Source organism: Streptomyces sp. NPDC043854 (genome assembly GCF_056436005.1).
Map to the genome: position 1 here is coordinate 1 of NZ_JBWKDK010000010.1, position 51,814 is coordinate 51,814.

The window sequence follows — 51,814 nt, forward strand, 5'->3', positions numbered from 1 at the left end:
AACATCTCGCCGTGTTCGGCATGGACCCCTCCACCAACACCGACCCCCTGGGAGACACACCGGGCAACGCGCCGCCCGCCGGCAGCGCCAAGCGCGGCCGCCGCGGCGGCCGGCGCCTGCCCGCCCAGCAGAGCGCGGCCCCGGCGCCGGCCGCTGCCACGGCCACGTCGGCCGCCACTGCGGGCGACTTCATCTCCGTCGGCCTGCTGCGCAACCTCACCGACCGGGGCAACGCCAAGCTGTTCGCGCACCTCCACCACGACCGGTTCCGCCACGTGGAGGGACTGGGCTGGTACGTGTGGGACGAGTACCGGTGGAAGCGCACCGGCGGGGAGAAGGCCGCGATCTGGGCCGCCGGCGAGATGGCGGAGGAACTGCCCGGCCACGACCCGCGCGGCGTCTTCACCGACCGGGAACTGGCCCAGCACCGCAAGCGCGCCATGTCCACCTCGGGCGTGAAGGCCATGCTCGCCCAGGCCAAGGCGTCGCCCGAGCTCGCCCTGGACCCGGACTCCCTCGACGGCGACAAGTACGCCCTGTGCACCCCGTCGGGGGTCGTGGACCTGCGCACCGGCGACCTGCACAAGCCCGACCCCACCCGGGACCTGCACTCCCGCGCCACCCACCTGGCCCCCGAGGCCATGCCGACGCCCCGGTTCCACGGCTTCCTCCACCAGACCTTCGGCGACGACGACAAGGGCAAGGAGATGATCAACTTTCTTCATCTCCTGCTCGGCTACTCCATCACCGGTGACGTCGGCGGCCAGGTCCTGCCCTTCCTGTACGGCGTCGGCGCCAACGGCAAGTCGGCCCTCCTCGACGTCGTCATCAAGATCCTCGGCGACTACGCGGACGTCGCCCCGCCCGGCTTCCTCATGGAACGCGGCAAGTTCAACGAACACTCCACCGAGCTGACGGAGCTCCACGGCCGCCGCCTGTTCGTGTGCAGCGAGCTCAAGCCGCACGACAAGTTCGACGAGGCCCGCGTCAAGCTCCTCACCGGCGGCGACCGCCTCAAGGCGCGCCGCATGCGGCAGGACTTCTTCAGCTTCGAACCCACGCACAAGCTGTGGCTGCTGGGCAACCACCGCCCGGAGGTCGGCACCGGCGGCCACGCCTTCTGGCGCCGCATCCGGCTGATCCCCTTCGAACGGGTCGTCCCCGACCACCGCAAGATCGACAACCTGGCGGAGGCGCTCGTCCAGGAGGAAGGCCCGGGCATCCTCCACTGGATGATCCAGGGCGCCAGGGCCTACCTCGCGACCAAGCCGGCCCTGACCGGACCCAGCGTGGTCCGTACCGCCACCCAGGCCTACGCCACCACCGAGGACCACATCGGACGGTTCCTTGCGGAATGCTGCACCACCGGGGCCGACCTGCCCGATTCCCGTGATCTGAAAGTGGAGCAGGGAGCTCTCTACCGGGCCTACAGTGCATGGTGCCTCGACGGCGAGGGCCTGCGTCCCGCCACCACCCGTGCGTTCGCCACCCGCATCCGCGCGGAGGTCGGCGTCGCCTCACCCAGTGAGATGCTCCGCTCGAACGGGCAGAAGTTCTACCCCGGTCTGGCCCTCCTGGGCGACGAGGAGTAGACACCACGCGACGCAAACCGGGCAAACGCGACGTGATCGGCCGACGTGTGCTGCCTCCCCGGGGTGGGCACGCCTACGATGGACAAGGAAGATGAACAGACCCACCAGCCGGCGGTGGTCCACAGGGCCCCATCGCATACCGGCATCGGCACCGGCGCCGCTCGCGGCGTGGAGGAACCAGGGGCCCGGAAGGGTCGACGTGAACGAGGAAGGATCCAGGCCATGAGCTCGCTACTGACGGCAAGCGATCTCACCCACGAGGACAAAGTGGTGTGGCTGGAGGACCCCGAAGAGCTCGATTACGTCCGCCAGGCCCTGGACAAGACCCCCCGGCGCCGGGGGAAGCCGCGCTACCACCGCGACGGGCGCATGATCGGCTTCACCGAGCTCGGCGACACCGCGGAGGCGGACCCCGACAGCGGCCTGCAGAAGCGGCGGGTCTTCTACCTGCTGCCGCACGACCGGGACGCCGAGCCCGAGGGACTGTACAAGGAAGGCGCGCCGGGCGAGGCCGTCGACCCGCGCACGATCGCGCCGAGGCAGGTCGGCAAGAAGACCGCTCGTTCACAGCGTGGGCTGTCTGCGCCCACAGTTGCCTGATTCGGTCCCTTCGGTCCCTTGGGACCCTTTCCGGTTCCGGTTCGGACCCTGCCCGGTGTGCTCTTTCAGTCCCTGTGCACTCCCCCGGCCCTTGCTTGCCACCTCGGCCTGCGCGGTCGGTGGTTGGCTGCTGTTCCGCTTCTGGGGCCGTGTCGGGCTGCCCGGATGTGGTGGCCGGAAACCGTCTGAAGGTAATGGCGGATTTGAGTCCCTTCAGTCCCTCCGGTCTCTCTTGAGTCCCTGTCGAGGCCCTGTTGAGCGCTTCTTGAGTCCCTCTTGAGTCCCTTTTGGGTCCCTGTGGGCTCCGCTGAGTCCGCCTCTGAGTCCCTCTGGGACCGTCGGGTCGCCATTAACGCCGTTAACGCCCCCATGTGAAACGTACGTGGGGGCGTTAACGGCGTTAATGCCGTCAGCGCCCCCGGCGTGGGTGGTGCCCCTCCCCCGACTCAGATGCGGGTGATCAGGAGTTCCGTCACCGCCTTGAGGTCGTCCGGGGTGAGGTGGGCGGTCAGGGCGTCCGCGATCGTTTCCGGGGAGTCCGTGGCGATCGTGATGCGGGGCGTGGCGGGCGGAGCAGCTGCGGGAGCCGTGGGTGTGGGCGTCGTGAATGTGGGTGTCGGCGTCGGAGCTGGGGCGGGGGTCCGGGTGGGCGTCGGCGTTGGCGCCGGGGTCGCCGGGGCCGGAGCCGTCACCGGCGGCGGCGGTGACGGGGTTGTGCGCTGGCGGGGCGGCGCGGGGGTGTTGATGGACTCCGTGGCCGCTGCCTCCTGCTGCTCCTGCGGGAGGCGGCCGATGCGGCGGGCCGGCTCCACCTTCAGCTCGCCCGTGTCGACCTTCTCCTGGAGGGCCGGGGTCAGGTTCAGCAGGGCCAGCCGCTGGGAGACCCAGGCCGGGGTCTTGCCGAGGCGCTTGGCGACCTGGGCCTGGGAGCCGTGCACGTCCACGAGCTCCTGGAGGGCACGGGCCTGGTCCATCGGGGCCACGTCGACGCGGTGCACGTTCGCGATGAGCGCCGATTCCAGGATGTCCGCGGCCGAAGAGGCGAGGGTGTCGTTCACGTGGATGTGCAGGGTGCGCAGGCCTGCCAGGTGGGCGGCGGCCAGGCGGCGGTTGCCGTCGATGACCACGTAGGGGGCGCGGCCCAGGCCCTCCGTCTGCCCGGGGTGCGCCTCCATGAAGGCCATGCGGGTGGCGACCGCGAGGGGCTGAAGCTGACCCCGGGAGGCGAGGGACTGAGCCAGCTCGTCGAGCTCGGTCAGGTCCTCGCGCAGGTTGAACGGGTTGTGGGCGAGGGCCTCGATGGGTACCTCGGAAGGCGGGAGCACACCGGAAGTGGGGGCTCCGGTGGCCTCCGCGATGGCCGTCCGGCGGGAGCTGACGCTCACGGGCTGGGCCCGCGCGAAGGACGCCGAGACTCCGAGTTTGTCGGCCTTGCTGCTCATGAGATCTCCCGGGCCAGGGCGCGCAGGGCGACAGCCTGGTCGCCCTTGGGGGCGTAGACGAAGAGGGGCTGCTTCATGCGGACGGCCTCGCGCTGTTCCTTGAGGTCGGGTACGACGGCGACGACACGCGGATCCTTTATGTCCATCCACGCCTGGAGCGAGGAAGTCGCGATGAAGCCGCGTCGGCCGTCGTAGAGGTTGACGACGAGGCCGAGGTAGTCGATGTCGAGGCTGAGGTCGTCGCGGAGGTCGTTGATCTGGGAGGTGAGGAGGTCGTACGCGTCGGCCGAGGAGTCCTCCGCCTGGACGACGATCAGCGCGCCGGACGCGCCCTGCTGCTCGGTCTGACGGCGCCGGCCGTAGTAGATCGCGGCGTCCATGCTCAGGCCCAGGCTCGGGGGGCAGTCGATGAGGATGACGTCGTAGTCGGACTCGAGGGGGGCGAGGGCGCGTTCGAGGGAGGCCTCGCGGGCACGCACCGTGGAGAGGCGGACGTCGAGGAGGAAGGCGTCCGTGCAGGCGGGGAGGAGGTGCAGGCGGTCGCCGAAGCGGTCGTGCTCGATGGGGACGACCAGATCGGCGAGCTGGCCCTTCGCCTCGCCGGCCATGTGGCAGGTGAGGCTGTCGCCGCCGATGGGGAGGGGGTGGTGGCCGAGCTGCTTGGTGAGGTGGCCCTGGGGGTCGAAGTCGACCAGCAGGACGCGCATGCCGAGGCCCGGGAGGTCCTCCAGGTCCAGGGGCGGGGTGCCGGTGTCCGGGTGGAGGGGGGCGGCGTCTTCGGGAGAGGAGCGGCGGGCCAGTTGGCGGGCCACGCGGACGGGGTGGAGGGCGTCCGGGTTCTCGGCCAGCGCTTCGCCGGTGCCGGCGGTGACGGCGGTCTTGCCGACGCCGCCCTTCTGGTTGCACACGACGATGCGGCGTACGACGGAGGGCCGCTTGACGGTGGGGGCCGGGTTCATCTCCAGCCAGAGGCGGACGGCTTGGGCCAGACCCTGGATGAGGGAGACGCCGCGATCCTTGGCGTCGGCGCGGAAGGACTCCCACTGGCCGGCGGGCAGCCAGGTGGAGAACGACTCGGCGCCCGAGGTGTCGACGGGGGAGGGGGTGGACGCGAGCGCGCTCCAGTGCGCGATGCCCTGGTGGACGGCGTCCTGGATGTCGACCCGGAGTTGGGCGGTGCGGATTTTCAACTCCTGGCGGAGCCACGGGGGCAGCTTGGAGACGACCTTCTCGCGGTCGCTCTGGGAGGAAGGCGAAGTCATGAGAGGGACTTTACTAACGTTCCGGGGTGGATGTGGGCGCCACGCTTGAGTTTTGCTAACGGATTGGGGTGCATGTCGTCCGTCCTGGTGCTGCTGCGGGGTGCGGCGGGGTTGCGGCGGGGGCGGAGGTCCGGGGCGGAGGTCCGGGGCGGGGAGGCCGAGTTCGGCGTGGCACTTGCGCGAGCCCGTCGCTGCGAAGTGCGGTATGCGGTCCGCGGGCGCGATCCCCGGGAGCGGGAGGTTCCACCGTGTTTGCCGTGTCGGACCGGGCCGCCGGAAGTGAGGCTGACACCAGGGCCAAGGGTAGTGGTGCGGCGGGGGACTGGGTGGGATTGGCGTTAACGCCGTTAATGGGGTGCCCGTGGCACGATTCCCCGTTGGTACTGGTCGCGCTGGTTATGCCGGTCACTGTTAACGGCGTTAACGCCGACCCCTGGAAGTGTGGGGGGATGTTCGTTGCGGCGCCGGGGTGCGGCGGAAGCCTGGTGCGGTGGGGGCGATACGTGATCCGTTCGAGGCAATGCTCGTTGCCGTGCCCGTCCGTGTTCTCGCGTGCGGTGCGGTGGTGCGGTGGTGCGCAGGCTCGGGCAGCCGGCCGTGGTGGGGGAGATTCATTCTGGTGGGGATCGTGCTCGGGCCGTCGCTGCTCGGGTGGCTCTGGCCGGAGGGGAGCCAGTGGCTGCTGCCGGGGGAAGTGCTCCCGTACCTGGGGGTGCTGGGGAACCTGGGGCTGCTGGTCTTCATGTTCCTCGTGGGGCTTGAGCTGGATCCCGGCCTGCTGCGGGGACGGGGGCGGGCCGTCGTGGCCGTCAGCCAGGCGAGCCTGTAGGTGCCGTTGGGGCTGGGGGCGCTCTTGACGCTGGCGATGTACGGCTCGCTCGCGCCGGAGGGTGGCTTTGGTGACGACAGGGGTTACGGAGCCGGTGGTGCGTGGGTTGAGGGGGCTGGGCGGGGTGGGCATTAACGGCGTTAACGGTGCGGCCCGCTGTGTGGGGTTTGGTCCTGGTGGTCTGTGCAGCAGACCTCGGCTGCGGCGTGCCCGTGGCGGGGGGCGCTGGCGCCCGGAGGCGGAAGGCGTTAACGGCGTTAATGCTGTTTCCCGGGCGGCGCTCGGGGGCGGTGCTGTTGTGGCAGCGAGCGTCGCGACGGGAGCCTGGGCGTTAACGCCGTTAACGGTCACCTGAGAGCCGCTCTCAGCCTTGCGGCGAAGACCCACGGACGCGGATGGAGTGGGGCCTGAGCGTTAACGGCGTTAATGGTTTGTGGTCGGGTGGGCGCCGGGGCGCGCGGGCCGGCTGGGTGCGGGTACGGGTGCGGCGGGGTTGTCCCCTACCCGGGCCGCGCCGGAGAGCCCGCCCGGGGTGGGCTGCCTCCAGGGTGGGTTCGGGCTGCACCGTTAACGGCGTTAACGGTGCAGCCCGTGCTTAAGGCGGTTCTGCTGTGGTGCTGGGTGCGGGGCGGGAGGGCTGGGCAGAGCCAGCAGGCGTTAACGCCGTTAACGGTCTGGGGCTGACCTGCTTCCTGGGGGCTTTGAGCTGTGCTCCCGAAGGCCGCTGTGTTCTCCCCGTTGGCCGACGGCGGCGGCATCCTGCTCACCGTTCACCCGCGCAGCTGATGCCGCCCAAAGGGTGCACCTGGGGCCGGCGCGGCCGCACCCCGGTCGCCTTCAGTCGTACCGGACCGGCATCCTCGACGGCTGCATGGCCGCAGTGCGCGTCGGTCGCGGGGCGTTAACGGCGTTAACGGCGTTAATGGTGGGCGTGGTTCCCGTTCCCTGGTGCGGGGGCCCGGGGCCCGGGGGACTCGGGCGCGGCCAGGGGTGCTGCGCTTGTTACTTGCCTACTCTGCCGTCGATGCGTTCGCGGAGGAAGTCGGCGTGGCCGCAGTTGCGGGCGTACTCCTCGATCCTGATCCCCTGCCCCGGTCCCGTCCGGTGCGGGTCCGGGGGCTGTGGGTGTTAACGCCGTTAATGGTTCCGGTTCGCGGGATGGGGGTGGCTGTCCACCGTGTCCAGCGCCAGCTGCCAGGGGAAGTGCGGCGGGGCGTCGACGCCGGGCGGGCCGGGGACGAAGCCGTCCTCGCCGAACAGGACCGTGACACCGGCGCCGCGCAGGGTGGCCAGGGACTGGTCGAACTGCGGGTGCGCGGCGAGAGCGGCGTTGGTGCAGGGCATCGTGACGACCGGGGTGCCCTTGCCGAGGGCCTCGGCGGCGACGCCCAGGGCGAACTTGTCGGTCAGGCCCAGGGCCCAGGCATTGAGCGAGTTGAACGTCGCCGGCGCGAAGAGCAGGGCGTCCGCGGCCGGCCAGACGTCGGGGTCGCCGGGAAGCTTGTACTGCCAGCGCACCGGGTTGCCGGTCAGCGCCGCCAGCCCGTCGAGGCTTTGGGAGATCCAGTGGGCGGCCATGGGGGTGAGGCCGAGGCAGACGTCCCAGCCGCGGGACTGCGCGTCCTCGATCACGTGGGCCACGTCGAAGACGGGTGGGGCGGCGGAGCAGAGCAGGTAGAGACTCTTGGTGCGGGTCATACCGACATGTGATCACATTCCTTGACCCCAACCACACTTGAGGCGGCCCGAGCGCTGCCATGAGGCTGCTGACGGCATGCCAGAACACCGAGCCGGAAGGCCCGGGTGGACGCTCGCGTATGCGGGTGAGGGTCTCGGCCATGGCCCGTCTCGGGCCGGCGGGCTTGACTGGGGGCATGGCCGACATCGAGAAGAACATGCAGAACGACGTGCAGGGTGTGCGCGATGTGTTGGTGATCGGGGGGCGTGGGAAGACCGGGCGGCGGGTGGTCGAGAGGCTCAGGGCGCAGGGCCGGGGCGTACGGGTCGGCTCGCGCAGCGGGGATCCGGCCTTCGACTGGACCGAGCCCGGGGGATGGGCCGCCACGCTCGACGGGGTCGACCGGGTCTACGTGACGTACTACCCCGACCTCGGGCTCCCCGGCGCGGAGGAACGGGTCGCCGCCTTCGCGAAGGGGGCCGTCGCCGCCGGGGTCCGGCGGCTGGTGCTGCTGTCCGGCCGGGGCGAAGAGGGCGCGCAGCGGGCCGAGGAACGCCTGAAGGAGTCCGGGGCCGACTGGACCGTCGTACGCGCCGGCTGGTTCGCCCAGAACTTCGACGAGGGAATCTTTGCGGACGATGTGCGCGGCGGCACCATCGCCCTGCCGACCGGGGACGCCGTCGAGCCGTTCGTCGACGCCGGCGACATCGCCGACGTGGTCGTCGCCGCGCTGACCGACGACCGGCACATCGGCCGGACGTACGAGCTGACCGGGCCGCGGCTCATGAGCTTCGCCGAGGTCGCGGCCGAGCTGTCGAAGGCGACCGGACGAGAGATCGCGTACGTGCCCGTCTCCGACCAGGCCTACCGTGCGGTGCTGCGGGAGCAGGCGGAAGTGCCGGAGGAGTTCGCGGAGCTGTTCGAGATGCTTCGGGACGGGCGCAACGCGCAGATCGCGCACGGCGTGCGGGAGGTGCTCGGGCGGGAGCCCCGGGACTTCGCCGCGTACGCGCGGGACGCGGCATCGACCGGTGTATGGGACGGGTGACCGCTGCGGCCGCGCGCAGGGCACGATGAGGCCGTGGACATGATGACGGGACTCCTCGAAGGGCCGAAGGCCCGCGGGGCGCTCCTGCTCAAATCGGTGTTCAACCCGCCGTGGGCGGTGCGGATCGAGGACCGGGCCCCGCTCACGGTGCTCACCCTGGTCCGCGGGTCGGGCTGGCTGCTCCCCGACGGGGGCACGCCGGTGCCGATCGGTCCCGGAGACGTGGCCGTCGTACGGGGACCACGGCCGTACACGATCGCGGACGCGCCCGGGACACCGGTGCAGGTCACGGTGGACGCGGACCAGCAGTGCAGCACGCCCGACGGCGAGGACCTCGGCAGCGCCATGGACCTGGGCCTGCGCACCTGGGGCACCCCGGTCCCGCACGAGGGGGCCGCGGTCATGCTGACCGGCACCTACCTGGAGCCGAGCGAGGTCGGGCGGCGGCTCCTGAACGCGCTGCCGGCCGTCCTGGTCCGGCCGGCAGCTGCGGCGGACACCACCCTGATCGGCCTGCTGACCTCCGAGATCACCCGCGACGAGCCGGGCCAGGCTCTCGTCCTCGACCGGCTGCTGGACCTGCTGCTGATCGGGGTGCTGCGCACCTGGCTCGCCGACCCGGCGTCGGGGGCGCCGGGCTGGTACCGGGCGCAGAGCGACCCGGTGGTGGGCCGGGCGGTGCGGCTGCTGCACGAGAACCCGGCGCACGGCTGGACGGTGGCGGAGCTCGCGCGGAAGGCCGGGGTGTCCCGGGCATCGCTGGCCCGGCGGTTCACCGAGCTCGTCGGGGAGCCGCCGATGGCCTACCTGACGGGGTGGCGGCTGGTCCTGGCGGCGGATCTGCTGCGCGAGCCGGACGCCACGGTCGCGTCGGTGGCCCGGCGGGTGGGGTACGGGTCGGCGTTCGCGCTGTCGGCGGCGTTCAAGCGGGTACGGGGGGTCAGCCCGCAGGAGTTCCGGGCCGCCGCGACCTCTGCTGCCGGGTGACGTGAGGCGCGGTCAGGCGGGCGGCCCGGGCGGACGGTCAGGTTTCGTTCAGGGGGTCGGCGGGAGGTCCCGTACGCCGACGGTCTGGCCTCCGCTGGTCTCGCCGGTCAGTCGGAAGCCGAGGGCCCGGTAGAACGGCTCGGGGGAGCCCGGGCCGGGCTCCCACGTGACGAACACCCGGGACGCCCCGCGGCGGCGCAGCTCGTCCGTGACGGCCTCGACGGCGAACCGGCCGTAGCCCTTGGCCTGGTGGGCGGCGTCGATGTTCAGGCGCCAGATGCCGGAGCGGATGTCGGAAGGATCGCGCTCGGGGTCCCAGGCTATGTCGACGAAGGCCATGACGAAGCCGACCACCGTGTCGCCGTCGACGATGGCGCGGGGCCAGGCGACCTGGCCGTGGACGTAGGCCTCGGCGAGGGACTTGACCACGGGGGAGACGAGGTGCTCCTGGTCGGGGCGGACCCGGACCGCGCAGACGGCGTCGAAGGTGGCGGCGGTGACGGGTACCAGGCGCAGGGCGGAGGTGCTCATGATCGCAGCCTACCGACACGGGCGACCGGGTCCGCGGGCGTCGGGTTAGACCGGTCGGCCCTTCGATCGCGTCAGGTCTGGGACAGGGCCCAGGCGAGGCAGGCGAGGGCTACGGTGCACAGGAGGGTGCGCCAGCGGTTGGCGGGGACCCACCGCGACTCGAACGCGCGGCGGACGGCCGCCGGGTCGGCGATCCGGTCCACCGGGCCGGCCTGCTCCAGGGCGTTGTTCAGCGGGATGTTGACGCGGCCGGTGACGCCGAGGGCGAGGAGGTACGCGACGAGGGCGGCCGTCAGCGGGACGCCCGCCCCGGACCACCCGTCGCCGACGGCGACGTGCAGGGTCAGGGCGAGCGCGGTGAACAGCAGGGCGCCGAGGAACACGAGCAGGAACAGTCCGTTGATGATGGCCGTGTTGATGCGCTGCATGACCTGGATCAGGGTCCGGTCGTCGAAGCGTTTCAGGGCGGGCATCACCGAGATGTCGAAGGCGAAGAACAGGCCCGCCATCAGGCCCGTCGTGACGGTCGCGGCGATGAGTGAGGCGACTCTTGCGGATTCCACGTTCGCTTCCCCCTGGTGGTGGTCGAATCGTCGGCGGCCGGTGACAGCCGATCGTTTCACGTCACCCCGGGCCTCCGATCGCGTTTTCCGCGCGCCGCGCGCGTTCCGTGAGGTGGCGTCGCTCGGGCGCGGCGGCGGTGCGGCGGGCCGCCGCGCGGAAGGCGTCCGCGGCGGCCGTGTGCTCGCCCAGCAGTTCCAGCAGGTGGCCGCGGGTCGCGAGCAGCCGGTGGTGGCCGGCCATGCGCTTGTCCTGCTCCAGCCGCGCCACCAGATCGAGCCCGGCCGCCGGGCCGTGGACGGCGCCGACGGCGACCGCCCGGTTGAGGGTGACCATCGGGTTCGGGCCGAACCGCTCCAGCAGCTCGTACAGGGCGAGGATCTGGGGCCAGTCGGTCGCGTCGGCGTCCTCGGCCTCGGCGTGCACGGCGGCGATGGCCGCCTGCACCTGGTACGGGCCCGGCTCGCCGTGCGGCAGGGTACGGGCGACGAGGTCCAGGCCCTCGGCGGTCAGCGCGCGGTCCCACTGGCCGCGGTCCTGCTCGGAGAGCGGCACCAGCTCCCCGTGCGGGCCGGTGCGGGCCGGGCGGCGGGCGTCGGTGAGCAGCATCAGGGCGAGCAGGCCGGCCGTCTCGGCGTCGCCGGGCAGCAGGCGGTGCAGCATCCGGGTCAGCCGGATCGCCTCCGCGGACAGCTCCGGCGCCGTCAGATCGGGGCCGCCGGTCGCCGTGTAGCCCTCGTTGAAGACCAGGTACAGCACGTGCCGTACCTCGGCGAGCCGCTCGGCGCGCTCCGCGCCCTGCGGCAGGGCGAAGGCGGCCGCGGCCGCTGACGCGGCCGCGGACGCCTTGACCGTCTGCTTGGCCCGGCTGATGCGCTGCGCCATCGTCGCCTCGGGCACCAGGAACGCCGCCGCGATCTGCGCGGTGGTCAGGCCGCCCACCGCGCGCAGCGTCAGGGCGATGCGGCTCGCGGGCGACAGGTCCCGGTGGCAGCACAGGAAGAGCAGGGCCAGCGAGTCGTCCCGGTCCGGGGCGGGATCGGCGTCGGCGGCGGGCGCGAGCAGGGCCGCCTGCGGGGTGGCCAGGGCGAGCGCGTCCTCGCGGCGCCGGCGGGCCGCCTCGCTGCGCACCTCGTCGACGAGGCGGCGGGAGGCGACCGTGACCAGCCAGCCGCGCGGGCTGTCCGGCAGCCCGGTGTCCGGCCAGCGGGTCGCCGCGGCGAGCAGCGCCTCCTGCACGGCGTCCTCGCAGGCGTCGAAGGCAGCGCGGCCGTGGCGGCGTACGAGGGCCCCGAGGACCTGCGGCGCCAGCTCGCGCAGCAGGCCCTCGATCGCGCGGGGCAGGTCGCCGGTCGCGCGCGGGAGGTCCCCCGTCACGGGGGGCAGGTCCCCGGTCGCGCGGGGCAGATCGGGCAGGCCGCCGGTCACAGGTCCGCCGCGGCCTCGTGCAGCACCGGCCACAGCTCCACCGGCTCCACATCGGCGAACGGCATGTCCGCGGCTATCCGCTGGGCCTCCTCCAGGCTCTCGCAGTCGAGCAGGTAGAAGCTGGCCACGTACTCCTTCGTCTCCAGGTACGGGCCGTCGGTGACCGCCGGGGCGCCGTTCTCGCGGCGTACGAGCCGGGCGGCGGCCGCGTCCGCGAGGCCGTACGCACCGATCAAGTGGCCGCTCTCGCGGTACTTCCGGTTGAACGCGTCCTGCCGGGCGATCGCCTCGGGCCAGGCCTCGGCGGGGAAGGAGTCCCACTTGGCCTGGTTGCCGTAGATCATCGCGACGTACTTCATGTCCGGGTGTCCTCCCGTCGTGCGCGCCCCTGCGGCGCGCTCTCACCCTTCGGTCGGAGCGGGCCGCGGGGCCTCGACATCCGGTGGCGGATTTCTCGGAGAATTTTTTCCGGGGGCACCGTCCCGGCCCCGGTGGTGATCAACTTATGGCCCGGGGCCGCACGCGGCCACCCCCGGGCGGCTTAGCCTGGGCAACCGGACCGCTGGGTGAAGGTGACGTGACGTGATCGCAGGAGGCTGGGCGTGCTGACCGCGCTGGACGGGGTGTACGGGGACCGCAAGGACGCGATCGCCGTCGCGGGGCGGACCGCCTCGTACGAGGAACTGCTCGGCGCGGCCCGGGCGGTGGCCGCCGACGTGGCCGGGACGCCGGCGTTCGCGGTGACCGCCACGGCATCGCTGGAGACGGTGGCCGCGGTGGTCGGCGGGCTGCTGGCGGGGGTGCCGTTCGTACCGCTGCCGCCGGATGCGGGGCCCGCGGAGCGGGAGCACATCCTGCGGGACTCCGGGGCGGTCCTCGTCGACGTGGACTTCGCGCGGCGGTCGTCGGGCTCTGCGGGATTGCCGGGCTCGGCGGGGCCGGCGGGCTCGGCGGCGCCCGCGGGATCCGGCGGCGCGCCCGGGGATCCGGCGCTCGTGCTGTACACCTCCGGGACCACGGGCGCGCCCAAGGGCGTCGTCCTGACCGGCGAGGCGATCGCCGCCGACCTGGACGCCCTCGCCGAGGCCTGGCAGTGGAGCGCGGACGACACCCTCGTGCACGGGCTGCCGCTGTTCCACGTGCACGGGCTGGTGCTCGGCGTGCTCGGGGCCCTGAGCACCGGCAGCCGCCTCGTGCACACCGGTCGGCCGACGCCCGAGGCGTACGCGGCCGCGGGCGGCAGCCTGTACTTCGGGGTGCCGACGGTGTGGTCCCGGATCGCGGCCGCACCGAAGGCGGCGGGCGCCCTGTCCGGGGCGCGGCTGCTGGTGTCGGGCAGCGCGGCCCTGCCCGCGCCGGTCTTCCGGGAGCTGGAGCGGCTGACCGGGCTGCGGCCCGTGGAGCGCTACGGGATGACGGAGACGCTGATCACGGTGAGCGGGCGGGCCGGCGGCGAGGTGCGGCCCGGCACGGTCGGCACGCCGCTGCCGGGCATCCGCACCCGTATCGCGGCCGAGCCGGGCGCGGAGATCGGCGAACTCCAGCTGACCGGGCCGACGCTGTTCCAGGGGTACCTGGGGCGTCCGGAGGCCACCGCGGCGGCGTACACGGAGGACGGCTGGTTCCGTACCGGCGACATCGCGGCCATCGACGAGGCGGACGGGGTGCACCGGATCGTGGGCCGGGCCTCCATCGACATGATCAAGTCGGGGGGCTACCGGGTCGGCGCGGGGGAGATCGAGAACGCGCTGCTGGACCATCCGCGGGTGCGCGAGGCGGCGGTGGTGGGCGTCCCGGACACGGACCTGGGGCAGCGGATCGTCGCGTTCGTCGTCGCCGAGGGGGTGACGGGGGCCGAGCTGACGGACTTCGTGGCCGCGCACCTGTCGGTGCACAAGCGGCCGCGCGAGGTGCGGTTCGTCGCGTCGCTGCCGCGCAATGCCATGGGCAAGCCGCAGAAGAAGCTGCTGCTGGCGGGGGAGACGGGCGAGGGCGCGGCGGGGTGAGGCCCGTACCGGGGGCGGGCAGCGTCGAGGCAGGCCTCGGCGATCTCCTCGATGCGCGGCGCCAGCAGGCCGATCCGCCGCTTGGTGGACTGGCCGGCCACCAGACGCCGGTAGCGGCTGTGCTCGGGGGCGTCCGTGCCGATGACGAAGCCGGGCTCGGCGGGCTGGATCGGCTCCGTCCCGAAGGGGTGGTCGTAGGGGGCGTGGTGGTGCAGCTCCCGGCGGGCGCTGAACTCGGGGTCGGCCAGCAGCGACCGCACTTCCGGGTGGCTGGTGATCAGCCAGCCGCGGTGGCCGTCCGGGAGGATGCCGTCGAGCTGCTGCAGCAGCTCGACCTTGGTCCCCTCGTCCTCGGTGACGGACTCGAAGACCAGCTGCCGATCGGCGAGTTCTCCCAGCTCCGTGCCGAAGGAGACCCGGGACAGCACGGCGGCCCGCTCGTCCTCACCGAGTCTCCCCTTGGCCGCGGCGGCGTCCAGGGAGCGCTCCAGCCGTGCCCGCGCGGCGTCCCGGGAGCGGTCCGTGGTGACGAGGACGCGGACGTCGCAGCCGGCACGGGCGCACACCTCCGCGATGCCGGCGCCGATCGGCACGTTGATCCAGAAGACCGCGCGCCAGCCGGTCCCGAACAGGTCGAGGTCGGTGAGCGGGCCGCCCACCACAGGGCCTCCGATACTGCCCGCGCTGATCGCAAGTCCGGTGACCACGGAGGCGATTTCCCACTCCTCGGGCCGGAACGGCCGCCTGATCACGGCCATGCCCTGGGGCAGGATCAGGGCAACCATGGCGCCCTGGGCGACCCGGCCCGCCGCGAGCAGCTCGGGCCAGGGCGCTGCCGCGACCACCCCCGAGGCCAGCCTGAAGCGGGCGATGCCGATCAGGAACACCGGAAAAAGCACACCACGGGACCCTGCGAAGTCCGGGGCTTCCGCGGCGACCACTTCGTCCTCACCGAGCACCTGCCGGAAATCACGGGGCTCGTCACCGAGGCGGCCGTCATCGGCTGAGTCCGCCGCTGCGCGCCTTTGCGGGTGCCGGAGCCTGGCGGATGTGTCAAGCCCCTTGCGGGTGTCAAGGACCTTGCAGGCGCCATCACCTTGTAGATGTCAGGGCCCAGTCAAGGCGGACCGGGTGATTCCGGACATCTTTTCGCCGCCGGCCCGCCGCGCCGTCGCTCCCGCCGTGGCGCGGACGGGCCGGGGCGATCCCCGTCCCGCTGACGGAGACCGGCGCGCCGGCCCCGCGCACCGGCCCGAAAGCCCGGCCGACCGACGAGAACCGGCCCTGCGGGGGATTGGCTGATATTCGATCGGACGCTGCCGTTCCGGCCGCCTCCGGCCCCGGCTCGGAAAATCCGTACGCTACGGTAACTTCGCTGTCACCGACAGTGTTGTTTAAACCCCTCTGCCATTTCCCGACCGGTGCCCGCATGCGGGCACCGGCGGATCGCCATGGAGGGCGAATATGCGTACCACCGAGCGCCGCAGCCGAATAGAGGCCCTCGGCGCCTTTCTTCCCGCGGGATCGCAGACCAACGACGAACTCCGCGCTGAAGCCCCGGGCCTCGGCGACGCGGACGTCGAACGGATCACCGGGATCGCCGAGCGCCGCGTCCACGACCCCGACCCGGCCGCCGGGGAGGACTGCTTCGCGATGGCCCTGGCCGCCGCCCGCGACTGCCTGGCCGCCTCCCGCCATCGCGCCGCCGACCTCGACGTCGTCATCAGCGCCTCGATCACCCGGGTCAAGGACGGCGGCCGCTTCCACTTCGAGCCGTCCTTCGCCGGCATGCTGGCCGGCGAGCTGGGCGCCCGTCCCGGCATCATCAGCTTTGACGTGTCCAACGCCTGCGCCGGCATGATGACCGGGGTCTGGCTCCTCGACCGCATGATCCGCTCCGGCGCGGTGCGCAGCGGCATGGTCGTCAGCGGCGAGCAGGCCACCCGTGTCGCCCGCACCGCGGCCCGCGAGCTCACCGACTCCTACGACCCGCAGTTCGCCTCCCTCTCGGTCGGCGACTCGGCGGCCGCGGTCATCCTCGACGAATCGACCGACCCCGCCGACCGCATCCACTACATCGAGCTCATGACCTGCTCGGAATACTCCCACCTGTGCATGGGCATGCCGAGCGACCGCAGCCAGGGAATCGGCCTCTACACCGACGACAAGAAGATGCACGACCGCGACCGGCTCAAACTGTGGCCGAGATTCCATGAGGATTTCCTCGCCAAGAACGGCCGCCGTTTCGCCGACGAGGAATTCGACTACGTCATTCACCACCAGGTCGGCACGCGGTTCATCGACTACGCCAACCAGACCGCCGAGGCCGAGTTCGGCACCCCCATGCCGGCCTCCCTCCAGGTGGTCGAGCGGTTCGGCAACACCGCCACCACCTCCCACTTCCTCACCCTGCGCGAGCACCTGCGGAGCAACGGACGGGCCATGCCCGACCACGCCCGCAGCGGAGCCGGAGCCCGGTACCTGATGGTGCCCGCCGCCTCCGGCGTCGTCACCGGAGCCCTGTCCGCCACCATCACGAACGCCGGGGTGTGAGCCGCCATGGGCATCGTCATCACCGCCGCCGCCACCGCGGCCCACACCGACCCGGCCACCCCGGCCACCCCGGCCACCCCGGCCTCCGCCGTCGACCTCGCCAGCCGCGCGGCCCGCAGCTGCCTGGACAGCGCCCGCGTCTCCCCGTCCGGGGTCGGAGTCCTCGTCAACGTCGGCGTCTACCGCGAGCACAACACCTTCGAGCCGGCCCTGTCCGCCCTGGTCCAGAAGGAAGTCGGCATCAACCTCGACTACCTCGCCGACCCCCAGCCGGCCGCCGGCTTCTCCTTCGACCTGATGAACGGGGCCTGCGGCGTGCTCAGCGCCGTCCAGGCCGCCCAGGCCCTGCTGGCGACCGGCACCACCGAACGGCTGCTCATCACCGCTGCCGACGTGCACCCCGGCGGGGACGCCTCCCGCGACCCCGACTACCCGTACGCCGACCTGGCCGGCGCCCTCCTGCTGGAGCGCGCCGCCGACCCCGGCACCGGCTTCGGGCCCGTACGCCACTACGGCGCCGACCGGCCCACCGACATCGAGGGCTACCTCGACCTCGACACCATGGGCACCAGCGGCCGCTCCCGCATCACGGTCCGCCGCTCGCCCGGGCACGCCACGCGGACCGGCGAACTCGCCGCCGCCGCGGTGGCCTCGTACGCGCGGGAGTTCGACCTCGACCTCACCCGGACCCTGCTCATCGGCCCCCGGGTGCCGCTGGACTCCGATCTCCCGCCGGGCGCCGCGGGGGAGCCGCACACCGCCGCCCCGATCCTCGGCTACCTGCGCGCCCTGGAGGGCGGCGTCCCGCCCGCCGATTACGACGGGATCCTGTTCGTGACCGCGGGCGCCGGACCGAGCGCGGCCTGCGCCTCCTACCAGCCGCAGGGGTGGTGACCGGCATGACCTCAGCAGCCACCCGGCCGCCCGCGTCCTACCGCCCCACCGCCGACGCCTCCTCCGGCTCCGGCTCCGGCTCGGGCTCCGGTTCGGGCCCGGGCGACCTCGACGCGCAGAGCCTGGCCGGGCTCCTGGAGCGCAACGCCCGCGCCCACCCCGACAAGCCGGCCGTCATCCACCCCGTCATCCATTCCGTCGGCCCCCGCCGGCTCCCGGGCGCACGCCCCGCCGGCCCCGCCCGACCCCCGGCGTACGGCACGCTCACCTACGGCGAACTCCAGCACGCCGTCGAGCAGTTGGCCGCCGGCTTCACCCGGGCCGGGATCACCAAGGGCACCAAGACCGTCCTGATGGCCCCGCCCGGCCCCGAGCTGTTCGCGCTCGTCTTCGCCTTGTTCCGGATCGGCGCCGTGCCCGTCGTCGTCGACCCGGGCATGGGGGTGCGCCGGATGCTGCACTGCTACCGGACCGTGGGCGCCGAGGCGTTCATCGGGCCGCCGCTCGCCCACCTCGTACGGCTGCTGGGCCGCCGCACCTTCGCCGGGATACGGGTGCCCGTCACCCTGGGCCGGCACCGGCTCGGCAGCGCCCGCACCCTGACCGCGGTGCGCGCGCTCGGGGCCGACAGCACGCGCCGCGGCGGCACCGCACCGGTGGCGGCCGGCCGCGACGACCTGCTGATGATCGGCTTCACCACCGGAAGCACCGGCCCCGCCAAGGGAGTCGAGTACACCCACCGGATGGCCTTGTCCATCGCCCGCCAGATCGAGGCCGTCCACGGCCGCACCGGCGAGGACACCTCGCTGGTCACCCTGCCGTTCTACGGGGTCCTCGACCTCGTCTACGGCTCCACCCTCGTCCTCGCCCCGCTGGCACCCGCCCGCGTGGCGCAGGCCGACCCCGCGCTCGTGGTCGACGCGCTGGAACGGTTCGCCGTGACCACGATGTTCGCCTCGCCCGCCCTGCTGCGCACCCTCGCCGACCACCTCACGGCCGCCGTGCCGGGCCGCCACCCGCTGCCCGCCCTGCGCTGCGTCGTCGGCGGCGGCGCCCCCGTCCCGGACACGACCGTGGCCGCACTGCGCCGCGTACTGGACGCCGACGCGCGCATCCACGTCACGTACGGGGCGACGGAGGTGCTCCCGATCACGTCGATCGAGGCCACGGAACTCCTCGGGGACACGGCAGCCGCCGGTACGCCCGCGCCGACCGCGCCGCCGACCGCCGCGCCGACCGCGGTGCGGGCCGGTACCGCCGCGCGGGCCGCCGAGGGCGCCGGAACCTGCGTCGGCCGGCCCGTGCCCGGCACCAGGGTCGCGATCCTGCCCGTCACCGACGGCCCGCTGCCCCGCCTCGGGTCCGGGGCGCGCCTGCCGGCCGGGCGGGTCGGGGAGATCGCGGTCCACGGCGACTCCGTCAGCCCGCGCTACCACCGCTCGCCGGACGCCGACCGCCTGCACAAGGTCCTCGACGCCACCGCGGCCGACGATCCCGACACGGCGGTGACGGGGGGCGGGGGCGGCACCCCGCCACGCACCTGGCACCGCACCGGAGACCTCGGCTACCTCGACGAGGAGGGCCGGCTGTGGTTCTGCGGCCGCGCCGCCCAGCGGGTCCGCGCCGAGCACCGCGACCTGCACACCGTGCGCTGCGAGGGCGTCTTCAACGCCCACCCCCTGGTGCGCCGCACCGCCCTCGTGGGCATCACGGACACCACCACGACCGCAACTGGCACCGGCACCGGCACCGGCCCTGCCGCGGACAGCGGCTGGGGCCGCGGCAGGAACGGCGGAGGCGGAGGCGGAGACGTTCGTGTGGGGCAACGCCCGGTCGTCTGCGTGGAGACCGAGGGGGACCTCGACACCGAGACCTGGCACCGCCTGGTCGCCGAACTCCGCTCTCTCGCCTGCGCGCACGCGCCGACCACGGGCCTGGAGCTGGTGGAGTTCCTCCGCCACCCCGGCTTCCCGGTGGACATCCGGCACAACGCCAAGATCGGCCGCGAGGAGCTCGCCCGCTGGGCCGAGCGCCGGCTCGCCCCGCCCACCCCCCTGCTCTCCCGGGACCGCGCCGCACAGCTCGTCCCGCTCGCCGGCTGGGCGTACCTCCTGGGCGGGGCCGTGTGGGCCGCGACCGCCGGGGTCCCCGCGGCCCGCCTCCCCCGCATCCTGTGGTGGACGGACGCGGCGCTGAGCATCGCCGGGCACGCCGCCCAGATCCCGCTCGCCCTGCCGCGCGCCCGCGCCGCCGGCATCGGCCGGCCCGCCGCGGCCGGACTGACCCTCCTCTACGGCGCGACCTGGTGGCGGAAGCTTTGACCACCCGCATCCTGATCACCGGGGCCACCGGTTTCCTCGGTGGCCACCTGGTCGACGCCTGCATCGACTCCGGCCACCGCGTACGGGCCCTCGTACGGCCCGGCAGCGACACGGCCCGGCTGCGCACCCTGCCCGGCGTCGAATTCGTCACCGGCGACCTGACGCAGCCCGCCACCCTGGAACGCGCGGCCGAGGGCTGCGAGGCCGTCGTGCACAGCGCGGCCCGCGTCGTCGACCACGGCAGCCGGGAGCAGTTCGCGGCCGCCAACGTCACCGGAACGCTCCGGCTGATGGCGGCGGCCCGGGCGGCCGGCGCCCGGCGGTTCGTGTTCGTGTCGAGCCCGAGCGCGCTGATGCGCGTACGCGAGGGCGACCGGCTCGGCATCGACGAGAGCACCCCGTACCCCACGCGCTGGTTCAACCACTACTGCGCGACGAAGGCCATCGCCGAACAGCACGTACTGGCCGCCAACGCACCGGAGTTCACGACGTGCGCGCTGCGCCCGCGGGGCATCTGGGGGCCGCGCGACCACGCCGGGTTCCTGCCGAGGCTGGTCGGCGCCATGCACGCCGGGCGGCTGCCCGACCTGTCGGGCGGGAAGCGCGTCCTGGTGTCGCTGTGCCACGTCGACAATGCGGTCGACGCCTGCCTGCGGGCCGCCGTCACCGCCCCCGCCGAACGCATCGGCGGCCGCGCGTACTTCATCGCGGACCGCGAGGTCACGGACCTGTGGCCGTTCCTCGCGGAGGTCGCCGGCCTGCTCGGCTGCGCCCCGCCGGGCCCGCGCATCCCCCTCCCGGTGGGCCGCGCCCTCGCTGCCGCGGTGGAGTCCCTGTGGCGGCTGCGGCCCGACGCGGGCACGATCAGCCCGCCGCTGAGCCGCTACATGATGGCCCTGCTGACGCGCTCGACGACGTACGACACCGCCGCCGCCCGTCGCGACCTCGGCTACGAAGCCCCCCGCACGCGCGCCGAAGGCCTCCACGCCCTGACCCACTGGGTCACCGCCCAGGGCGGCCTCCCAGCCTGGACCAACCCACCCCGCCCCACCACGCAGCCCGCGGCCGTGTCGCCCGCCGCCGGGTCGGCTCCTTCCCGGGCGGCCACCGCTGGGCCGGCCGGCGTCGGGTCGGCCGCGGCCGGGTCGGCTTCTTCCCGGGCGGCCGCCGCTGACCCACTGCCCCGCACCACAGACCCGGCCGGATCGGCCGCCCGAGGGGACATCCCGCGATGACCACGCACCCGACCACACCCGCCACATCCACCACCGCCCCGGCCGCCCGGACCCCCTCGGCCGCCTCCTACCGGCGCCCGGTGTCGCCCACCGAGCGCCTCTACCTCGCCGCCGGTCAGGCCCGCGGGGCGATGGCCCTGCGGATCGTCGTCGAGGGCGTCGGGCTGCCCGGCCGCCGACAGCTCCAGGCCGCCGTGGACCGGGCCGCCGAGGCCTGCCCCGGCTCCCGCCTGGTGCGCCGCGGCCCGCTGTGGGTGGCCGACGCCCCGCCGCCGCAGGTCCGGTACGCCGCCCCGGCCCCCGCGCCCTTCGACGCCTCCGCCCCCGCCGGCGCCGAGCTGCTCACCGGCCGAGCCGGCCCGGCCGACCCGCCCGGCTGCGAGGTGCTCGCCGTACCCGGCCAGGACGGCGCGCCCACCACCCTCGTCTTCAGCGCCTCGCACGCCCTGATGGACGGTCACGGCGCCCTGACCTGGGTACGGGAGGTCTTCCGCGCCCTGCGCGGCGAGCCCGCCCGGCCCGCCGCCGACCCGGCCACCGACCACGGCCTGCTGCGCTCCCTGACCGCCGACCGACGACGCCGCCGTCCGGCCCCGCTGCCCGGCCGGCCCTCACCGCTCGGCCCCGGCACGCCCGGAACCCCGGCCCGCACCCTGTGGCTGCGCCGCACCCTGCCCGGCCGGCACCCCGCGCTGACCGCGCGGCTCGCCCAGGCCGTCGCCGACACGGCACGGCGCGACACCCGCGTCATGGTCCCCGTGGACCTGCGCCGCCACCGCCCGCACCTCAAGGCGGCGACCGGCAACCTCACCCTGCCGCTGTTCCTGGACCTGCGTCCCGGCCGGGACTGGGCCGCGGCCCACTCCCGGCTGCTGGCCGGCCTCGCCGACGGCGCCGAACTCGCCGCCGGTTTCGAGGCGGGCCTCCCCGCCCGGCTGCCCTCGGCCGCCGTCGCCGCGCTGCTGCGCGCCGCCCAGGCCGTCTCCGTACGCGCCGACCGCCACCTTGCCTCGGCCGTGGTCTCCCACGTCGGCCTGCTGGACCTGGCGGAGCTGTCCGGCGGCGGCTTCACCGCCGCCACCGCGTACGCACTTCCCGTGCACGCACCGCTGGTTCCGCTGTCGTTCGCCGTGGCCGAGACCGCTGCCGCGACCGAGATAGCCCTCGGCGTACGCGCCAGCCACCCGGCCCTCCGACAGCACGCGTCGGCCTTCCTGGACACGGTCCTCGCCACCGCCACCGCCACCGCCGACGCCCCCGCCACGGACCCGAACCGCCCCGCAGCCCCCGACTCCCCGCCCGCACGGGCCGTATCCGGTCCGGCGGCCTCCGCATCCGGGGCGGCGCCTGCCCCGGCCGTATCCGGTCCGGCGGCGTCTGCTGCCGTGCCCGAACCCGTCTCGGAGGCACCGGCTTTCGTTCCGGCATCCGCCTCGGAGCTGACTGACGCAGGCGTACGGCCCGCCACGGGGACTCCTGGATCCCGATCCGCGGCCATGCCGAGTCCGGCGGAACCGGCCCCCGCGCCCGCTCCGGCCGCGGCCGCGGGAGCGGATACCGCCCGGGGCGGTGCGGGGGCCGCGGCCCCCTCCGCCACCGTCGTGGACCTCTTCCGCGCCCAGGCCGCCCGTACGCCCGCCGCCGTCGCGCTCGACGGGCCCGCCGGCCCCGTCACCTACGCCGAACTGGATCGGCGTTCCGACGCCGTCGCCGCCGAGCTGCTGCGGCGCGGGGCCGTCCGCGGGGACCTCGTGGGCCTGGTCGTCGACCGCAGCCCGGACGGGGTCTGCGCGCTGTGGGGAATCCTCAAGGCCGGGGCCGCCTACGTCCCGCTGGACCCGGGCCATCCCGGCGCGCGGATCCGCGACGTGCTGGAGTCCGCCGGCGTACGCCTGACCCTGACCCGGCGCCACCTTGCCGCGGACCTCGCCGGCTTCGTCCCCGGGAGCCTGCTCCGCGTCGAGGAGGTACCGGAGGCGCCGGCCTCGGCCCTGCCTCCCGGGCCGGCCGTCGGGGACCTGGCGTACGTCATGCACACCTCCGGTTCGACGGGCCGTCCCAAGGGTGTGCTGATCGAACACCGCGGGCTCGTCGCCTTCGTCCACTGGATGACCGGCATGTGCCGGGTCGACGCCGGCACCCGCTTCGGGTTCGCCGCCTCCTACGCCTTCGACATCTCCTGCTTCCCGCTCTTCCTGCCGCTCCTCGCCGGCGGTACGGCCGTACTCGCCCCCGACGCGCCGTCCCCCGCCGCCCTCCGGGCCCTCGTCGGCGAACACCGCGCCGACACCCTCGCCCTGACGCCGTCCCACCTCGCCCTCCTGGACGGCGACGGCGGCGGCAGGCTCCGCACCCTGCTGCTCGGCGGGGAGGAGCTCACCCCGGCCTCTGTCCGCTCCGCGTACGCCGCCTTCGGGTCCGACTGCCGGGTGATCAACGGCTACGGGCCCACCGAGGCCACCGTCGCCTGCCTCGCCCACACCGTCGACGGCATCGAGCCGGGCCCGTCCCTGCCGCTCGGCACCCCCGGCCCCGGTGCCCACGTCGACCTGGTCGCGGAGGACGGCGAGGTCATCGGCACCGGCCCGGCGGACACCGGCCGGGTGGGCGAGATCGTCGTACGCGGCCCCCAGGTCGCCCGCGGCTACCTGCCCGCCGCCGACGACGGGAAGGTCCGTACGGCTGCCGCCCCGGCCGACACCGCGGCTGCCGCCGGTTCCTCCGGGCGTGCGTCCGCCGCCGCGGCGGACGGCGTTTCGGGCGCAGGAGGTGCCGCCGCGGCGGGAGCCGGCGCCGCAGGGGCGCGTTCCGTCCAGGCCGGCGGCCTTCCGTCCCCGTTCTCGACCGGGCCCGACGGCGTGCGCTCGTACCGTACGGGCGACCTCGGCCGCCGGCTCCCCGGCGGTGCGATCGCGTTCGCGGGGCGGGCCGACGGCCAGTTGAAGATTTCCGGGTACCGGATCGAGCCGGCCGAGGTCACCGCCGCCCTCGAGGCGCACCCGGCCGTCGCCCGCGCCGCGGTGACGGCCCGCCGCCGCCCCGGCGCCCGGTCGGCGGCCTTGTGCGCGTACGTGGTCCTGGCCCGCACACCGGACAGCCCCGCCGCCCCGGAACCGCCCGCACCCCCGGCCCCGGTGTCGACCGCGGCCGGCCGGGCGACCGCGCAGGCGGGGGAGTCCAGCCCGGCGGGGGAGTCCAGCCCGGCGGGGGACCCCGCGGAGGCGGGAGCCGGGGCGGCCGCCGCGCTGCGCGCGGAGTTGGCCCGGAACCTGCCCCGGCACCTGGTCCCGGCGCACGTCGTCGCCGTGGCCGCCCTGCCCACCACGATCAGCGGCAAGACCGACTTCGACGCCCTCCCCGACCCCTTCGCCCGCACCCCGCAGCCGGGTGCCCCGGACCCGGACACACCCGACACCCAGGGCACCCCGAATACCTCGAACACCCCGGACACCCCGGCCGCCGAGGACCCCGACGGCCTCCGGGCCCGCGTCGCCGAGCACTGGGCGGCGATCCTCGGCGTGGACGCCTCCGGCCTGACCCCCGACTCCGACTTCCAGGCGCTGGGCGGCGATTCCCTCGCCCTCGTCGAGATGCTCAGCGCGGTCAGCGCCGATCTGCTCACCCCCGACCAGGCCCGCCGCTTCACCGAGGACCTCGCCTGCCTGGTCCGCGACCTGACGCTCGGGCAGGTCTGCGCCCGCCTCACCGCCGTTCGCGAGGAGACCCCCGCATGATCTTCGTCGGAGACGGCGCCCTGCTGCGCCGGGCCGTCGCCCACGCTGCCGCCCGAGGCCACCGCGTCGACCTGGTCTGCTCCGCCGACCCGCTCGACGCCGCGGCCGCCGGCCCGGCCACCCCGCACCTGGTCCCCGCCCCGGACGTCAACGCGCACGCCGCCGTCCTCGCCGCCGCATGCACCGACGGCGTCGTCTGGTCCGTCAACAACCGGCAGATTTTCCGCGCTCCGCTGCTCTCCCTCGGGCTGCGGATCGTCAACGTGCACAACGGGCTGCTGCCGCAGCACCGCGGACTGCCGTCCGCTGCCATCGCCTTCGCCCTGCTGCACGGCGACACCGAGTACGGGGCCACTGTCCACGAGGTCGACGCCGGCATCGACACCGGCCCGGTCCTCGCCGAGCACCGCTTCCCCGTCGGGCCCGAGGACCGCTTCCACCAGGTGATGCTGCGCGGCATCCGCGCCTGCCAGACCCTGTTCGAGCAGACGCTGCCCGCCGTCGCCGCCGGCTCCCTCCCGTCCCCCTCCCTGTCCCCGTCCGCCGCCGCGCCGTCCCGGCCGCCGTCCGCCCCGTCCGCGTACTACGGCAGCCGCGCCCTGGCCCGCCTCGCGGACCACCGGCACGACCCGGCGTTCGCCCGGGCCACCGACCTCGGCCCGTTCGCCGCCCACGCCCCGGAGCTCGCCCGCGCCCTGGAGCTCGTACGGGGGACGCAGCCGTAGCCGCACCGGCGCGAGGGGCGTGCGCCGGGCTGTGGGTTGCTGTCAGCTCCACTGCTCGGACGGCTTCACGCCGGGCAGCGGCTTGCCGATGAGGGCGATGGGGATGAAGAAGTTGACCTGGCCGATCGCGATCGCCAGCGTCGTGAGGGCCTTGTCGTCGTAGTGCTCGGCCACGCGGGCGTACAGCTCGTCGGACACCCGCTCGCCGTGCGGGGAGGGCTGGAGCACCGCCTCGACCAAGGCCAGCGCGGCGGCCTCGGCCTCGGTGAAGCAGGGGGCGTCCTGCCAGGAGGCCACGGCGGTGATCCGCTCCTCGGACACGCCGTCCTTGCGGAGGCTGTTGGTGTGCATGACGGTCAGGTAGGTGTTGCCGACGATCTGGCCGGCCCGCAGCTGCATCAGGTCGATGGTGGTCTTCGGCACGGAGCCGTTGCCGATGGCCTTGAACAGCGCCCCGGAGACGGGGCCGAGCTCGGGGACGAGCCGCGCGGGGTTGGGCAGGCGCGAGCCCTTGGTGTTGCGGAGGGTGTTCTGCGCGGTGTTCGGCTGGGCGGTCATCGTGGTGTTCCCTTCGGTCTGTTCCGTTGCCTTCACTGCACTGACGGATCGCGGCGAGCGGATGTGACAGCCAGGGGAAAGAAAATTCAGGACGTTCCCGCGCCTGCGCCTGCGCCCGCGCCCGCGCACGGGCCTGGGATCACGGGGTCGCGGGCGTGGCCGACGTGCGCGTGAAGAGCCGGCCGGCCAGGTCGATGCCGACCACCGCGCCGTTCTCGTCCCGGCTGAAGAAGCCGCGCTCTCCCTTCAGCCCGCCCTCGGTGATGACGTACTCGTCCCCCTCGCCGGGCAGCAGGCCCATGGCGGCCGGGGCATAGTCCGCCGGCATGTCCACGTCCGAGGCCGCCCGGATCTCCGGCTTGATGCCGGCCGCGAGGGTGAGCCGGGTCCCGTCAGCGGCGATGTCGAGGTTCATGGCGTCGTTCTCGTAGCGTCCGGCGACCTCCCGCGCCCGCGTGTCGTCGTACGGGACCGGCTCCGGCTCCCGCTCGACCACGCCGAGGTAGTGCTCCAGCGCCCAGCGGACGACGGTCTGGTTGAACGGGTGGCCGTCCGGGCCGCAGTTGGCGAGCGAGACGACGGCGAAGTTCCGCTCGGGCACGATCAGCAGCTCGCCGAACTGGCCGTTGCCCGACCCTCCGAGCCCGATCGCGCGGACACCGTCCACCTCGCGCAGGAACCAGCCGATCCCGAAGCCGTCGCCGAGGCTGCTGCCGCGCAGCTCGACCGTCTGCTGCTGCATGCGGCGCAGCGCCGCGGCGGGCAGTACGCCGTCCCCGCCGCCGAGGTGGAACCGGGCCCAGCGCAGCAGGTCGCTCGCCGACGAGATCCCGCCCCCGCCGGGGTTGTTGCCGCGCGAGCCGCCCGGGTACGCCTTCCACGGCGTCGCCACCCGCAGCCCGCCGTCCTCGCCGCGGTTGTACCCGAGCGCGAACTTCCGGGTGACGATGTCGTCCAGGTCGAAGCAGGTGTCCGACAGCCCCACCGGCTCCAGGACCAGCGAGGCCATGGCCTTCTCGTACGGCATGCCCGTCACCTTCTCGATGACCCGCCCGGCGAGGTTGTAGGCGGCCTGGCTGTACGAGGCCCGCGCGCCCGGCGCGCCGATCAGCTCCAGCCGGGACAGCTTGGCCACGAACCCGGCCAGGGTCTCGTCCTCCTCGTCGGTGTCGATCAGGTTCCAGCCCAGGCCCGAGGTGTGGTTGAGGAGGTGCATCACCGTGATGCCGGCCGCGGCCTCCTCGTCGGCGAGCTCGAGCTCGGGCACGTAGCGGCGCACCGGGGCGTCGAGGTCGACCTTTGCTTCGGCGGCCAGGCGCATCAGGGCGGTCGCGGTGAAGGACTTGGTGGCCGAGGCGATGGGGAACAGCGTCCGCTCGTCCATGGGGAGCGGGTTCTCCAGGCTCGTCACGCCGTGCGGGGCGTAGAACTCCCGGCCGTCCACCAGTACCCCGACCGAGACGCCGGGGATGTCGAACTTCTCGGCCGCCGCCGCGACGAATCCGCTGAGCAGCCTGCTGTCCTGCGTCATGGGGTTCCTCCGAAGATGTCTTGAACTAAGTGCAAGTTGCTATGGGCATGACTGTAGGCCTCTCTTGAACAATGTGCAAGTACCTCTTCTTCCGGGTACTGCACGCCGCGTGACGCCCCGTCATCGACAGCGCCGGCCGCTTCCGTCGGAATCCGCTGCTCCGGCGCGGGCGAACACCGTTAGGCCTGTTTTGTCGGGATTTCAGGGATTTCAGGCATGATGGGGTGATGGAGATCATGAGCCCTTCCTTCGCCGACGGCGGCTGGATCCCGGTCGAGCACTCCGTCGACGGCGAAGAGTCCCAGGTTCCGCTGGAGTTCGACGCCGTGCCGGACGGGACCGCGAGCCTGGCGCTCGTCATGCACGACCCGGACGTCCCGCGGGACCTGCGGCCGGACGGGAACTTCGACCACTGGGTGGTGTGGAACATCCCGGCGGGGCAGCGGCGCATGTCCGCGGACGAGGGCCCGGTGGGGGTCGTGGGCCGGACCACCCGGGGAACCAACGCCTGGATCGGCCCGGCTCCGCCGCGCGGGCGCGGGGTGCACCGCTACTTCTTCACGCTCTACGCCCTGGACGCGGTCCTGGACGACCTGCCCGAGTCGGCCGGGCGGGGGGAACTGGAGGCCGCGATGCAGGGTCACGTGCTGGAACGGGCGGTGCTGATGGGCCGCTTCCAGCGCGACTGACGCCCGGCCCCGGCCCTGCCCCCGGCCCCGGCCGCCCTGCCCCCGGCCCCGGCCGGGAGGCAGGCGGACCCCGCGATGCGAGGAGTCAGGCGGAAGGGACGGCCGGGGTCGCCGACCCGCTCTGCGGAGCCCGGTCCAGGCGGCGCGCAGGGCGGCGACCTCGCGGTCGATGCCGTCGCAGGACCCCCATGCAATTCCTCCCCAGGAACCTGCCTTAGGCATGGCCCGTCATCGCCTGCACGCAGGGGGCGGCGCGGCACGGGTTGCGGTCGGTCCCACGCCCCGATTTAATAAATGAACAGGCATTTATTAACCCGCAGAGGCGGAAGGCGGGCAGCCATGGCACGTCCCCGTGGGGTCGAGGACGCGGTGATCCTCCGCGCGGCCGCCGAGGTCATGGGCCGGGTCGGCCCCGTCGGGTTCACCCTGGCCGCCGTGGCGGACGAGGTCGGGCTGGTCGCGGGCACCCTCGTACAGCGCTTCGGCTCCAAACGCGGCCTGCTGCTCGCGCTCGCCGAACAGTCCGCGCGCGACGCGGACGACATGCCCGCCCGCGTACGGCAGGCGCACGGGACCGCCCTCGACGCCCTCGAGGCGCTGGTGGTCGAACTGACGGACCAGATGGCCACCCCCGAGTCCTTCGCCCACCACCTGGCCTTCCTGTGCACCGACCTGACGGACCCGGAGTTCCGCCGCCACGCCCTCGTCGTCCACGAGGCGCAGCGGCGGGCCGTCGAGGTCCTGCTCACCGAGGCCGTGGCCGAGGGCGAACTCCGCCCCGGCACGCACACCGGTGCCCTCGCCGACACCGTCCAGGCCGTCACCGCCGGCACCGGCGTGGTCTGGGCCCTCGACCGCCGGGACGCCCTCGCGACCCGGCTGCGCCGCGAGCTCGCCGCCGTACTCTCCGCCCACCGCACCCACCCGGAGGCATGAATGACGACGACGCACGAGGACACCACGACCGCCGACACCCGCCCGCTCCACGGGAAGGTGGCCCTCGTCGCAGGCGGCACCCGCGGCGGCGGGCGCGGCATCGCCGTCGAGCTCGGTGCCGCCGGGGCGACGGTGTACGTCACCGGCCGCAGCAGCCGCGGCGCCGCCGGGCGCTCCGGGCTGGACCGCCCGGAGACCGTCGAGGAGACCGCCGAGCAGGTCACCGCCGCCGGCGGCCTCGGCATCCCGGTCCGCGTGGACCACAGCAGACCCGACGAGGTCCGCGCCCTGGTCGCCCGCATCGACGCCGAGCAGGGCGGACGGCTCGACGTCCTCGTCAACTGCGTCTGGGGAGGCGACCCGCTGACCGACTGGGAGCACCCGCTGTGGGAGCAGGACCTCGACACCGGCCTGCGGCTGCTGCGCCAGGCCGTGGAGACCCACGTGATCACCAGCCGGTTCGCACTCCCGCTGATGGTCGCGCGGGGGAGTGGCCTCGTCGTCGAGGTCACCGACGGCAACACCGCCCGCTACCGCGGCTCCTTCTTCTACGACCTGGCCAAGTCGTCGGTGATCCGCCTCGCCTTCGCGCAGGCCGCCGAACTGCGCGAGCACGGCGTCGCCGCCGTGGCCGTCACCCCGGGGTTCCTGCGCTCGGAGGCCATGCTGGAACACTTCGGAGTCACCGAGGACACCTGGCGCGAAGCCGTCGCCAAGGACCCGCACTTCGCGCACTCAGAGAGCCCCGCCTACCTGGGCCGCGCGGTCGCCGCTCTCGCCGCCGACCCGGCCGTCATGGCCAAGTCCGGCCGCGCGCTGGCGACGTGGTCCCTGTACGGGGAGTACGGCTTCACCGACGCGGACGGCACCCGGCCCGACTTCGCCGCCCACTGGACCACCGCCCTGGAACCCACCCTGGGCCCCCTCGGAGCCCCCCTGTAACCACCGCCCTGTCGCCGCCTGCACCTCCGTCGTTCCTGCCGGCCGGGCTGACTGTTGCTCCGTGCCGCGACCAGGCAGCGCGTCGCCTCGTCGCGCCCGACCCCGGGGTCGGGTTCGGGGTCGGGTTCGGAGTCGGGCGCCGGTCAGCGCATGCTGGGTATCGCGACGGTCTGTCGGACCGTCAAGTACACGTCCGCACAGGGAGAACCACGATGTACCCGCGCATCCGCACGATCACCTTCGACTGCACCGGCGACCCGTACGACCTCGGGCTGTTCTGGAGCCGGCTGCTGGGCCACCCGCTGGCCGAGGACGACAAGCCCGGCGACCCGGAGGCGATCATCAAGGACCCGGCAGGCGGCCCCACGCTGCTGTTCGTCCGCGTCCCGGAGGGCAGGACCGCCAAGAACCGCATCCACCTCGACCTCCGGCCGGAGGGCCGCACCCGGGACGAGGAGGTGCAGCGGATCCGCGACCTCGGGGCGCAGGTGGTCGCCGACCAGACCCGCCCGGACGGCGGCGGCTGGGTGGTGCTCGCCGACCCGGAGGGCAACGAGTTCTGTGTCGAGCGCGGTGAACTGGGATGACGGACGGCACCCGGCAGCCCTGGCTGAAGCGATTCACCACCACCGGCGGCGGCACCGATGCCACCGGCGCAGCGCACCCGCACCCGGGCCCGCATCCGGGCCCGCATCCGGCCCCGCTCTCGGCCCCGGCCCCGGCCCCGGCCCGGGCCCGCATCGTCTGCCTCCCGCACGCGGGCGGCGCCGCCACCGCCTACCAGGGCTGGGCCCGCCACCTCTCCCGGGACACCGAACTGCTGGCCGTGCAGTACCCGGGCCGCCAGAACCGCTTGGCGGAGCCCTGCCTCGAGTCGATGGCGGAACTGGCCGACGCGGTGTGTACCGCCCTGGCCGCCCTCCCGGCGCTCCCCACCGCCGTCTTCGGGCACAGCATGGGGTCGCTGGTGGCGTACGAGACCGTGGTCCGGCTGGCGCGTCGCGCGCCCGGGGCGCTGCCGGTCCACCTGTTCGTCTCCGGCGCGGGCGCTCCCCACCGCGACCGCAAGGACCTGCCCGCCCTGGACGACGAGTCGCTGATCGCCTACACCCGCCTGCAGAACGCCGTCGACATCGCCGCCGACCAGGACCCCTACGCCGTCCCCGAACTGCGGGAACTGCTGCTCCCCTCCCTGCGCGCGGACTTCACCCTGCTGACCGGGTACCGGCCGGCGGAGCCGCCCGTCGCCGTGCCCGTCCCGGTCACCGCGCTCGGCGGCGACCAGGACCCCGGCTGCCCGGTCGACGCCCTGCCCACCTGGGCGGACCTCACCACCGAGGGCTTCGCCTCCCGCGTGTTCCCCGGCGGGCACTTCTACCTCCAGGGACGCGAGGGGGCCGTGGCCTCCCTGGTCGCCTCGGCCCTCGCCGCCGACGCGCGGCGGCAGACGGAGTAGCGGGGTAGTCGCAGCGGCAGCGGCAGTGGCGGCGGCAGCGGCAGCGGAAGCCGCGTCGAGGTCGTCCCCCGCCCGGAGCCGGCGGGGGCTCAGCCGCCGAGCAGGAGGCGCCGCAGGTGCGCGCAGGCCTCGCCCTCCGTGGCGTGCGCGGCGACCGGCTCGAACGCGCCGCGCTCGTACACGCCGGTCTCCCAGCCGCCCTCCGGCCGCTCCCGCAGGTAGACGAAGTCGGGCGGCGTCGGCGCCGGTTCGTGCACGCCCTCGATCCAGTAGTGCCCGGCGGGCACCCCGCTCTCCCGGAGCGCCCGTTCGAGCCTCTGGCGCTCGCTCACGACGCCGCCGGCACCACATACCCGTGGTCGAGCAGCCACTTGACGTTCAACCGCTGCCCCTCCCCGGGATTCAGAAAGGCCGGATCCAACTTGATCTGCCGGCCGCCGCCCGGCTGCTCGAACCAGGGCGCGATGGCCCCCTCCCACACGGTGAACGGCTTGGCCACCTCGTACACGTGGTAGTCGCAGGGGAAGGCCGCGTCCCGGGTGTTGAGGTTCTGCGGGGGCAGGGCGCGCTTGGCGTACGGGTCCCCGGCCGGGGCGAGGTACGAGCCGTACTCGGACCCGAAGCGGTCCAGGCGCTCGCCGGGCTCCAGCAGTTCGGGCGCCTTGTCGACGGTGCCGTTGACCTCGGCGAAGCCGTCGTTCGGCGGGTACTTCCAGCCGCCCGTGTCGGCCGGGCCCTCCCAGTACTTCTTCAGGAACTCGGCGGACGTCAGCTTCCCGGTGCGCTGGTAGTGCCGGAGCAGCGGCCCGACCGGCTCCTGCCACCGCTTCGGCAGGAACTGCGGCCCGAGCCGCTTGTCGCCCTGGAACTCCCCGGTGCACGGGGCGGCGGGGGCCGCTGCGGCGGCGGCCGGCGCGGAGTCGGCCTGGGCGGTGGCGGGCGCGATGGCGAGGGCGACGCCGACGCCCATCGCGGCGAGGACGGCACGGATCCTCAGCTCGGTACGGGTGCGCTCCACGCGGATCTCCTTTGACGCGGTCGGACGGGCCCGCCACACCGTAGTGGATCTCTGACACTCCGTTACCATCGCCCGGCGCGAACCGGCCACGGCTCGCGCCGCGGCGGCCCGTACCCCGTCAGACCACCGGCGGGCCCGCGGCCGGCACCGGTACGGCCGTCGGGGTCGGGGCCGGTGCCGGGGCCGACACCGATGCGACACCGCGGGCGTCGGCCAGCCGGGCCACCACGAGGTAGTACACCGGCGCGCACACCAGCTCCACGACCAGCGCCTGCCACGGCGCGTCCGCGGCGGTACCCGCGTCCGCCAGCTGCCCGAGGGCCAGCGCGGCCATGAACGAGAACACGTTGTTGGCGGTGTGTATGGCGATCACGGCCTCCAGCCCGCCCGTCCGGATCACCAGCCACCCCCACCACAGCGACGAGTAGAAGAGGAGGAAGAACCCGCTCCACCCGCCGAACCCGTGGGCGAGCGCGAACAGCACCGAGGCCACGGCCACCCCCGGCCACGGCGAGCGCAGGAACCCGCCGAAGAACTGCGCCAGCCAGCCCCGGAACACGAACTCCTCCGCGCCCGCCTGGAACGGGATCAGCACCGCGAACAGCGCCAGGCCGAGCAGTAGCTTCCCCGGCTCCGGGGCGTCCCCCGCGAAGACCTCGCCGCCCTCGTCGAGCCATTCCCACAGCGTCAGTACGCCCATCTGCACGGCCATGAGCGGGAACGCGACGGCCGCGCACACCCCGAGCCAGCGCCACCGCATCCGCCCGGCCACCGACACCAGCGTCCCCGCCGGCCGGGAGCCGCACCAGCGCACGGCGAGCATCACCACGGGTATGCCGACCGCCAGCACGAGGAGCCCCAGCGCGGTGTCCGCCAGCGGATCCGCGAGCAGCCGGTCGCCGCTGTCGGGGGCGGACTCCACGCCGAGGGCGGTTCCGGCCACCATGCCCACCCCGGTCACGACGACCAGCCCCACGGCCAGCAGCACGACCACCGTGAGCGCTTCGCCGAGCCGCCGCAGCCAGCCCTGCCGCCCGTTGCGCGCCTGCTCGTGGTACCGCGACCCGGCGGGAGCGGCAACCACCCCGGGCACCGCCCCACCGCCATACGCCGCGGCCCACTCCTGCGCCGAAGGCCACGCCTGCGCCCCGCCCCCCGACGGGGCGGCCCACGGCTGCGCGGGCGGGTACGGGGAGGGGGAGGGGGAGGGGTACGGGGAGGGGTACGAAGCCCCCTCACCACCACCGTCTCCGCCCGGCCGCTCCCGATCCGCGTCCCCGCCCGCGCCCGATATCTCCGCCACCCGAAGCCCCTTCCTCTCCACGCCCCGCGGCCACGACCCCACCGGCCAAGCCGCCCCGGCACCCTAATGGATCACCCAACCCCGACGACTCCTCCAGGCCGACCCGGCGCCCCCTTCGGCAGCTCGGCAGCTCGGCCGTGGCCGCATCAGCCACGCCACGGGAAGCGACAGCGGCTGCCCCCTCGGACACCGAGGGAGCAGCCGCCGCCGGGCTCATGCGGATGTGCTTACGGGGTGGGGACGGGGAGTGGGGCCGTGCTCAGCGTGGGGATGGTCCAGTGCTGGGCGGGGCTGGTGCTGCAGTCGAACAGCCAGAGCTGAGTCCCGGGGTTCGTGTTGAAGTTGCCGAGGTCGAGGCAGCGCCCCGAGGCCGGGTTGTGGATGCGGCTGTCGGCCCGGGGCAGGAACTGCTGGCTCGGGGCCGCGCTGTCGCAGGTCCGGAGCTCGATGGGCGTGGCGTTCGCGGTGCCCGCGTTGGCCGCGTTGAGGCACATGCCCTGGGTGCGGATGGTGCCGTCGCCCCGGATCTGGAACTTCTGGGCGTCGGTGCCGTTGCAGGCAGCGATCTGGATCCTGTTGCCGTCCTCGGCCCGGTTGAAGTCATTGTCGACGCAGTTGCCGGCCGCTGCCGTGAGGGCGATCGGGCTGGTGGCGTCCGGTGCGGTGGGGGCGGCGGCGTACGGGTAGACGGCGAAGTTGCTGATTCCGCCCAGCTTGAGGGGTTCCTGGGCGACTCCGTCCGCCTTGTACCGGCCCAGCACGAGCGGCCCGCTCGGCGCCGGGCTCGTGGCGGCCCGGTGGATGCCGCTGGCAGCGAGGACACCGTTGACGTAGAGGCTCATGCGGCCGGTGCCGGCGTCGTAGACGGCGGTCAGCTGCGTCCAGGTGTCGGGCGTGAACCGGGCCGCGTCGGTGGTGATGTGGGTGTAGTCGAACGGCCAGCCGTTGTCGTCGGCCGAGGCCAGGGCGAACTGCCAGCGGCCGGAAGGGCGGTCGGGGTAGAGGATGAACGTGCTGGCGCGGTTGCCGTCCTGGCTGGCGATGACACCGCCGTCGGCGCCGGCCTTGGCCCAGGTGCTGATGGTGAAGCTCTTGCGCGTGTCGACGGCCGGGCGGGCGGCGGTGAGCGTCGCGGGCGACTGGGTGCCGTCGAACGCCGTGTACGGGGTGGAGCGGCCGCCGACGGCCTCACCCTCGACGATCTTGACGTCGCCTGCCGCCGTGGCGTGGTTGGTGCCGACGGCGTCGGGGGCGGTGGTTCCGTTCTGGCCGGTCAGTTTCCACTGCGCGATCGGCATATTGAGGTTGCCCATGAGAATCGGCGCCGTGTCGACTCCGGTGGCTGTCGGGTGCGGGACGGTGTTGCCGTTCGGGGCGGTACCGAGCCCCTTGAACGCGACGATCTGGTGATCCGAGGCGACTGCCCAGAGGTCGGGGATGCCGTCTCCCGTGAGGTCGCCGTCAGAGCCGGCACACGGGTACCGGATCGGATCGACCTTGCCGCCGATCGTGCCCGAAGCAGGGTCCCGGAAGGCAGTGAGGTCGGGTGCCTGTGCCGTGCCCTTGACGGGCAGGGCGTGCAGGGTGCCGTCGCTCTTCGAACGGGCCCACAGCGTCGGCAGGTCCGTGCCCTGGGCACGGCCGGGGGTGATCAGCTCGTACCCGTCCCAACGTGTGTCGTTGGCGGAGAGCAGCATGGCCTCGGCGGCGAGCTCGTTCGTCGCACCTGCGGTGGCGAGCCAGAGCCGGCCGCTTTCCACGAAGAGCAGGGAGGTGCGCCCCAGCGCCCCATCCCGGGCGGTGTCGCCCGTGAGGGAGCCGAAGGCCGCGATCTGCGTCGTCTTGGACCAGTCGCTGCCGTATCCGTGGGTCGTGCAGTCGACAGTCGCTCCGGCCGGGGTGATGCAGCTGGTGGGCTTGTCGATGCTGACCGGTGCCGTACCGTCCAGCCGGCCTCCGGTCACGTTGTTGCGGTAGATGTAGAGGTTGGGCCGGCTCGGCTGGTGGGCGAAGAGGTCGTCGACGTTCTTGTCGCCGAGGCTGCCACGGTGCGTGGTCTGGATGCCGTTCCAACCGTTCCACCCGGGGGCGAGCTGGGGCCGGGCGCTTGGGGCGCCGGCCGGGTCGGCGTCGGCACCGATCACCCGCAGTGCGCCCGAGCTGTCGGGCAGCAGGATGTCGGCCTTCCGGTCGCCTGTGACGTCACCGAAGATCGGCGCCGGGCTGTTCGGGTTGGACGGGACGTAGAAGCTGTAGGCGGCCGGCTGGGACAGGTTGCTGGCGTTGTCCTGGGTCTGGAAGTAGAGGAAGTTCGTACCCCACTGCTGCGGGGTGAACCTGATGGTCGCCTTGCCGTCGGTGAGCTTGGCGATGTTCGTGTCGGTGTCGGTGCACTTCCAGTTGACGGCCGCGGCCTTGACGGGGTCGGTCGTCCAGCGAGCGCAGGCCAGGCCCGAGCTGCGGCCGCCGCCTGGCGGGGCGGGGTCGGTGCCGCTGAGGGTGAAGGTGCCTTCCTCACCCACGCGCTTGGGGTGCGCGTCGATGGTGCCCGAGGCGGGGAAGTCGGTGGAGGTGACGGTCGCGGTGGGCGGGGTGCGGTCGACGCGGAAGAAGCACCACTCCGTGTTCGCACTGGTCAGCGTGCCGTCCGTGGTGCGGGCGGCCCAGCCGTACTGATGGCCGTCGACGAGCGGGCCGACGTCGACGGTGGCGTCGCCGTAGTCGCTGTTCCAGCCGGTCTCGGCGGAGTACGTCTTGCCGTTGTCGTCGTCCCAGTACTGGAAGGCCGTCCACAGCTGCCGCTTGGTGGCCGAGTACGTGGCAGTGGTGAGGGTGACGTTGTTGTTGGCGCCGACCCAACCGGGGCTGTCCCAGGGGTTCGCGGTGCCGGGCGTGCGGCAGTCGGCGTACGAGGCCGAGCTCGCGAAGCCGGGAGTGGGCCGGGTGCGGGGCCACCACACGGTGGGCGTGATGTCGTACTCGACCGTGATGTGCGGGGTGTTCTCGTAGCGCTGCCGGTGGTACTTGTTGTACTCGTCGTCGGGCGCGAGGCCGACCGTGATCGTGGGCCACTGATACCGGACGGCGTTCTTCACCAGGTCCGTGACGTTGAAGTCGATCTGGCCCGTGCCCGACATGTTGGTGTGGCCGACCTTGCTGCAGCCCTGCATCGTGGAACGGGTGCCGCAGGGCTGCCGGTTCCAGCTCGTCGGGTTGCCGATGGCGTTGGTGGCGTACAGGCCCATCGGAGTGGCTGTGTTGGGGCTGGAGGAGGAGATCACCGTCCCGGAGAACGTCGCGCTGATGACCTCGGTGTTGTACAGGCGCGAGTCGACGCCGATCTGGAAGTAGGCCCGGGTACGGCCGATGCCCGTACAGGGCGGATTGCCGACGTTGTAGCCGCAGTAGCCGGTGGCGGGCTTGTCCTGGCCGTGCTCGGTGCCGTTGAACTCGTTCGTGTCGGGGTAAGCCTCCTGGACCTGCGCCCAGGCCTGATTGCCGTTGTCGATCGTGGGGTTCCACCCAGGGTCGATGTACCAGGGGCCGGTGCCCTTGCTCAGCAGCTCCGGGTCGGGGACCAGTTCGATGCCCTTGGCATCGGTCGTCGTCCGGACGGGCTTCACGATCGCGCCCGCACCCGGGCCGTCCGCGCTGGACGGAGAGGGACCTTGTTCGGAGGCGCGCGAGGCCTGCGGGGCGTCGGCGCCCGCCGACTTGCTCAGGCGCTGGGCGGAGCCGGCGGCGGCCGGGCCCGACGCGGCAGCGGAAGAGTCCCACATGAAGGAGGTCGGGCTGGTGAAGCGGGTCCGACCGCTGGTGTCCTTGACCTCGAGGTTGCCTGCAGGGTCGCTTCTGATGGCCAGCCCGTCGGCCTCGACGTCGAGCCGGAGCTTGCGGATGGCCGGGTTGGCGGCTGCCTGCGTGGTACGCACGATCAGAACCTGGCTCCAGCCGCCCTGCCGGTCGGCGGTCAGCCGCAGGTCCACGTCGGGAAGCACATTCCGGTAGAGGGCGCTGTCGCCGACAAGGGTGGGCTTGGGGAGCTGGAACGGGGCCTTGAACGCCACCTTCTTGCCGTCGGCGGTCGTCATCGCCGCCATGGGGCCTGTACCGCCGCCGGAGAAGCTGAGCTTCGAGGAAACGGCGGTGGGGACGACGGTGCCGTCCGCAGCGGTGCGGAGCGTCGCATCGAGGGTGCGCCACTTTCCGTCCTGGCCTTTGACGCGCTCCGGTACAGCGCTGGTGTCGGTGGTGAGCGTGCCGCTCGGGTTGGCGAAGGTCTCCCTGTCCGCCGTCGTCAGCTCGGCGATCGCCACCGGCTTTCCGCTGCTCTTGGCCTCGTCGAGGGCTTTGGTGACGACTGTCTCCTGGGCGCTCGGGGCTGGCTTGGGCGGGGGAGCGGGCCAGGTGCCTTGCGCCGGGCCGTGACCGCGGGGGCCGGCGTCGGCCGCGGCTGGCGGAGCCGCGACGAGGCTCGCGCCGAGTGACAGAACGGCTGCCCCGACAACGGGCAGCAGCGCGATGCGCATGGCGCCTCGCCTGTGGCCCGGCGGCCTTGGTGTCCGCGGTGTCCGAGGAGTCCGCGGTGCAAGGAATGACGGCCTCACGTGCATTGCCCCCCTGAGCTGTGAGACGGACAGAAGTCAGCCGCACTTTCCATTCACTACTGCAATCGTGTCAATAATATTCAGGATTCGGCGGTCCGTTTTGAGCAAAGATCATCCGATACGCCCAGGGGGTGACATGGGTCACGTGTGGGGAATGTAAAACTCCGCTGTCAAATCGAACGCGGGCTCCGTAAGGTGCGTTTCCTCTGGGATCCGTCTGCCCGGAGTTCACGGTTCTTCTGTGTCCTGTGGGGGGATTCGGTTGTCTCGTAGACGTGGCTTCTTCGCGCGCTCACGCCCCGGGCGCTCTCGTGTCGCGATCGCCGCCGCATTCGTGGTGCTCTTCTCTGGCCTTGGGCTTCCTGTCGTCGAGGCGGCGGAGAAACCGCCCGAAGTGTGGGTTCCGCCGAATACCCCGCTGCCGGGCGCAAAGCCGGTCAAGGGATCTGACGCGAAGCGCGCGGTGAAGTCTTCGCCGTCTGGCCGAAAGTGGATGCCGGATTCGAACAAGAAACTCCCGTCCGGGGTGTCTGCGGTCGCGGTTGGATCAAAAAGTGGCGCCCGCGGAGTTACAGGAGCGGGGGCGGTCCAGGCCGGAGAACTTCCTGTCTGGATTACGTCTGTAAATGGCGCGAATCAGTCGGCGGCTTTTTCCAGCCAGGTCATCGGAGTTTCGGGAGCGGATCCCGGCCAGGACACGACCCTGCGCGTCGAGGTGAAGGACCCGGCCAAAACCCGTGCCGCCGGGGTCAATGGCGCGCTCGTCGCCGTCAGCAGTGCCCCGGGAGCCGCTCCGGCGGGCAAGGTCGAGGTCGGTCTCGACATCTCGGCCTGGGCCAGGGCCGCCGGCGCCAACTGGGCCGACCGCGCCGCATTGGTGCAACTGCCCACCTGCGCCCTGACCACCCCCGGCGCCCCCGGATGCACCACCCGCTCGCCGCTGGCCTCGTACCGGGACGCCTCCGGGCGCCTGGTCGCGCAGGTCGACGTACCCAGGACTCCCGCCGCTTCTGACCCTGCGGCCAAGAGCCGGCCCGGCGGAGCCAAGTCGGCACCGGCGGCCCCGCAGATGCTCGCCCCCCAGGACCTCGCGATCGCGGTCGAGGCGGGCCCGCAGGGAGCCAGCGGCGACTACACGGCCACCCCGCTCCAGCCGTCCGCCTCCTGGCAGGCCGGGGCCAACGCTGCGAACTTCACCTACGGCTACACCGTCGAGGTGCCGAACGGCATCGCCGGCGCCGGACCGGGTATCTCCCTCGGCTACGACTCGTCCTCCGTGGACGGGCGTACGGCGTCGACGAACGCGCAGGCAGGCCCGATCGGCGAGGGCTGGGACTGGAGCCCCGGCTCCATCTCGCGCTCGTACAAGCAGTGCAAGGACGCCGGCATCAAGGAATCCGGCGACGAGTGCTGGGCCGGGGACATCCTGTCCCTGAACCTGGCAGGCCACTCCGGGCAGATCGTCCGCGACGACGCCACCTGCGTCTACCGCCTCCAGAACGACGACGGCACGACCGTCGAGCGGCTGACCGGCCAGCGCAACTCCGCCTGGAAGGGCGAGGCCTTCAAGGTCACCACCACCGACGGCACCCAGTACTACTTCGGGTCCAACCGCCTCCCCGGGGGCGACGGCACCGATCCCGAGGCCAAGTCGGTCTCCACGGTGCCCGTCTACTTCAACAGCGGCCGGGACAAGTGCCTGGGCGCCGACACCCCGGCCAACGGCACCTGGCAGCAGCTCGGCTGGCAGTGGAACCTCGACTACGTCGTGGACCCCCACCAGAACCTGACCAGCTACCGCTACGAGCAGGAGGACAACCACTACGGGCGCGGAGGCGGCCAGAACAACGGCAACGGCGCCGCGACCCGCTACCAGCGCGGCAGCTACCCGACCTGGATCGGCTACGGCCAGCGCCTGCCCGAGCAGATCGCGGCCAAGGGCGCGGCCAAGCCCGCCGCCCAGGTCCGGTTCGACACGGCGGAGCGCTGCTTCGCCGCAGGCGCTGTCACCTGCGACCCGGCACAACGCACCAAGGCCAACGCGAAGTCCTGGCCCGACACCCCCGTCGACCAGGAGTGCGCGGCCACCGGCCAGTGCCTGAACCTTTCGCCCACGTACTTCACCACCAAGCGCCTCACGAAGATCAACACGGAGGTGCTGGCGGGCAGCAGCTACCGCCTGGTCGACACCTACGTCCTCAACCAGTCCTTCCAGGACCCGGGCGACGGCTCGTCCCCTACCCTCTGGCTGGATTCGATCGAGCGCCGCGCCACCAACGGCAAGCAGGAACTGAAGCTGCCGCCGGTGACGTTTGAGCCGCTGCAGATATCCAACCGCGTCGACGGCGTGGTCAAGCGCCCCGACGGCACGGAAGCCTCGGCGCCCCGCTACAACCGGCCCCGCATCCAGAAGATCACCACCGAGACCGGCGGCCTGATCAACGTCGTCTACAAGGCCCCCGAGTGCTCCCGCGTCAAGGGCACCATGCCGTCCTCCGAGGACGGCAACACGATGGCCTGCATGCCGGTCAAGTGGTACCTGCCGAAGCAGTCCTTCGAGGACCCGGTCAACGACTGGTTCCACAAGGTCGTCGTCCAGTCGGTCACCCAGCAGGACATGGTCGCCGGCCAGGTCACCACCGTGACCGACTACGAGTACGGCGGCGGCATCGCCTGGCACCGCAACGACTCCGAGTTCGCCGACCCCAAGACCCGCACCTGGGACCAGTTCCGCGGCTTCGCCACGGTCACCACCCGCACCGGCAGCGGCAACGCCGCCGAGGCCCCGCGTACCAAGAGCGTGGCCACGTACCTCCGAGGCATGGACGGCGACGCCCTCGCCAACGGCGGCAAGCGCAGCGTCACCCTCACCGACGCCCACGGCGGCAGCATCAAGGACGAGGAGATCCTGTCCGGACGGGTCCTCCAGACCGAGACGTACGATCGTGACGGCGGCACCGTCATCGCGGACGAGGTCACCACCCCGTGGCTCGGCAAGAACATCACGGCCACCCGTGCTCAGTCCGGCGGCATGCCCGCCATCACCGCCCGCGCCCAGAACACGGCCAAGGTCACGAGCCGGGCCAAGCTGGCGGACGGTACCTGGCGCATCAGCGAGCGCACCTCCGAGTACGACGACACCCCCTTCTCGCGCCCGCTCCGGGTCGACGACAAGCAGGACCTGTCCCGTCCCGAGCAACGGCTGTGCACCGAGTTCGAGTACGCGGCCGGCCCCGGCGGCGCCCCGACCGAGCTGGTCTCCCGCACCCTCGTCCTGTCCGGGGCCTGCGGCCAGACCCCGACGACGGCGAACACGGTCGGCGACACCCTCACCTACTTCGACAACCAGCCCGCCAAGCAGTCCGCCGCGACCGGCGACCAGACGGGCACCGCGGTCCTGGAGAAGTACGACGACGTCGGCAAGCCGGTCTACCGCCTCAACTCCACCTCCACGTACGACGCGTACGGCCGCGTCACCAGCAACACCAACAAGGTCCGCAAGGACGCCGCCCACCCCGACGGCGCGGTCACCAAGACCGAGTACAAGCCGGCTACAGGAAGCCTGCCCACCGCGGTCACCCACACCAACCCGCTGGGGTGGAAGACGACCACGACCCTCGACCCCGGCCGCTCGCTCCCGCTGAAGACCACGGACGAGAACAAGCACGTCGCCGAACGCCAGTACGACGCCTTCGGCCGTGTCACGGACATCTGGCAGCCCGGCCAGGAGCGGGCGAAGGGCGCGCTGCCCGTACGCAAGTACTCGTACGCGATGAACGGCACCAACGCGCCGTCCAGCGTCCTGAGCCAGGCGCTCATGAACGACAAGACGTACACGTCCAGCTACACCATTTACGACGGCCTGGGCCGCATCCGCCAGACGCAGGCGAACCCGGCTTCCGGTACCACCGGTCGTCTGATCACGGACGCGCTGTTCGACTCGCACGGCCGGCAGGTGAAGACCACCGCCGCCTACTACAACGACGAGGGGAGCCCGTCGGGAGCGCTGTTCCTTCCCAACGGGGGAGTCAACCCCGACAGCAAGCTGCCCGCACAGACCATCACCGTCTTCGACGGCCTGGGACGGGCCACAGCGTCCATCCTGCAGTCCTACGGTGTGGAACAGTGGCGGTCGAGGACCGAATACCCGGGCGCTGACGAGACCCGCACGATCCCGCCCAACGGCGGCTACGCGACGGCGACCGTCACCAACGGCACCACGTCGTTCCTGCGCCAGTACAAGTCGAACACGCCCACCGGCCCGTACGACGAGACGACGTACGAGCGCAATGCGCAGGGCAAGGAGCTCCGGCGGAAGGACGCCGCGGGCAACGAGTGGACCTTCTCCTACGACCTCCTCGGCCGGATGGTGAAGAGCACCGATCCGGACTCGGGCACCAGCACCACCGTCTATGACGACAGCAAGAACCTCACCACCGTCACCGACGGCAGGGGCAAGAGCGCCACCACCCTCGTCGACCTCCTCGGGCGCACCGTTGCCACATACGAGGGCAAGGCCGTCGACCCGGCCAAGCAGGTGGGCGGCTTCACCTACGACACCAAGGCCCTGGGCAAGCCCTCCAGCAGCACCCGTTACGTCGGCGGAGCCGGCGGCAGCGCCTACGTCTCGGAAGTCATCGGGTACGACGCCGGCTATCGCCCGCTCGGTACGAAGACCACGATTCCCGCAGCGGAGAAGGGGCTTGCGGGCACCTACGAGTCCAAGAACACCTACGACGCCTACGGACAACTGGCCACCACGGCCCTGCCGGCCATCCCGCAGGCAGGCCTGTCGGCAGAGACGCTCACGTTCTCCATGGACACGGCGGGCAACCTCGTGTCCTTCGACGGCACGATCGGCGCGGCCCGGTCCCCGTACGTCGTGGACCTGCAACGGGACCCCCACGGCCAGGTCATCCGCACCACGGTGGGCAAGACCGGCAAACAGATCGTCTCCACGCTCGACTACGACATCGCGACCGGCCGCCCCATTCGCTCCACGCTCGACAAGCAGACCGCGGTGACCGCGAGCGTCGACGTGGTCGACTACACCTACAACCAGGTCGGCCAGCTGACCTCGATCGGCAACACGCAGGACGGCGCCCAGCGCGACCTGCAGTGTTTCACCCACGACTACCTGGGCCGGCTGACCCAGGCCTGGACCGACACCGGCAACCAGACCACCGCGCCCAAGCCCAGCGTCCCCGGTATCGGCGGCTGCGCCAACGCGAACGGCCCCGCGGTCGATGCCGCGGGCAAGCCCAGTGTGGGCGGCCCGGCGCCGTACTGGCAGCAGTACGAGTACGACCTGATCGGCAACCGCAAGAAGCTGGTCCGCAAGGACGTCACGGGCGACGCGGCCAGGGACACGACGGTCACCCAGACCTTCGGCGGCCGCCAGAACACCCCTTCCACCGACCCGAAGACGGGCGGCGGCACGGGCGGCCCGCACGCCCTGATGACCTCGACGGAAACCGGCCCGGCCGGCACCAAGGTCACCTCCTACACGTACGACGCAGGCGGCAACACCGCCTCCGTCACCGACACCCCCGGCACCCGGACCCTTACCTGGAACGACCAGGGCAAGCTCGACAAGATCACCGGAACCGGCGAGAAGGGCAGCACCAGCTACCTCTACGACACGGGTGGCAAGCAGCTCATCCGCCGAGACCCCGAAAGCACCACCCTCAACCTCGGCACCGACCAGATCACCCTCAACACGACCACCGGCAAGGTCAGCAACGTCCGCAGCTACGCGGCCCCCGGCGGCCTGTCCGTCACCCGCACCACCACCGGCGGCGAGTCCGACCTCACCTACCAGGCCTCCGACCACCACGGCACGGGCGGCGTCCAGTTCAAGGCCACCGACCTCGCCCACGTCCGCCGCGCCTCAGACCCCTTCGGCAACGACCGCGGCACCCCGCCCGCCCCGGACACCTGGGCAGGCGACAAGGGCTTCGTCGGCGGCACCAAGGAGAAGTCCACCGGCTTCACGCTCCTCGGCGCCCGCGAGTACGACCCCAAGACGGGCCGCTTCATCAGCCCTGACCCGCTCATCAACGCCGGCGATCCACAGCAGTGGAACGCCTACGCCTATGCAAGCAACAGCCCTATCAACGCGTCCGACCCCAGCGGACTCATGACGCCCTGCACCAGCGGGTGCAGCGACTCGGAAGAGTTCGTGAGTCCTCCTCTCTGGGAGGACGACGCGGTCTCGAGCGCCGGCCGGGATCTGCGTCAGGCCAACGCATCGCTTGACAAGGCCAAGAAGAGGCGCGCCCACCTCATCCACGAGGTCGTCAACCTCATCGGCGACCTGATCGGCTACAACGACGCCCGCGACTGCTTCACCAAGGGCGACGTCATGGCCTGCATCAACACGGCCCTGGGCGCCGTCCCGTGGGGCAAGATCGCCAAGGCCATCAAGGTCGGCATCAAGGCCTTCAAGATATACAAGGAAGTCAACAAGGCCTACGACGCCATCCACGAAGCCGAACGGGGGGTCTCCCGCGCGTCCGATGCGATGACCCGGGCCAAGGCGGCGGCCAAGGAAGCACGCGAGGCCGAGGCCAAAGCAGCCCAGTCGGCATCGGAGAAAGCCGGCAAGGAAACAGCCACCGACAGTGCCGGAACGGAAGCCAAAGCCACACGCGAGACATCCGACGCGGAGGTGAACGCCGGCTCTGCCGAATCCCACAGCAGCGGAGGCGGGGAGTCGAGCGGAGGAACGGCATGCAAGGTCAAGCGGAACAGCTTCCCGACCGGCACCCGCGTCCAGATGGCCGACGGCACGACCAAGGAGATCCAGGACGTCCGCGTCGGCGACACCGTCCTCGCCACTGACCCTCAGACAGGTGAGACCCGGCCGCAGCAGGTGACGGCCACCGTCACCACCCCCGACGACAAGGAGTTCACGGACCTCACCCTCACCGACGATTCCAACCCCCGGGCCCCGCCCGCCCAGCTCACCTCCACCTTCCACCACCCGCACTGGAACGAGACCCGGCGCCAGTGGGTCGACGCGGGCGACTTCAACCCTGGTGATCAGCTCCGCCGCCCCGACGGCACCACCCTCACGGTCAAGACCAAGCGCAACTACCCCTACGCAGTTACCACCCATAACCTCACCGTCAACGACTTCCACACGTACTATGTGCTTGCAGGCGTCACACCGGTCCTCGTTCACAACTGTGGACGGAACCAGGACGGGTATCTGTATCGCGGTCTTGCCGAGGGGCACAACCGTTACGATGCCGCTGCTGAAGGCCGTTCGGTTCCCATCGGAGGCAACCGGACCATCGAACAGCACTCGGGTGCAAACCTGACAGACAGCAACTTCACGTCGTGGACGGATGACCCCGAAGTCGCCGCGGAGTCTGCCCAAACTCTGGGCGAGAAGTGGGTTGGCAGGGGTGTGATGCTGCGCATCAGGGTGGCAGACATCGATCCCGCCATCGGGCCGTCGAGGAATATCCAGATCCACGACACGCCATATGAAAACTGGGGTGAAGACGAGCATCTCATTGTCGGTGAAATTTTGGCCGGCGAGATCAGCTTCGACCTCGGGGAGACCTGGTCAACCGTCAGGCGGCGATGAGATGAACGAGGTATCCGCGAGTGAACTGCTCGCTGCGTGGGAGTCCGGATCCGAGGTCAGTATTCAGGCCAAAAATGCACTGCTTTCTGGAGCACATTTCAATGTCTGGCTCGACCCCGTTCTGGCGCCGATGCTTCGGGGCACCCTGCGTCGCAGGGTGACAGCCACGCAACGGCGCGGCAGGTCGGTCGTCGGGGCCACGGAATGCCTTGCGAGTCTTGCCGAAATGGGAGAGCGGGGCCTTCTTGTGGGCTACGTGGACGACCGCGAGCGAGCGGGATACTACTTTCAGCTCTACCTCGATCCGCATCCGCTCAAAGTGATCGGATGCGTCAGGGTCGGCATCTCCCCGGGAGATGACCCCGTCACTGGTTCCACATAAAAACCCAGCGGCCCCACCGGATCTCTTTCTGGTGGGGCCGCTGGGTTTTTTGACGGTTGACGGCGGACCCGCACCTCGCCGCCCCTGCCAGGGCGGTTGCAAAGTTCGTTGATCGTGCGTTGGCGCAGGTCAGTACTGCCGCCCTTGCCAGGGCCGACATGGACGACAGGATCCTTGACCCGAATGCGAAAGGGGGTGGGATACCGGACGAACTTCTGGATGAATTGATGCTCGGTGTCACCGATGTCGAGGATGCCTATATTCGGGCATGGCATGCGTGCGAGACAGGCTCCGCGGAATGGCGCAAGAGTGAGGGGCTGGCGGCATTGGAGGTTGCGCTACGGCGTGCCGCCGAGTATTTTCTTGAGGTTGCGACCCAAGAATAGTCATCCTCTAAATTGAAATCGCCATCCCTTCAGTCATGCGGGGAGTGTCAGAGGCCCCACTGGTTCGTTTCCGGTGGGGCCTCTGGCGTGTATTGGGATGTCTGACGGCAGTAGATGACGCTGAGGTTGAAAGGGTGGGGTGACAGCGGGCGTTGGCGGGGCTACATCCTCGTCATGCGGTACGCGGATGGCGGCGGTCTGACCGCTGTGGGGCGGGCGAAGCGTGAGGCGGTGCGTTTCGAGGCCGCGGAGATGTTCGGGCAGGGGGAGCGACCGCCAGAGGTGGCCCGCAGGTTACGGGTGTCGCGCAAGTCGGCGTACGCCTGGCATTCCGACTGGCGCCAGGGCGGCAGCGCCGCCCTCGTCTCCAAGGGGCCCGGCGGCCTTTCGTGCCGGCTGGACGATGTCCAGGCCGAGCGGTTGCAGGCCGAGCTGGAGGCGGGACCGGCGGCGCACGGCTGGAGCGAGGACCAGCGGTGGACCTTGGCGCGGGTCGCGGAGTTGATCCATCGCCTGTTCGGCTACCGGTACACCCCGCGCGGGGTGTCGTATCTGCTGCACCGGCTGGGCTGGTCACCGCAGGTTCCCGTGCACCGGGCCATCGAGCGGGACGAACAGGCCGTAGGGCTGTGGCGGACGGAGCAGTGGTCACGGGTAAGAGGACAGCCCAGCTCCTGGGCGCGTGGATAGTCTTCGAGGACGAGGCTGGCGAGGACCTGAAGCCCGGCAAGGGCCGCACCTGGTCAAGGCGCGGGCGGTCGCCGCTGGTCAGAGTGACGGGCAAGGGGTCCGGCCGGGTCCTGATGGCCGGGATGATCTGTGCCAGACCGGGGCATGAGACCAGGCTGATCTACCGGACCCAGACGTACCGGGGCCGCACCGGCGAGAAGAAGGGCTTCCGGGCCCGCGAGTTCGCGGACCTGCTGAGCTCTGCCCGTCGGCAGCTTGGCGGTGCCCCGCTGATCGTGGTCTGGGACAACGCCAGCACCCATCACGCCAAGCCCTTGCGGGAGTTCTGCGAACGCAACAGCGACTGGCTGACCATCGTCAGGCTCCCGCCCTACGCGCCCGACCTCAACCCCGTCGAAGGCGTCTGGGCCCACCTGAAGAAGTCCCTGGCCAACCTCGCACCCCACGCGATCGACGACCTCGCCCCGCTCGTGAAGAACCGCCTACGCGGCATCCAACGCTGCCCCGAGATACTCGACGGCTTCATAGCCGAGACCGGACTCGGGCTGGAGCCTCCGTAGCCTGTCACCCCACCCTTTCAACCTCAGCGGCAACGTCAGCGGACGACGACTGTGCTGGGCGGGTCGTCTGGGGATCGTCCTCAGTGCTGAGTACGTCGTTGAGGGTGTCGACGGCTTGGCGTTGGAGGCGGAGTCGGACGTGGGCATAGACGCCAGCGGTGACGCCGATGTGGGCGTGGCCGAGGAGGAGGACGTAGCCGGTGGCTTCCCAGCGGCCGTCCTGCGCTGGTAGATGGTGCTTCGCCGTTGGCGCGGGCCTTCTTGCGCTTGGGGGCGGTCATCGGGCGGGTTCTTCCAGGTGGCGCTGGACGTAGTCGTCCAGGGCGTGGGCGGGGATGTGGCGGGTGCGGCCGATGGGCAGGGAGGCCGGGCGGCGGGTGCGCAGGAGGCCGTAGAGGGCGGAGCGGCCGATCTTGAGGCGGGCCATCGGCTCGGGGACGGTGAGGAGTTCGTCGTCACGCACCGGCTGTCCGGCTTCGACACGGCCTCCGCAGTGGCGCTGCAGGCCGACGGCAAGATCGTCGTCATCGGAAGCAGCGACTCCAGAGGCCCCGGCGACTTCGCGCTGGCCCGCTACTTGGACGGTGTCCCCACCTTGACCATCGACAAGAGCCACACCGGGAACTCCACTCAGGGGGAGCAGGGCATCTACACCATCACGGTCGGCAACAGCGGGGCCGCGCCCACCAATGGCAGCCCGGTCACCGTGCAGGACACCCTGCCGACGGGACTCAGCGTCCTCAGCATCACCGGTCCGGGGTGGCACTGCAGCTGGGCGACCCCCACGTGCACTCGCAGCGACCCTGGCCGACGGGGACAGCCATCCGCCCATCACCCTGCGGGTCGACGTCTCCTGCGATGCCCCGTCCCAGGTCACGAACACCGCCACCGTCACCGGAGGTGGCGACAGCACCACGCACACCGCCAAAGACCCCACCACCGTCAACCCCAGCAGCTCGGACCACCCCGGCCGCTGTTGCACCCCGGCGACCGGGGAAGCCGGGGTCCTGCCACTGCCCGTTGCTGAGCCCGAGAGGGCTGTCCCTTCCGGTCGGACAGCCTGGAGGGGACAGTCACGCATGTGGCCACGACCCGAACACGCGGGTGTGTTGACGATGAGCCCGAGCTCATACGCCTGACCGGGCCTGACGGGGGCGCGAAGCTACGCGATGCGCGTCTCCAGGCCCGTCAGCAGGGACTCCAGGCCGAAGGAGAAGGTGTTCTCCGGGGCTTCGTTGTACTCCGCAGCCGCCGTGTTCAGTCGGCTCTGGAGTCGCGGCAGGCCGCTCGCTGCCGCGACTGCCCGGGCCGTGGTCTCCTGGAGGACCTCCTCCGGGTCGCGGCCGTCGCGGCTGATCTTCCGGCTCAGGGAGGCGGTGGCGGAGGTGCCCAGCGCGTTGCCGAGTACGTACGTGAACACGCTCGCCGCCGCCCGGTCGGCCTCCGGCCCGCGGAAGCCGGCCGCCTCGTACACCGCCAGGATGTGGTCGTCGTGGCGCGCCTTCCGGGGCCCGTAGAAGAGGTGGGAGCCGAAGGCCTGCACGAGCCACGGGTGCCGGGTGAGCATCGCGTGCAGGCTGAGGGCCATGCGGGTCGCCGCCGTTCGCCAGTCGACGGCGTCCAGGTCGGGCAGCTCGATCTCGTCCCACACCTGGTCGCCGACGAGCAGCACCAGGTCGTCCTTGTTCTTGACGTGCCAGTAGACCGCCGTCGCCGCGGCCCCGAGCCGTTTGCCGAGGCTGCGCATGTTGAGGCCTTCCAGCCCCTCCTCGTCGAGCAGCTCGATCGCGGTCCGGATGATTTGTTCCTTGGTCAGGGTTTCGCGCGCCATGGGCTCACCATAGGCACCGCCACCCGTCCTGCACAAAGTTCAGGACCTTCGGGGGCGTCCCGTCGTAGCCGTCGTCCCCCGAGACGCCCGGGCCACGACCAGCAGCAGTACCCCGCAGCCCGCCACCAGCGCCCACCCGGGACGCGACGCCGCCGCGATCCCGCCGGGGCCGGTGCCCGCGACCAGGCCTCCCGCGAGGGCGATGCCGACCGCCGAGCCGACCTGCCGTGCGGTGGAGGTGACGGCCCCGGCCACCCCGGCCCGGGACTTCGGAAGACCGCCGACCGCCGTGTCGGTGAGCGGCGCGTTGGCGAAGCCGAACCCGATCCCGATCAGCAGGAACGCGGCCAGGAGCAGCAGTACGCTCGTGTCCTGACCCAGGTTCACCAGGCACAGTCCGCCGGCGGCGGTGAACGTGCCCGCCAGCACCAGCGGACGCCGCGGGCCCAGCCGCGCCACCAGGCTGCCGGACCACGGCGCGCACAGGGTCGCCCCCACCGCCATGGGCAGCGTTGCGAGGCCGGCCGCGAGCGGGGTCCAGCCGCGGGCCTGCTGGAGGTACAGGGTGGTGAGCAGCAGCGTCACGTTCAGCGCGACGAACACGGCCACGGCGCCCAGCACGGCCGCCGCGAAGGCGGGCCGCCGGAACAGTCCGAGGTCCATCAGCGGCTCCTCCTGCCGCAGTTCGACCCGTACGAAGGCGGCTGCCGCCGCCGCGGCCACGGCGTACGCGGCCAGCGCCGGCGCCGAGGTCCAGCCGATCCGCGGTCCCTCGATCAGGAGGCCGACCGAGACCCCCAGCGCCAGGGTGAGGAGCAGTTGCCCGGGCAGGTCGATCCGCCGGGCCCGCTGCCCGCGCGACTCCGGTACGAATACGGCGACCAGCACCAGCGCGGCCGCGATGACCGGCGCGTTGATCCAGAACACCGACCGCCAGCCGAACGCCGCGACGAGCGCCCCGCCGGTCACCGGGCCCGCCGCCATGCTGAGCCCGAAGACCGCCGCCCACACGCCGATCGCCCGTGCCCGCTCCCGCGGATCGGGCATCGCGTTCACCACGATCGCCAGGGCCACCGGGCTCAGCATCGACGCCCCGACGCCCTGCACGGCCCGCGCCGCGATCAGGAAGCCGAGCGACGGGGCGAGCGCGCATGCCAGGGAGGCCAGGCCGAAGACGATCAGCCCGCACCGGAACACCCGGCGCCGTCCGAAGCGGTCGGCGAGCGCGCCGGACGCGATGAGGAGGCCCGCCAAGACCACCGTGTAGGCGTCGACGACCCATTCCAGGCTCCGGGTGTCCGCGCCGAGCCCGCGGCCGATCACGGGCAGGCCGACGTTGACGATGGTGGTGTCGAGGCCGACGAGGAACATGCTCAGCGCGCACACGGCGAGCACCGTCCAGCGCCGCCGCGCACTCAATTCGGGCGCAGCAGCGGGGGCGTTGGGGGCAGCACCTGTATCAGGTGCATCAGGTGCATCAGGTGCATCAGAGGCGGCTGGGTTTGTCGGGTTTGCGGTGGTCACGGGGTTCGCCTTCCGGTCGAGAGCAGGTGCCGTCATGCTCGGACCGCGTGCCGAAACAGCCCAGAAAACTTGCCGGAACCGCAAAATCGCACCGCATCGCGCACCGCGGCCTTCCTGCGGCCGGAAGACCCCCGTGGAAGCTGCGGCAGCGCGAACGCCCCGTCATCCCGTGATCCCCGTCAGCGACGCGGCAGGGAGGGCGGATTCAGAGATTCGCCCATTCGGGCGCTTGATCCTTCAAGTACACGAAATAATACTCTCTGTCATGAAACTAACAGAAGTCTGGCGTCAGGAGTGGACGCAGGGTTGGACTTCGCTCGTTCCTATCGAGGTGAACGGGTCGTCGTTCCTGCTGTCGTACAAGAGTGGGTCGGGTGC

38 protein-coding genes and 3 pseudogenes are annotated in these 51,814 nt (G+C 72.3%); 22 read left to right on the forward strand and 19 right to left on the reverse strand.

What is annotated here, in order from left to right; translation table 11 throughout:
* The first annotated feature begins 20 nt into the window (after positions 1–20).
* Together AC068A_RS12015 and AC068A_RS12020 are read left to right on the forward strand one after the other, a co-directional pair.
* Positions 21–1,592 (forward strand): DNA primase family protein, encoded by a 1,572-nt coding sequence (locus tag AC068A_RS12015; protein WP_478584220.1) that lies wholly within the window; start codon positions 21–23, stop codon positions 1,590–1,592.
* Positions 1,593–1,814: 222 nt separating this feature from the next.
* On the forward strand, positions 1,815–2,192 hold the full coding sequence (locus AC068A_RS12020; RefSeq protein WP_478583962.1) for a DUF6009 family protein: 378 nt from the start codon (positions 1,815–1,817) through the stop codon (positions 2,190–2,192).
* Between the two features lie 446 nt (positions 2,193–2,638).
* Here the strand turns inward: AC068A_RS12020 and AC068A_RS12025 are convergent, their stop codons facing one another.
* The gene (locus AC068A_RS12025) at positions 2,639–3,634 is read right to left on the reverse strand and encodes a ParB/RepB/Spo0J family partition protein (RefSeq protein WP_478583964.1); all 996 of its coding nucleotides are present in this window, start codon (positions 3,632–3,634) and stop codon (positions 2,639–2,641) included.
* A complete protein-coding gene (locus AC068A_RS12030; RefSeq protein ID WP_478583966.1) occupies positions 3,631–4,896 on the reverse strand; it encodes a ParA family protein in 1,266 nt (421 codons plus the stop codon). The genes AC068A_RS12025 and AC068A_RS12030 overlap by 4 nt, the downstream gene beginning before the upstream one ends.
* A 619-nt stretch (positions 4,897–5,515) precedes the next feature.
* On the opposite strand from AC068A_RS12030, the gene AC068A_RS12035 reads away from it, so the two are divergent.
* On the forward strand, positions 5,516–5,725 hold the full coding sequence (locus AC068A_RS12035) for a cation:proton antiporter domain-containing protein (protein ID WP_478583967.1): 210 nt from the start codon (positions 5,516–5,518) through the stop codon (positions 5,723–5,725).
* A 1,002-nt stretch (positions 5,726–6,727) separates the two neighbouring features.
* Here the strand turns inward: AC068A_RS12035 and AC068A_RS12040 are convergent.
* Positions 6,728–6,805: pseudogene (locus AC068A_RS12040) on the reverse strand (mycothiol transferase); the annotation flags it as partial.
* 57 nt (positions 6,806–6,862) lie between these two features.
* Entirely contained in the window at positions 6,863–7,423 is a 561-nt protein-coding gene (locus AC068A_RS12045; protein WP_478583969.1) for a flavoprotein, read from the reverse strand.
* A gap of 176 nt (positions 7,424–7,599) precedes the next feature.
* Here AC068A_RS12045 and AC068A_RS12050 point away from each other — a divergent pair, with 176 nt between their 5' ends.
* Both AC068A_RS12050 and AC068A_RS12055 read left to right on the forward strand, forming a co-directional pair.
* Complete coding sequence (locus AC068A_RS12050) at positions 7,600–8,451, forward strand: NAD(P)H-binding protein (protein ID WP_478583971.1); 852 nt, start codon at positions 7,600–7,602, stop codon at positions 8,449–8,451.
* 33 nt (positions 8,452–8,484) lie between these two features.
* Positions 8,485–9,438, forward strand: a complete 954-nt coding sequence (locus AC068A_RS12055; RefSeq protein ID WP_478583972.1) for an AraC family transcriptional regulator — start codon at positions 8,485–8,487, stop codon at positions 9,436–9,438.
* Positions 9,439–9,486: 48 nt separating this feature from the next.
* On the opposite strand, the gene AC068A_RS12060 is transcribed toward AC068A_RS12055, so the two are convergent.
* The 4 genes from AC068A_RS12060 to AC068A_RS12075 form a co-directional block, all read right to left on the reverse strand.
* Positions 9,487–9,969 (reverse strand): GNAT family N-acetyltransferase, encoded by a 483-nt coding sequence (locus AC068A_RS12060; protein WP_478583973.1) that lies wholly within the window; start codon positions 9,967–9,969, stop codon positions 9,487–9,489.
* Positions 9,970–10,040: 71 nt separating this feature from the next.
* Positions 10,041–10,532: an anthrone oxygenase family protein gene (locus tag AC068A_RS12065; RefSeq protein WP_478583975.1), complete on the reverse strand. Its 492-nt coding sequence runs from the start codon at positions 10,530–10,532 to the stop codon at positions 10,041–10,043.
* A gap of 61 nt (positions 10,533–10,593) precedes the next feature.
* Entirely contained in the window at positions 10,594–11,907 is a 1,314-nt protein-coding gene (locus AC068A_RS12070) for an RNA polymerase sigma factor (protein ID WP_478583977.1), read from the reverse strand.
* Positions 11,908–11,954: 47 nt separating this feature from the next.
* Positions 11,955–12,317, reverse strand: coding sequence for a YciI family protein (locus AC068A_RS12075; protein WP_478583979.1), 363 nt, complete (start codon positions 12,315–12,317; stop codon positions 11,955–11,957).
* Positions 12,318–12,560: 243 nt separating this feature from the next.
* Between AC068A_RS12075 and AC068A_RS12080 the strand changes: the two genes are divergently transcribed.
* Positions 12,561–13,964 (forward strand): AMP-binding protein, encoded by a 1,404-nt coding sequence (locus AC068A_RS12080; RefSeq protein ID WP_478583981.1) that lies wholly within the window; start codon positions 12,561–12,563, stop codon positions 13,962–13,964.
* A 308-nt stretch (positions 13,965–14,272) separates the two neighbouring features.
* Here the strand turns inward: AC068A_RS12080 and AC068A_RS12085 are convergent.
* Positions 14,273–14,923, reverse strand: a pseudogene (locus AC068A_RS12085) (MFS transporter); the annotation flags it as partial.
* A 505-nt stretch (positions 14,924–15,428) separates the two neighbouring features.
* Here AC068A_RS12085 and AC068A_RS12090 point away from each other — a divergent pair.
* The 6 genes from AC068A_RS12090 to AC068A_RS12115 are packed head-to-tail and all read left to right on the forward strand — an operon-like array spanning position 15,429 to position 25,426.
* Positions 15,429–16,517 carry a 3-oxoacyl-ACP synthase III family protein gene (locus tag AC068A_RS12090; protein ID WP_478583983.1) on the forward strand — a complete coding sequence of 363 codons (1,089 nt, stop codon included), beginning with the start codon at positions 15,429–15,431 and terminating at the stop codon, positions 16,515–16,517.
* Between the two features lie 6 nt (positions 16,518–16,523).
* A complete protein-coding gene (locus tag AC068A_RS12095) occupies positions 16,524–17,411 on the forward strand; it encodes a hypothetical protein (RefSeq protein WP_478583985.1) in 888 nt (295 codons plus the stop codon).
* A gap of 5 nt (positions 17,412–17,416) precedes the next feature.
* A complete protein-coding gene (locus AC068A_RS12100) occupies positions 17,417–19,732 on the forward strand; it encodes an AMP-binding protein (RefSeq protein WP_478583987.1) in 2,316 nt (771 codons plus the stop codon).
* Positions 19,729–20,967, forward strand: coding sequence for an NAD-dependent epimerase/dehydratase family protein (locus tag AC068A_RS12105; protein ID WP_478583989.1), 1,239 nt, complete (start codon positions 19,729–19,731; stop codon positions 20,965–20,967). The genes AC068A_RS12100 and AC068A_RS12105 overlap by 4 nt, the downstream gene beginning before the upstream one ends.
* Positions 20,964–24,701, forward strand: coding sequence for an amino acid adenylation domain-containing protein (locus AC068A_RS12110; RefSeq protein ID WP_478583991.1), 3,738 nt, complete (start codon positions 20,964–20,966; stop codon positions 24,699–24,701). Before AC068A_RS12105 ends, AC068A_RS12110 begins: the two co-directional genes overlap by 4 nt.
* On the forward strand, positions 24,698–25,426 hold the full coding sequence (locus tag AC068A_RS12115) for a formyltransferase family protein (protein WP_478583993.1): 729 nt from the start codon (positions 24,698–24,700) through the stop codon (positions 25,424–25,426). Before AC068A_RS12110 ends, AC068A_RS12115 begins: the two co-directional genes overlap by 4 nt.
* Positions 25,427–25,468: 42 nt before the next feature.
* Here AC068A_RS12115 and AC068A_RS12120 read toward each other — a convergent pair whose 3' ends face one another.
* Complete coding sequence (locus tag AC068A_RS12120) at positions 25,469–25,984, reverse strand: carboxymuconolactone decarboxylase family protein (RefSeq protein WP_478583995.1); 516 nt, start codon at positions 25,982–25,984, stop codon at positions 25,469–25,471.
* Positions 25,985–26,123: 139 nt separating this feature from the next.
* On the reverse strand, positions 26,124–27,515 hold the full coding sequence (locus AC068A_RS12125; protein WP_478583997.1) for a serine hydrolase domain-containing protein: 1,392 nt from the start codon (positions 27,513–27,515) through the stop codon (positions 26,124–26,126).
* 227 nt (positions 27,516–27,742) lie between these two features.
* Here AC068A_RS12125 and AC068A_RS12130 point away from each other — a divergent pair, with 227 nt between their 5' ends.
* From AC068A_RS12130 to AC068A_RS12150, 5 genes are all read left to right on the forward strand, one after another.
* Positions 27,743–28,204 carry a YbhB/YbcL family Raf kinase inhibitor-like protein gene (locus AC068A_RS12130; protein WP_478583999.1) on the forward strand — a complete coding sequence of 154 codons (462 nt, stop codon included), beginning with the start codon at positions 27,743–27,745 and terminating at the stop codon, positions 28,202–28,204.
* Between the two features lie 339 nt (positions 28,205–28,543).
* Positions 28,544–29,140: a TetR/AcrR family transcriptional regulator gene (locus tag AC068A_RS12135; RefSeq protein WP_478584001.1), complete on the forward strand. Its 597-nt coding sequence runs from the start codon at positions 28,544–28,546 to the stop codon at positions 29,138–29,140.
* Positions 29,141–30,082, forward strand: coding sequence for an SDR family oxidoreductase (locus tag AC068A_RS12140; RefSeq protein WP_478584002.1), 942 nt, complete (start codon positions 29,141–29,143; stop codon positions 30,080–30,082).
* Between the two features lie 212 nt (positions 30,083–30,294).
* Complete coding sequence (locus AC068A_RS12145) at positions 30,295–30,669, forward strand: VOC family protein (RefSeq protein WP_478584004.1); 375 nt, start codon at positions 30,295–30,297, stop codon at positions 30,667–30,669.
* Positions 30,666–31,538 (forward strand): thioesterase II family protein, encoded by an 873-nt coding sequence (locus AC068A_RS12150; protein WP_478584006.1) that lies wholly within the window; start codon positions 30,666–30,668, stop codon positions 31,536–31,538. Before AC068A_RS12145 ends, AC068A_RS12150 begins: the two co-directional genes overlap by 4 nt.
* Before the next feature lie 89 nt (positions 31,539–31,627).
* On the opposite strand, the gene AC068A_RS12155 is transcribed toward AC068A_RS12150, so the two are convergent.
* From AC068A_RS12155 to AC068A_RS12170, 4 genes are all read right to left on the reverse strand, one after another.
* Positions 31,628–31,870 carry a hypothetical protein gene (locus AC068A_RS12155; protein WP_478584008.1) on the reverse strand — a complete coding sequence of 81 codons (243 nt, stop codon included), beginning with the start codon at positions 31,868–31,870 and terminating at the stop codon, positions 31,628–31,630.
* Positions 31,867–32,508: a TNT domain-containing protein gene (locus AC068A_RS12160; RefSeq protein WP_478584222.1), complete on the reverse strand. Its 642-nt coding sequence runs from the start codon at positions 32,506–32,508 to the stop codon at positions 31,867–31,869. Before AC068A_RS12160 ends, AC068A_RS12155 begins: the two co-directional genes overlap by 4 nt.
* Positions 32,509–32,674: 166 nt before the next feature.
* The gene (locus tag AC068A_RS12165; RefSeq protein ID WP_478584010.1) at positions 32,675–33,640 is read right to left on the reverse strand and encodes a lysostaphin resistance A-like protein; all 966 of its coding nucleotides are present in this window, start codon (positions 33,638–33,640) and stop codon (positions 32,675–32,677) included.
* Between the two features lie 446 nt (positions 33,641–34,086).
* Complete coding sequence (locus tag AC068A_RS12170; RefSeq protein WP_478584011.1) at positions 34,087–38,388, reverse strand: ricin-type beta-trefoil lectin domain protein; 4,302 nt, start codon at positions 38,386–38,388, stop codon at positions 34,087–34,089.
* Between the two features lie 793 nt (positions 38,389–39,181).
* On the opposite strand from AC068A_RS12170, the gene AC068A_RS12175 reads away from it, so the two are divergent.
* The 4 genes from AC068A_RS12175 to AC068A_RS12190 all read left to right on the forward strand — a co-directional run bounded on the left by AC068A_RS12175 (position 39,182) and on the right by AC068A_RS12190 (position 48,081).
* The gene (locus AC068A_RS12175) at positions 39,182–46,063 is read left to right on the forward strand and encodes a polymorphic toxin-type HINT domain-containing protein (RefSeq protein WP_478584013.1); all 6,882 of its coding nucleotides are present in this window, start codon (positions 39,182–39,184) and stop codon (positions 46,061–46,063) included.
* A 1-nt stretch (position 46,064) separates the two neighbouring features.
* Complete coding sequence (locus AC068A_RS12180; RefSeq protein ID WP_478584014.1) at positions 46,065–46,445, forward strand: hypothetical protein; 381 nt, start codon at positions 46,065–46,067, stop codon at positions 46,443–46,445.
* A gap of 158 nt (positions 46,446–46,603) precedes the next feature.
* Positions 46,604–46,831: a hypothetical protein gene (locus tag AC068A_RS12185; protein WP_478584016.1), complete on the forward strand. Its 228-nt coding sequence runs from the start codon at positions 46,604–46,606 to the stop codon at positions 46,829–46,831.
* A 174-nt stretch (positions 46,832–47,005) separates the two neighbouring features.
* A protein-coding gene (locus AC068A_RS12190) for an IS630 family transposase (RefSeq protein WP_478584018.1) occupies positions 47,006–48,081 on the forward strand; the annotation gives its coding sequence in 2 pieces (ribosomal slippage) (positions 47,006–47,465 and positions 47,465–48,081; 1,077 coding nt in all).
* A 35-nt stretch (positions 48,082–48,116) separates the two neighbouring features.
* Here AC068A_RS12190 and AC068A_RS12195 read toward each other — a convergent pair.
* Positions 48,117–48,268, reverse strand: a pseudogene (locus AC068A_RS12195) (site-specific integrase); the annotation flags it as partial.
* Between the two features lie 90 nt (positions 48,269–48,358).
* A complete protein-coding gene (locus AC068A_RS12200; protein WP_478584020.1) occupies positions 48,359–48,544 on the reverse strand; it encodes an excisionase in 186 nt (61 codons plus the stop codon).
* Positions 48,545–48,574: 30 nt separating this feature from the next.
* Between AC068A_RS12200 and AC068A_RS12205 the strand changes: the two genes are divergently transcribed.
* Positions 48,575–49,108, forward strand: coding sequence for a hypothetical protein (locus AC068A_RS12205; protein ID WP_478584022.1), 534 nt, complete (start codon positions 48,575–48,577; stop codon positions 49,106–49,108).
* A 135-nt stretch (positions 49,109–49,243) separates the two neighbouring features.
* On the opposite strand, the gene AC068A_RS12210 is transcribed toward AC068A_RS12205, so the two are convergent.
* Entirely contained in the window at positions 49,244–49,912 is a 669-nt protein-coding gene (locus tag AC068A_RS12210) for a TetR/AcrR family transcriptional regulator (RefSeq protein ID WP_478584023.1), read from the reverse strand.
* 39 nt (positions 49,913–49,951) lie between these two features.
* Positions 49,952–51,298: an MFS transporter gene (locus AC068A_RS12215; RefSeq protein WP_478584025.1), complete on the reverse strand. Its 1,347-nt coding sequence runs from the start codon at positions 51,296–51,298 to the stop codon at positions 49,952–49,954.
* Positions 51,299–51,814: the final 516 nt, after the last annotated feature.

Coding starts and splice junctions, on each gene's coding strand:
- AC068A_RS12015 (WP_478584220.1), top strand. CDS start 21: ATGGACCCCTCCACCAACACCGACCCCCTGGGAGACACACCGGGCAAC.
- AC068A_RS12020 (WP_478583962.1), top strand. CDS start 1,815: ATGAGCTCGCTACTGACGGCAAGCGATCTCACCCACGAGGACAAAGTG.
- AC068A_RS12025 (WP_478583964.1), bottom strand. CDS start 3,634: ATGAGCAGCAAGGCCGACAAACTCGGAGTCTCGGCGTCCTTCGCGCGG.
- AC068A_RS12030 (WP_478583966.1), bottom strand. CDS start 4,896: ATGACTTCGCCTTCCTCCCAGAGCGACCGCGAGAAGGTCGTCTCCAAG.
- AC068A_RS12045 (WP_478583969.1), bottom strand. CDS start 7,423: ATGACCCGCACCAAGAGTCTCTACCTGCTCTGCTCCGCCGCCCCACCC.
- AC068A_RS12050 (WP_478583971.1), top strand. CDS start 7,600: ATGGCCGACATCGAGAAGAACATGCAGAACGACGTGCAGGGTGTGCGC.
- AC068A_RS12060 (WP_478583973.1), bottom strand. CDS start 9,969: ATGAGCACCTCCGCCCTGCGCCTGGTACCCGTCACCGCCGCCACCTTC.
- AC068A_RS12075 (WP_478583979.1), bottom strand. CDS start 12,317: ATGAAGTACGTCGCGATGATCTACGGCAACCAGGCCAAGTGGGACTCC.
- AC068A_RS12090 (WP_478583983.1), top strand. CDS start 15,429: ATGCGTACCACCGAGCGCCGCAGCCGAATAGAGGCCCTCGGCGCCTTT.
- AC068A_RS12095 (WP_478583985.1), top strand. CDS start 16,524: ATGGGCATCGTCATCACCGCCGCCGCCACCGCGGCCCACACCGACCCG.
- AC068A_RS12100 (WP_478583987.1), top strand. CDS start 17,417: ATGACCTCAGCAGCCACCCGGCCGCCCGCGTCCTACCGCCCCACCGCC.
- AC068A_RS12110 (WP_478583991.1), top strand. CDS start 20,964: ATGACCACGCACCCGACCACACCCGCCACATCCACCACCGCCCCGGCC.
- AC068A_RS12115 (WP_478583993.1), top strand. CDS start 24,698: ATGATCTTCGTCGGAGACGGCGCCCTGCTGCGCCGGGCCGTCGCCCAC.
- AC068A_RS12120 (WP_478583995.1), bottom strand. CDS start 25,984: ATGACCGCCCAGCCGAACACCGCGCAGAACACCCTCCGCAACACCAAG.
- AC068A_RS12125 (WP_478583997.1), bottom strand. CDS start 27,515: ATGACGCAGGACAGCAGGCTGCTCAGCGGATTCGTCGCGGCGGCGGCC.
- AC068A_RS12130 (WP_478583999.1), top strand. CDS start 27,743: ATGGAGATCATGAGCCCTTCCTTCGCCGACGGCGGCTGGATCCCGGTC.
- AC068A_RS12135 (WP_478584001.1), top strand. CDS start 28,544: ATGGCACGTCCCCGTGGGGTCGAGGACGCGGTGATCCTCCGCGCGGCC.
- AC068A_RS12140 (WP_478584002.1), top strand. CDS start 29,141: ATGACGACGACGCACGAGGACACCACGACCGCCGACACCCGCCCGCTC.
- AC068A_RS12145 (WP_478584004.1), top strand. CDS start 30,295: ATGTACCCGCGCATCCGCACGATCACCTTCGACTGCACCGGCGACCCG.
- AC068A_RS12150 (WP_478584006.1), top strand. CDS start 30,666: ATGACGGACGGCACCCGGCAGCCCTGGCTGAAGCGATTCACCACCACC.
- AC068A_RS12160 (WP_478584222.1), bottom strand. CDS start 32,508: ATGGGCGTCGGCGTCGCCCTCGCCATCGCGCCCGCCACCGCCCAGGCC.
- AC068A_RS12170 (WP_478584011.1), bottom strand. CDS start 38,388: ATGCGCATCGCGCTGCTGCCCGTTGTCGGGGCAGCCGTTCTGTCACTC.
- AC068A_RS12180 (WP_478584014.1), top strand. CDS start 46,065: ATGAACGAGGTATCCGCGAGTGAACTGCTCGCTGCGTGGGAGTCCGGA.
- AC068A_RS12185 (WP_478584016.1), top strand. CDS start 46,604: ATGGACGACAGGATCCTTGACCCGAATGCGAAAGGGGGTGGGATACCG.
- AC068A_RS12210 (WP_478584023.1), bottom strand. CDS start 49,912: ATGGCGCGCGAAACCCTGACCAAGGAACAAATCATCCGGACCGCGATC.